Origin of the sequence: Lactobacillus sp. B4026 (assembly GCF_026535825.1) — a bacterium.
Taxonomy (GTDB): Bacteria; Bacillota; Bacilli; order Lactobacillales; family Lactobacillaceae; genus Lactobacillus; species Lactobacillus panisapium.
Genome location: NZ_JAFNPD010000014.1, coordinates 1 through 57,671, shown reverse-complemented (window position 1 = coordinate 57,671; position 57,671 = coordinate 1). Strand labels below are relative to the sequence as shown.

At 37.0% G+C, this 57,671-nt stretch carries 56 protein-coding genes (2 of these 56 only partly in view); 40 read left to right on the top strand and 16 right to left on the bottom strand.

What is annotated here, in order from left to right:
* Positions 1–2: a 2-nt sliver of a hypothetical protein gene (locus J3U69_RS09965; protein ID WP_267413954.1), read on the top strand. 1,189 nt of this gene lie to the left of the window's left edge; a 2-nt sliver of its 1,191-nt coding sequence is all that appears in the window; its start codon lies beyond the left edge, outside the window; the stop codon is cut by the window's left edge — 2 of its three bases fall inside, at positions 1–2.
* On the top strand, positions 1–610 hold the 3' portion of the coding sequence (locus J3U69_RS09960; RefSeq protein ID WP_267393663.1) for an ATP-binding cassette domain-containing protein. Its footprint begins 2 nt before the window's first position; the window shows 610 of its 612 coding nt (coding positions 3–612); its start codon straddles the left edge of the window (only 1 of its three bases is visible, at position 1); it ends in the stop codon at positions 608–610. Before J3U69_RS09965 ends, J3U69_RS09960 begins: the two co-directional genes overlap by 4 nt.
* Before the next feature lie 5 nt (positions 611–615).
* Positions 616–1,776, top strand: a complete 1,161-nt coding sequence (locus J3U69_RS09955; protein ID WP_267413953.1) for a hypothetical protein — start codon at positions 616–618, stop codon at positions 1,774–1,776.
* A 104-nt stretch (positions 1,777–1,880) separates the two neighbouring features.
* On the top strand, positions 1,881–2,543 hold the full coding sequence (locus J3U69_RS09950; RefSeq protein ID WP_267413952.1) for a type 1 glutamine amidotransferase: 663 nt from the start codon (positions 1,881–1,883) through the stop codon (positions 2,541–2,543).
* Positions 2,544–2,942: 399 nt separating this feature from the next.
* Here J3U69_RS09950 and J3U69_RS09945 read toward each other — a convergent pair whose 3' ends face one another.
* From J3U69_RS09945 to J3U69_RS09930, 4 genes are all read right to left on the bottom strand, one after another.
* On the bottom strand, positions 2,943–3,107 hold the full coding sequence (locus J3U69_RS09945; RefSeq protein ID WP_267413951.1) for a helveticin J family class III bacteriocin: 165 nt from the start codon (positions 3,105–3,107) through the stop codon (positions 2,943–2,945).
* 19 nt (positions 3,108–3,126) lie between these two features.
* Positions 3,127–3,825, bottom strand: coding sequence for a helveticin J family class III bacteriocin (locus J3U69_RS09940; RefSeq protein ID WP_267413950.1), 699 nt, complete (start codon positions 3,823–3,825; stop codon positions 3,127–3,129).
* Between the two features lie 191 nt (positions 3,826–4,016).
* The gene (locus tag J3U69_RS09935; RefSeq protein WP_267413949.1) at positions 4,017–5,477 is read right to left on the bottom strand and encodes an SLAP domain-containing protein; all 1,461 of its coding nucleotides are present in this window, start codon (positions 5,475–5,477) and stop codon (positions 4,017–4,019) included.
* Between the two features lie 265 nt (positions 5,478–5,742).
* Positions 5,743–6,285 (bottom strand): SLAP domain-containing protein, encoded by a 543-nt coding sequence (locus J3U69_RS09930; RefSeq protein WP_267413948.1) that lies wholly within the window; start codon positions 6,283–6,285, stop codon positions 5,743–5,745.
* A 213-nt stretch (positions 6,286–6,498) separates the two neighbouring features.
* Here J3U69_RS09930 and J3U69_RS09925 point away from each other — a divergent pair, with 213 nt between their 5' ends.
* Positions 6,499–7,875, top strand: coding sequence for an MFS transporter (locus J3U69_RS09925; protein WP_267413947.1), 1,377 nt, complete (start codon positions 6,499–6,501; stop codon positions 7,873–7,875).
* Positions 7,876–7,954: 79 nt separating this feature from the next.
* On the top strand, positions 7,955–8,242 hold the full coding sequence (locus J3U69_RS09920) for a MazG-like family protein (RefSeq protein WP_220268613.1): 288 nt from the start codon (positions 7,955–7,957) through the stop codon (positions 8,240–8,242).
* A gap of 208 nt (positions 8,243–8,450) precedes the next feature.
* Here J3U69_RS09920 and J3U69_RS09915 read toward each other — a convergent pair whose 3' ends face one another.
* From J3U69_RS09915 to J3U69_RS09905, 3 genes are all read right to left on the bottom strand, one after another.
* Positions 8,451–9,341: a DUF4097 family beta strand repeat-containing protein gene (locus J3U69_RS09915; protein ID WP_267413946.1), complete on the bottom strand. Its 891-nt coding sequence runs from the start codon at positions 9,339–9,341 to the stop codon at positions 8,451–8,453.
* Positions 9,342–9,632: 291 nt separating this feature from the next.
* Positions 9,633–10,109, bottom strand: a complete 477-nt coding sequence (locus tag J3U69_RS09910) for a nucleoside 2-deoxyribosyltransferase (RefSeq protein WP_103753028.1) — start codon at positions 10,107–10,109, stop codon at positions 9,633–9,635.
* Between the two features lie 21 nt (positions 10,110–10,130).
* Complete coding sequence (locus tag J3U69_RS09905) at positions 10,131–10,931, bottom strand: tyrosine-protein phosphatase (protein ID WP_267413945.1); 801 nt, start codon at positions 10,929–10,931, stop codon at positions 10,131–10,133.
* Positions 10,932–11,081: 150 nt separating this feature from the next.
* Between J3U69_RS09905 and J3U69_RS09900 the strand changes: the two genes are divergently transcribed.
* The 11 genes from J3U69_RS09900 (at position 11,082) to J3U69_RS09850 (ending at position 20,309) form a co-directional block, all read left to right on the top strand.
* Positions 11,082–11,549 (top strand): universal stress protein, encoded by a 468-nt coding sequence (locus J3U69_RS09900; RefSeq protein WP_220220259.1) that lies wholly within the window; start codon positions 11,082–11,084, stop codon positions 11,547–11,549.
* Between the two features lie 503 nt (positions 11,550–12,052).
* On the top strand, positions 12,053–12,982 hold the full coding sequence (locus J3U69_RS09895) for a phosphate/phosphite/phosphonate ABC transporter substrate-binding protein (RefSeq protein WP_267413961.1): 930 nt from the start codon (positions 12,053–12,055) through the stop codon (positions 12,980–12,982).
* A gap of 315 nt (positions 12,983–13,297) precedes the next feature.
* Entirely contained in the window at positions 13,298–14,227 is a 930-nt protein-coding gene (locus J3U69_RS09890) for a phosphate/phosphite/phosphonate ABC transporter substrate-binding protein (protein ID WP_103753024.1), read from the top strand.
* A gap of 18 nt (positions 14,228–14,245) precedes the next feature.
* Positions 14,246–15,019 carry a phosphonate ABC transporter ATP-binding protein gene (gene phnC / locus J3U69_RS09885; protein WP_267384840.1) on the top strand — a complete coding sequence of 258 codons (774 nt, stop codon included), beginning with the start codon at positions 14,246–14,248 and terminating at the stop codon, positions 15,017–15,019.
* The gene (gene phnE / locus J3U69_RS09880; RefSeq protein ID WP_103753022.1) at positions 15,012–15,815 is read left to right on the top strand and encodes a phosphonate ABC transporter, permease protein PhnE; all 804 of its coding nucleotides are present in this window, start codon (positions 15,012–15,014) and stop codon (positions 15,813–15,815) included. Before phnC ends, phnE (J3U69_RS09880) begins: the two co-directional genes overlap by 8 nt.
* On the top strand, positions 15,815–16,627 hold the full coding sequence (gene phnE / locus J3U69_RS09875; RefSeq protein WP_103753021.1) for a phosphonate ABC transporter, permease protein PhnE: 813 nt from the start codon (positions 15,815–15,817) through the stop codon (positions 16,625–16,627). The genes phnE (J3U69_RS09880) and phnE (J3U69_RS09875) overlap by 1 nt, the downstream gene beginning before the upstream one ends.
* A 335-nt stretch (positions 16,628–16,962) precedes the next feature.
* Positions 16,963–17,646, top strand: coding sequence for a hypothetical protein (locus J3U69_RS09870; protein ID WP_267413944.1), 684 nt, complete (start codon positions 16,963–16,965; stop codon positions 17,644–17,646).
* Positions 17,643–18,347, top strand: a complete 705-nt coding sequence (locus tag J3U69_RS09865; RefSeq protein ID WP_267413943.1) for a hypothetical protein — start codon at positions 17,643–17,645, stop codon at positions 18,345–18,347. The genes J3U69_RS09870 and J3U69_RS09865 overlap by 4 nt, the downstream gene beginning before the upstream one ends.
* An 11-nt stretch (positions 18,348–18,358) precedes the next feature.
* Positions 18,359–18,994, top strand: a complete 636-nt coding sequence (locus tag J3U69_RS09860) for an ATP-binding cassette domain-containing protein (RefSeq protein ID WP_267413942.1) — start codon at positions 18,359–18,361, stop codon at positions 18,992–18,994.
* Complete coding sequence (locus tag J3U69_RS09855; RefSeq protein ID WP_267413941.1) at positions 18,984–19,514, top strand: hypothetical protein; 531 nt, start codon at positions 18,984–18,986, stop codon at positions 19,512–19,514. Before J3U69_RS09860 ends, J3U69_RS09855 begins: the two co-directional genes overlap by 11 nt.
* Before the next feature lie 9 nt (positions 19,515–19,523).
* Positions 19,524–20,309, top strand: coding sequence for a hypothetical protein (locus J3U69_RS09850; RefSeq protein WP_267413940.1), 786 nt, complete (start codon positions 19,524–19,526; stop codon positions 20,307–20,309).
* Positions 20,310–20,362: 53 nt separating this feature from the next.
* Here J3U69_RS09850 and J3U69_RS09845 read toward each other — a convergent pair whose 3' ends face one another.
* Positions 20,363–20,929 (bottom strand): DNA-3-methyladenine glycosylase I, encoded by a 567-nt coding sequence (locus J3U69_RS09845; RefSeq protein ID WP_267413939.1) that lies wholly within the window; start codon positions 20,927–20,929, stop codon positions 20,363–20,365.
* Positions 20,930–21,147: 218 nt separating this feature from the next.
* On the opposite strand from J3U69_RS09845, the gene J3U69_RS09840 reads away from it, so the two are divergent.
* The 4 genes from J3U69_RS09840 to J3U69_RS09825 all read left to right on the top strand — a co-directional run bounded on the left by J3U69_RS09840 (position 21,148) and on the right by J3U69_RS09825 (position 26,425).
* Positions 21,148–21,633 carry a hypothetical protein gene (locus tag J3U69_RS09840; protein ID WP_220220252.1) on the top strand — a complete coding sequence of 162 codons (486 nt, stop codon included), beginning with the start codon at positions 21,148–21,150 and terminating at the stop codon, positions 21,631–21,633.
* A gap of 53 nt (positions 21,634–21,686) precedes the next feature.
* A complete protein-coding gene (locus J3U69_RS09835) occupies positions 21,687–23,084 on the top strand; it encodes a metallophosphoesterase (RefSeq protein WP_220221213.1) in 1,398 nt (465 codons plus the stop codon).
* A 109-nt stretch (positions 23,085–23,193) separates the two neighbouring features.
* Positions 23,194–25,143, top strand: a complete 1,950-nt coding sequence (gene asnB, locus J3U69_RS09830) for an asparagine synthase (glutamine-hydrolyzing) (RefSeq protein WP_220220251.1) — start codon at positions 23,194–23,196, stop codon at positions 25,141–25,143.
* 19 nt (positions 25,144–25,162) lie between these two features.
* Positions 25,163–26,425: a carboxylate--amine ligase gene (locus tag J3U69_RS09825; protein WP_103753010.1), complete on the top strand. Its 1,263-nt coding sequence runs from the start codon at positions 25,163–25,165 to the stop codon at positions 26,423–26,425.
* A 194-nt stretch (positions 26,426–26,619) separates the two neighbouring features.
* Here the strand turns inward: J3U69_RS09825 and J3U69_RS09820 are convergent, their stop codons facing one another.
* Entirely contained in the window at positions 26,620–27,486 is an 867-nt protein-coding gene (locus J3U69_RS09820; RefSeq protein ID WP_267413937.1) for a LysR family transcriptional regulator, read from the bottom strand.
* Between the two features lie 115 nt (positions 27,487–27,601).
* On the opposite strand from J3U69_RS09820, the gene J3U69_RS09815 reads away from it, so the two are divergent.
* The 10 genes from J3U69_RS09815 (at position 27,602) to J3U69_RS09770 (ending at position 39,840) form a co-directional block, all read left to right on the top strand.
* Positions 27,602–29,071 carry an FAD-dependent oxidoreductase gene (locus tag J3U69_RS09815; protein WP_267413936.1) on the top strand — a complete coding sequence of 490 codons (1,470 nt, stop codon included), beginning with the start codon at positions 27,602–27,604 and terminating at the stop codon, positions 29,069–29,071.
* A 323-nt stretch (positions 29,072–29,394) separates the two neighbouring features.
* Positions 29,395–30,153, top strand: a complete 759-nt coding sequence (locus tag J3U69_RS09810; RefSeq protein ID WP_267413935.1) for an ABC transporter permease — start codon at positions 29,395–29,397, stop codon at positions 30,151–30,153.
* Between the two features lie 16 nt (positions 30,154–30,169).
* A complete protein-coding gene (locus J3U69_RS09805; protein ID WP_267413934.1) occupies positions 30,170–30,934 on the top strand; it encodes an ABC transporter permease in 765 nt (254 codons plus the stop codon).
* Between the two features lie 234 nt (positions 30,935–31,168).
* Positions 31,169–32,389, top strand: a complete 1,221-nt coding sequence (locus tag J3U69_RS09800; protein WP_220220246.1) for an MDR family MFS transporter — start codon at positions 31,169–31,171, stop codon at positions 32,387–32,389.
* Positions 32,390–32,484: 95 nt separating this feature from the next.
* Positions 32,485–34,434 carry a M13 family metallopeptidase gene (locus J3U69_RS09795; RefSeq protein WP_220220245.1) on the top strand — a complete coding sequence of 650 codons (1,950 nt, stop codon included), beginning with the start codon at positions 32,485–32,487 and terminating at the stop codon, positions 34,432–34,434.
* 480 nt (positions 34,435–34,914) lie between these two features.
* Positions 34,915–36,165, top strand: coding sequence for a Fic family protein (locus J3U69_RS09790; protein ID WP_267413933.1), 1,251 nt, complete (start codon positions 34,915–34,917; stop codon positions 36,163–36,165).
* A gap of 169 nt (positions 36,166–36,334) precedes the next feature.
* Positions 36,335–37,186, top strand: coding sequence for a helix-turn-helix domain-containing protein (locus tag J3U69_RS09785; protein WP_267413932.1), 852 nt, complete (start codon positions 36,335–36,337; stop codon positions 37,184–37,186).
* Positions 37,187–37,398: 212 nt separating this feature from the next.
* A complete protein-coding gene (locus J3U69_RS09780; RefSeq protein ID WP_267413931.1) occupies positions 37,399–38,292 on the top strand; it encodes an ABC transporter ATP-binding protein in 894 nt (297 codons plus the stop codon).
* A 4-nt stretch (positions 38,293–38,296) separates the two neighbouring features.
* Positions 38,297–39,052: an ABC transporter permease gene (locus J3U69_RS09775; protein ID WP_267413930.1), complete on the top strand. Its 756-nt coding sequence runs from the start codon at positions 38,297–38,299 to the stop codon at positions 39,050–39,052.
* A gap of 23 nt (positions 39,053–39,075) precedes the next feature.
* Entirely contained in the window at positions 39,076–39,840 is a 765-nt protein-coding gene (locus J3U69_RS09770) for an ABC transporter permease (protein ID WP_267413929.1), read from the top strand.
* 68 nt (positions 39,841–39,908) lie between these two features.
* Here the strand turns inward: J3U69_RS09770 and J3U69_RS09765 are convergent, their stop codons facing one another.
* The 3 genes from J3U69_RS09765 to J3U69_RS09755 all read right to left on the bottom strand — a co-directional run bounded on the left by J3U69_RS09765 (position 39,909) and on the right by J3U69_RS09755 (position 43,671).
* A complete protein-coding gene (locus J3U69_RS09765; protein WP_267413928.1) occupies positions 39,909–41,945 on the bottom strand; it encodes a KUP/HAK/KT family potassium transporter in 2,037 nt (678 codons plus the stop codon).
* A 113-nt stretch (positions 41,946–42,058) separates the two neighbouring features.
* Complete coding sequence (locus tag J3U69_RS09760) at positions 42,059–42,493, bottom strand: hypothetical protein (protein ID WP_103753002.1); 435 nt, start codon at positions 42,491–42,493, stop codon at positions 42,059–42,061.
* Between the two features lie 293 nt (positions 42,494–42,786).
* Entirely contained in the window at positions 42,787–43,671 is an 885-nt protein-coding gene (locus tag J3U69_RS09755; protein WP_220232381.1) for a hypothetical protein, read from the bottom strand.
* Between the two features lie 213 nt (positions 43,672–43,884).
* On the opposite strand from J3U69_RS09755, the gene J3U69_RS09750 reads away from it, so the two are divergent.
* The 8 genes from J3U69_RS09750 (at position 43,885) to J3U69_RS09715 (ending at position 53,039) form a co-directional block, all read left to right on the top strand.
* Positions 43,885–44,109, top strand: a complete 225-nt coding sequence (locus J3U69_RS09750) for a DUF1659 domain-containing protein (protein ID WP_220220240.1) — start codon at positions 43,885–43,887, stop codon at positions 44,107–44,109.
* Between the two features lie 51 nt (positions 44,110–44,160).
* On the top strand, positions 44,161–44,445 hold the full coding sequence (locus J3U69_RS09745) for a DUF2922 domain-containing protein (RefSeq protein ID WP_220234860.1): 285 nt from the start codon (positions 44,161–44,163) through the stop codon (positions 44,443–44,445).
* Positions 44,446–44,913: 468 nt separating this feature from the next.
* A complete protein-coding gene (locus tag J3U69_RS09740) occupies positions 44,914–46,854 on the top strand; it encodes an SLAP domain-containing protein (protein WP_267413926.1) in 1,941 nt (646 codons plus the stop codon).
* Between the two features lie 129 nt (positions 46,855–46,983).
* Positions 46,984–47,820 (top strand): hypothetical protein, encoded by an 837-nt coding sequence (locus J3U69_RS09735; RefSeq protein ID WP_267413924.1) that lies wholly within the window; start codon positions 46,984–46,986, stop codon positions 47,818–47,820.
* Between the two features lie 232 nt (positions 47,821–48,052).
* Positions 48,053–48,544, top strand: coding sequence for a sigma-70 family RNA polymerase sigma factor (locus J3U69_RS09730; RefSeq protein ID WP_267413923.1), 492 nt, complete (start codon positions 48,053–48,055; stop codon positions 48,542–48,544).
* Positions 48,545–48,665: 121 nt separating this feature from the next.
* Positions 48,666–49,892, top strand: coding sequence for an SLAP domain-containing protein (locus tag J3U69_RS09725; protein WP_220220236.1), 1,227 nt, complete (start codon positions 48,666–48,668; stop codon positions 49,890–49,892).
* Between the two features lie 40 nt (positions 49,893–49,932).
* Positions 49,933–51,060 carry an SLAP domain-containing protein gene (locus tag J3U69_RS09720; protein ID WP_267413922.1) on the top strand — a complete coding sequence of 376 codons (1,128 nt, stop codon included), beginning with the start codon at positions 49,933–49,935 and terminating at the stop codon, positions 51,058–51,060.
* Positions 51,061–51,209: 149 nt separating this feature from the next.
* Positions 51,210–53,039, top strand: a complete 1,830-nt coding sequence (locus J3U69_RS09715; protein WP_267413921.1) for a cation:proton antiporter family protein — start codon at positions 51,210–51,212, stop codon at positions 53,037–53,039.
* 80 nt (positions 53,040–53,119) lie between these two features.
* On the opposite strand, the gene J3U69_RS09710 is transcribed toward J3U69_RS09715, so the two are convergent.
* The 4 genes from J3U69_RS09710 to J3U69_RS09695 form a co-directional block, all read right to left on the bottom strand.
* Positions 53,120–54,088: a Gfo/Idh/MocA family protein gene (locus J3U69_RS09710; RefSeq protein WP_267413919.1), complete on the bottom strand. Its 969-nt coding sequence runs from the start codon at positions 54,086–54,088 to the stop codon at positions 53,120–53,122.
* A gap of 28 nt (positions 54,089–54,116) precedes the next feature.
* Complete coding sequence (locus tag J3U69_RS09705) at positions 54,117–54,908, bottom strand: hypothetical protein (protein WP_267413917.1); 792 nt, start codon at positions 54,906–54,908, stop codon at positions 54,117–54,119.
* Between the two features lie 71 nt (positions 54,909–54,979).
* On the bottom strand, positions 54,980–55,762 hold the full coding sequence (locus tag J3U69_RS09700; protein ID WP_267413916.1) for a DUF6612 family protein: 783 nt from the start codon (positions 55,760–55,762) through the stop codon (positions 54,980–54,982).
* Positions 55,763–55,889: 127 nt separating this feature from the next.
* Positions 55,890–56,693, bottom strand: a complete 804-nt coding sequence (locus tag J3U69_RS09695) for a hypothetical protein (protein ID WP_267413915.1) — start codon at positions 56,691–56,693, stop codon at positions 55,890–55,892.
* Positions 56,694–56,850: 157 nt separating this feature from the next.
* Here J3U69_RS09695 and J3U69_RS09690 point away from each other — a divergent pair, with 157 nt between their 5' ends.
* Positions 56,851–57,543 carry a 2,3-diphosphoglycerate-dependent phosphoglycerate mutase gene (locus tag J3U69_RS09690; protein WP_103752988.1) on the top strand — a complete coding sequence of 231 codons (693 nt, stop codon included), beginning with the start codon at positions 56,851–56,853 and terminating at the stop codon, positions 57,541–57,543.
* Positions 57,544–57,671: the final 128 nt, after the last annotated feature.

Genomic DNA, 57,671 nt, shown 5'->3' with positions numbered 1-57,671 from the left:
GATTGAGGTAAAAAATTTAAGTTTGACTTTGCGTGAGCCAATTTTACAAAATGCCAACTTTGTTTTTCAAGACGGGCAGATATATTTACTACAAGCACTAAATGGTACTGGTAAGACTAGTGTGTTACGAACTATGGTCAGTTTACTCGCACCAGATGCGGGTCAGGTTTCATTTGATGGTCATGAATTCACGGAAGTCAAACAGCAGGTCTTTTATTTAGAAACTGCGGATTGGTTTGATAAAAATCTTTCTGGATTAGATTACATGCAATTTGTAAAGCAGGAATGGCAGTCGGACCAGAAGATTGAAACTGAAATTAATCGCTGGCAGATGGGTGACTACGTTAAAATGCCAATTAGGAAATACTCGCTCGGGATGAAACAAAAACTTCTAGTGTCACTTTATAGCCTAAGCGGTGCAAAATATTTGTTGATGGATGAAATCAATAACGGCTTAGATGAAGATAGTCGACAGGTCTTGTATCAACAACTTGTTGCCTTAAAAAAGCATGGTAAGTTAATTATCATGGCTTCGCACTATCAAGATGAAGTTGCCAGTATTGTTGATCAAACCCTAACATTGAAAAAACAACGTCTAGTGCAGGAGTAAGGACTATGGCTTATTTTAAACTGCAGGTAAAAAAGGTGTTAAAAAACAATCTGACCTGGATATCCTTAATGATAGTGCTGTTAGCAGTCGGATTGCTTTTAGCCTATAACGCAGCGGCTCCTGATCAGTTATCACTGCATACTCAGGTCACTCAGGACTTAAGGCAGAACGAAAAAGAACAGGCACGATTCAAAGCAAATTTGGCGCAGCATCCTGGGAGCAAGTCTGATAAGGAGCAATTAACAATAATTTCCAAGCAAATTAACAGTGATAAAGCTATTTTAATAGCTTTAAATCAACAGAATTGGTCAACTGCTTACCGATTGATGATTAATCAGAATAATCAGCGTCTTAAACAAGTAAAAAGTGATAATAGCGAACTTAAAGAGCATCTTAAGCAAAATAATCTTCACCTTGGCGTATTGCTACAAGCAAATGTTCCTGAAGAAAATGAACTTCATCCTAAGAGAGGATTCCTATTCATATTCAAATTGCTAGAGGGACTATTACCGATATTGGCAGCTGTTATGCTTTGCTTTATTTTAAGTAATTTGTTTACTGCCAAATACGTAGATCGTTTGAACCGTGCCACTCTGTTACCAAATGATGAGACAACAACGATTGATTTGATGACGGGATTACTTGTAACGTTTGTCTTAATTTTAATAGTAAGCTCAGTCGCCTTTGGTATTAGCAGTTTGCTATTTGGATCTGGCTCGCTTTCATATCCGGTGCAAGCATTTGCGCTACCTAAAGAAGCACCGCAATACCTACCTTTAGCTGCTTGGTTAGTTCCAACTATTGGATTAATGGTGTTGGCATTTATCTTTATGGTAGTTTTAATTCAGTTTATTGCGCAAGTTAGTTGTAACCAACTGAGCTGTCTTTTTATTTCATTGGTATTACTGCTTGGTGGAGCAGTTTTGCCACTACTGATGCAGTCGGTAGAAAAGCAGGCACAGTTCTCGTTTGTGCGCTACTTACCAACGACTTATATTCTTGCCTTTCAAGTAGTAACCGGTCGTTTCGGACTTGCACTACGTGATTTACACCTTAATTTTGCCTCGGGCTGTCAGGTTTTAGTAATTGCAATTGTTGCTTTAGCGATTCTTAATCTGTTATGGCCTAAAATAGCTCAACAAGTGGGACAATATTTTTCAAAATAATTGCTTAGCTAAAAATTTACTAGGCATATTAAGCAATTCATGCAAAAAGTTGTAAATAGCGGTAAAGTATAAAGTAATCTTTTGAAAATTATGGGGAGGTTACAATGATTGTTAATGTTTTGCAGCACACACCAAATGAAGGCCCGGGATCGATTCAAAAATGGGCTCATTTGCATCACCATGAATTTTATGTTTATCATCCCTACCAGTTTGGAATTTTGCCCACGGCAGAAGAAACAGATTTTCTGGTAATTTTAGGCGGACCAATGAGCCCTAATGATGACTTGCCTTGGATTAAGCAAGAGCGGCAATTAATTAAAAAGTTGTTGGCCAGAAACGTTTCCATTTTGGGTATCTGTTATGGAGCACAGCAAATTGTCAAAACTTTAGGTTATCAAGTTAAAAAGGCCCCAGTTAAAGAAGTGGGCTGGGGGCCAGTTACGGTGCAAACTAATATGATTAAAGGTTTGCCACATGAACTGACGGTTTTACACTGGCATGAAGAAATGTTTGAGATTCCGCAGGAAGCCAAGATTTTGTTTTCTAATGATAATTTACAAAATCAGGGTTTTGTTCTTGGTAAGCAGGCAGTAGGCCTACAATTTCACTTAGAGCCCGAAGAAGATAACTTGAAAGAAATTGTGGTCAATGATGCCCAATACATTTCAGATTCGGTCTTTCAGCAAACAGCAGAGCAGATTATCTCGGCGCCGATCCCGCCAGCAAATGAAGCAGCAATGTTCAGTATCTTGGACTATTTAGCTTAAAGCATTAGCTAAATTATAAGTTGATTAAAGCCCCGTCTCTCAAAACTAGCTAAAGTTATTTTTGGGGTATTTTTGCTATTTATGTTTATTGATATGAGTTATCAAGGCAATGATAAATAATAGAGTTTAATAAATATAGACTTTCTTAAAGGTTTATAACTTATTTTTCGTTATATAAACCTAACTAGAATTTTCTCTTGTACATATCTTTCTGACACAAAAGGTTATGAAGAACAATGACTACTTTTTAAGTGAAGATATAATTTATGCGCTATCTGCTTAAAATAGAATTTTTGAGAACAAACAAAAAGAAAGATTGAAAATTCAATCTTTCTCTATACTATATGGGGCTAAATTGTAAGTAATGATTTAGGTTAATGAAATTATGTTTACTTCAAATTACCATTGAACTTCATAAATACGGTTAGCTACTGTACCCCACTTACCAGTACTTAACGATCCATGATAAGCAACAGTTAGGTAGAGATGATTTTCACTAATAACTTGAACACTTTCAAGTTCAGTTGGATGTCCACCAAAGTCAATAGTGTAATTATCCGTCAAATCTATATCTTCCCACATATCAGGAGTTGTTGTACCCCCAAGGAATCTTATAAATATCACGTGGTTCAGAATCAGTAGCAAAGTCAGAAGGTGAATATTCACTGGAAATATAAATATTAAGGTTGTCGTCTAAATCAATTCCCTGAATTGAGCCAATAACATTTCTGTCAGTCAATGAAGGAATCACAAAGCTTCTGATTACTGGTAAAGTTCCAATGTTAACATTAGTGGTACCAGCTGCATCTAAAGCATTATTTATATCATTTAAGTAGTACAAGGAGAAATAGCCGTTACCACTTTTGTCAATAACAGATACTAAGAAGTATAGATAATTTGGTGATACCGCAGCTTCCGATCTATCAAGGTCCGCACCTGAAAGACCAAAGCCTCCCGCTAAGTTTAAGTGAGATAACCGCGGTAATTCGGTATTAGAATCATAATTAGCTCTTCCTGGAATTTTAACTCTTGCAATCTGAGTATCCCAATAATAGTTGCCTGAACCAAGCTTACCTTTGGTACCAATGAACCAGCAACCCGGTTTGTTGGCGTATTCCCAAGTTTGCGTGTGCCCACCTGCTAAATTACCTGTAAACTTAACAACTTCATCACCATAAGTAATTTGATCTTGTGGACGTGCACGAAAAAACATAGTTATCAGTTGAGTGATGTTGCAAAGCATAAATATAGCCTGAACCAACATTTCCCTTTTGAACGACATTGTGATACATTCCACGTGAATTGACAAGACCCGTAGTTAATTTATATCTTAAAGATATGAATGGATTATAAATTTTACTCATAATTAAATACAGCACATATGTTCGTGTAAAGCAAACGTATGTGCTGTATTTTTTCAAAAAAATAGCCCCTCTTAAAATTTCGGGACTATACAATCTTTTTAACTAAACTTTATTCCGGCATTGTCGATTCGGTAGCGTCATAAATATTGTGTTCATCAGCGGATAACAGTGCTAATTCTTGTTGTTGTTTCAATACTTGAGTAATTTGTTTTACTTCTGCAGTACTTGCCGTATTGGAATCATTAACTTTTTTCGCATATGCTAATGCAGCATCGTAGTTAGGTTGCTTAAATTGCTTATAATTTGCATTCGCTTTAACTGTTTTTTCTTGGTCAATCAGTTTTTGCAATTCTGTCTTGTCAGTCTTTGCAGCTATCTTAGCGTCAGCCTTAGCTTCTTCTGCTGTATTAATTGGGGTTAATTGGGGGCCGGATAGATATTGTCCAGCTGCGGCTTTAATAAAAGTCATATTATCTTTGTTATTTTCGTCAAATACGCGATTGGAAAGACCGTTACTTCGTGCTAAATGATAGTAAAGTTCGGCTTTGTTATCTTTATTTGACCAAATATAGAGGGATTCATCCACGGGAATCTTATCACCCTTGATAAATGGTGTTTTTGCTTCACCAGATGTAGCATTACCACCTAGAAATTGATTCGGCTTAATGTCTCCATTGATATCATAAGTATTGGTAGCTCTATTAATTAAGACATATGTATTTTGGGTAAACGTCAATAGTTTTTGCCGTGGCTGCTTTTTGGCGATTTTTTTAGCAAAAAAGCCAGTTTTAGTTCCACTCAGGCGAAAACAAACAACTGTCGAGGGATCATACTGTATCAAGGAAACGCGGTCTACTTTAACTTTTTGGCCCGGCTTTACCATCACTTTTTCTTTTCCATAACCGACTATAAACTTCATAGGTGCATTAATTGTTACAGTTGCCTCAGCGTTATAGAGCGGCTTATTATCAATTTTTTCGACATTGGCCGCATTAATGTAGCCGCCATCGCCGATATTGTAATAGTACTTAGTACCAATCTTCTCATATGGCAGCCAAGACTGATTATAGTTATCATCGTCTAGTAAAAAGTACTGCTTGCTGTCGCGATCGGTCTTTTCAACTGTTCCAGAATATTTGACTGGCGTTCCTTTCAGCAGGTGAGTGTTGCTTTTACGGCCACGAAACTTAGTCAAGCGTTTGCCATCTTTATCGTAAACATAAGAATTATAGTTTAATTCTAAGTTACCTGGCTGTATTTGGTTATTAATGGCGCCTACATTAGCCGCTTTAATATAAGTACCACCAGTCAAAGGATAATAATTACTGCCTTTAATAGTAGAAATTTTATTTGTCCCGTTAACGGTTGCACCCATTTTTAAAGTTTTCTGGCCTTGGTAATATGTGCGTTTGCCATGTGCATTATATACATAAGAATTATGATTAAGCTTAAAAGTAGTAGCTTTGGCTGCCTGTACAGTAGGGCTAGGGGTTAGTACCGCAGGCACAATTGGACTAAGGGCAAGAAAACTTGCAATTGAACCAAAAATAATTTTTTTATTTAAATTCATATAATCACCTCAGAAATAGAAATAAGATTTTCACATTAATTATAGAACCTTATTATTTGCTTAATATAGATATTCAAAGTAAACATAGCATAGAATAATTATCTGCTTTTTGAGATATATAGGTTATATCTTGCTAGAATATCGAAATGATAACTTAACATTTTAATTAAAAATGATTATCTGTTCGCTTAACTTACATTACATAGCTTTAAATATTGCCGCTTAGAAGCCTCGCAGTGCGGGGCTTTTTTGTAAAAATAGGTCTTCATTTAGAACCTTTTCTTTCGCTAGCGACGACTGCGGCTGAACTAGAACCAGTTGTTTGGCCTAAAGCACTAGCCTTAATGTACTGTTTAGCAGGGCCACCGATGCGGTAATATAATTGACCATTTTTGAACTTGAATGGATTGCCATAAGTGAGCACTTCTGTGCCTTTTTTAATTGGACTAGTTTTTACCTTTTTTGAGCTAGTGGCATAGACAAATGTATTCTTGCAAACTTGGCGGATGACACCATCAATGTTACTTGCCTTAAGATATTGATTCTTGTTTTTTACTTTATAATATGGAGTGCGGTTTTGGGGACTGAGTTTTACTGGTATTTCACTGACCTTAACTTTGCTATAGGGATAATATTTTTGCGTCGTTTTTTGGCCGGTTTTTGTATAAATTCGCGCTGTATGCATAATTGTTTTAGTAACAAAATGGCTGCTAGCAGCATAATCCGTATTAATCTGCCCATTGAAAATAGTGGTTGCGCCAATCACGAAAGCAGCAATTAATAAGTGACTAATTATTTTTTTATTCATTATGCAACTCACCCCTCTCATCCCTTTGCCTTAATTATAGCTCGTTAATTTCTCAAAAAATCACTTATCTTGCAATTAAAATCTAATAAGAAAGCCAGTTTATTAGGCAATTTGAATCAGATGGTGCGTTCTTGATTGATAAATTAATTGGATGCTTTATGCTATGATACTAAAAAATGGTCCATATTATTGCAAAAGCTGAAGGAGAATTCAATGAATCAAAATCACAGACTTATTAGATCAATTTTTGCAATTGGCATTCTTAGCTTCTTAGGAATTGTCATTGAAACAGCACTAAACATTGCATTTCCCCAGCTAATGATGGAATTTCATCTGGGACCAGCAACAATTCAGTGGTTAACGACAGGGTATATGCTTGTTTCAACGGTGATTGTTCCTTTTGGTTCATATTTACGAAAAAGATTCCGTGCTGTCGGTCTTTTTCGTGCTGCAGTATTCAGCTTTCTTCTAGGAACAATTTGTGCTGCAGTAGCTAATAACTTCACGCTGCTTTTGTGCGGCCGACTATTGCAAGGTGTAGCTAATGGGATTAGCTTGCCCCTAATGTTTTCAATTATTTTGGAACAGGCCTCCAAGAAAAAAGTCGGCACTTTCATGGGTATCGGAACATTGGTAATTGCTTTTTCGCCAGCCGTTGGTCCAGTTTACGGTGGGATTGTAGTCAACTATTTGCCGTGGCAAGCGCTGTTTGCCTTTATTATTCCGGTAATTATTGCTACATGGTTGCTGGGTGAAACTAGCATCAGCCAGACTGTTAAGCCGCAAAAGATTCCCTTTGATTATCAGGGGGCGGCAACTTTAGCAATCTTTTTGGTTTCTACCTTATTTTTAATTTTAGGTTTTACCAGTCATAATAAAATTTTACTTCAGCTGATCTTGACACTTTTGGCACTTAGCAGTGGCGGTCTGTTTGTTTATCTTGAAAGAAAAAAGCCTCATGCGCTTTTAGACATGACGCTATTTAAGAGAAAACATTTTGACTTATTTTTAACGGCCTTTTTCTTATTGCAATTGATGTCGTTAAGCATGTCATTTTTAATTCCTAATGTTTTACAGATGGCCTTTAAACAGTCAACTGCAACTGCGGGGTTATTGATTTTGCCAGCTGCAATTGTCGATGCCCTTGTTTCAGCAATTGCTGGTGTTATCTACGACAAAGCCAATCCGCGTTTACCAATCATAATTGGCGTAGGCATTATCGCCGCTACTTTTTTAGTTGCACAAGTGGTTAGGCCAAGCGTGATAAGCTTAGTAGCCATTTATATTATTTTTATGCTGGGGCTAGGGCTAAGCTACAGTAATATAATGACACTTAGCTTGGAACAATTGAGTTCTGCTTCAACTAATGATGGCAATGTTCTTTATATGACGGCACAGTCATATTCTGGTGCGATTGGAACAGCATTGGCAGCATCATTGCTTGGATGGGCGCAAGCTAAGGTACCCAGCCAAGAACTTGGCACTCTAAATGGGTTAAAACTAAATTTAGTCGTCTTATTGGTTATTGGTTTAATAATCTTGTGCTGCATATTAGCGGAAGCATTTTTAAAGCGGGTAGCTAAAGACTAGGATACTAGTTACTGACTTAAATTAAGAAATTGGTGTCCATAAATATTAACTTTATATTGGTATTTAAGAGGAATAAAAAATGATAATAGATACAAAAAAGCTTCAAAAAGAAGTTCTTGAAAATAAGAAAAATCATGGTTTCAATACAACCGATATTGAGTTTGAGCTCTTGAGATTGTATGGTGAAACTAATGAACTCTTTGAAGCTTGGCGTAAGCAAGATAAAGAAAATATTGATGAAGAATTAGCCGATGTGGGCATTTTTTTATTAGGCATCTCAGAAATGCTAGGTAGTGATTTAGGAGAAGACATAACTAACAAAATGAAGGTAAATAGGAAAAGAATATATAAAAACAGAGATAAATAAATCATGGACTATTTGAGATTTTATCTTCTGGCTAAAATTTTAATTTGAGGGCAAAAACTCTATTAGAACGGCAGCGAGGTTAATACCTTTTTCAGTGCCAAGTTTTATTAAGTATTGTGGAACTGTAACATTTATACGAATGGTTTTTATAGGTGCCTATCTAGTTTTTTGCTTGCTTTTTAATCTTGAAAAACAAATTGATCAGAAGTTAGAAAATCTTGATATTACCGTATTTACCACGTATCTTTAATGTTGGTGCACCAGTTTCAATATGATAAAAAGGAGATAGTTTATGGTCGCCAAAGAATGTTATCTTAGCTGTAGGGTCGGTTTTTAAATCATAGCTTATTTTCGATAAACTATTTACTTTAAAGTCACCATATGTTGAAACCAATTTACTATTACCTAATATTTTTGACTTTTTAATTTTGAAATTGCCGCCCTCTGTTTTTCCGTTTGCTTTAAACTGACTATTGGTAATATTTATATTAGAGTAAGTAAAATTTAAACTTCCATTATTCAAAATTGATTTAGAAAGATTGAGATCACCTTCTTTTGATTTAAGAACGGCATTCTCTGTTTTGATGTTATTCAAGTTTATAGCGCCATAGTCTGATTTCATCTTAATATTATTGATATTTAGACTATCTAACTTAACACTTCCCATGTAGCTAAAACCAGCTACTTTTTTAATATTACTTGTATTTGGAACTAAGATAATAACTTGATACATACCGTCATCGTGCTTGTAAGCTCGCTCGCCATCATCGCTAACTGTTAATTTTCCGTTTTTGACATTAGCTTTTATTTTTTGAGGTTCAGTACCAACAATTGTTACTTGGTATTTTTTTCCTTGTGATATTTGAATCTCTGGCTCAGATGTGTGGAAGTCAACTTCATTAAATTCTTTGACATTAAATGTTTTTGTTTGTTCATCTTTATCGTTATTTTTTCCGTGTTTAGAAGAACGTGTGGTTTTTTGAATTCTAGTTTGATTACCAGTAGTATAGTTGTGTGAATTATATTGCCACCATCCTATGGCAATTAATAAGACAACAATTACGGCGGATACTATATAAAGCTTATGTCTTTTATTCATTGATTTTCTCCTGCTATTTTTAAATCTATATTTAATACTTTCGATGCTATATTATATATAATATAGCATTATAAATAATTATCAAGATAAAAATAATTATTATTTAATACCACAACTTTTTAAATCAACTGAAATAATTAGCTATAAAAAGTGCTTCTAATAATTAGATAATATGACTAATTATTAGAAGCATTTTTAAAGCGGGTAGCTAAAGACTAATATTTGAAATTACAAAAAATTGGACAAAAAAAGCTCTGCAACTATTAGCAGAACTTTTTTTAATTATTAAATTTAGTAAACAGCACCATCGTAGAAGTTGAATCGTGCCTTATCGAAGTCAAAGTCTTTTAATTCACTCATCTTAACAGCGTTATCGCAAACGCCCCAGCTCATTAAGTTGATTGGCTTACCGTAATCCTCGTCAGGGATGACTAAAACAACGTACTTGCCTTGTGACATGGCATAGCCTAATTCCATCCCTAAGCCAACATCTTCTTCATCTGGTAAGTAAACGCCAATCATGATGTCGCTAGCTTTGATTCCAGTTAAATCGCCCCGGTAAGTAGCAGTTGCCCATTCGCGATCGTGCAAGTATTCTGGATGTTTGCCGACATCAATTCCCTTGTATTGATTATCCAAAGGAACATAACTGTTTTCAAGGTCGATGGTTGGATTAGCTTCTAATGCTTTCATTGCATCATTGTAAGCCTTGTTTTGCTTATCGTTGAACCAGCCAGCACCAAAGTAAACGGTTTTCGCTTTTCCCATCATTTTCTCCTTTGTCTTTAATTAACTAAGATAAATTTTACGTAATTTACTGATCTCGTCATCAGTCAATTTCATCATATCACTTAAGTAGTTTTCTACGCCACCATAATTTTTATTTAATGTATCAATAACGTGATCGATGTATTGGGGATAAACAGTTTGTAAATCGTGTAAAATGCTCAAGCTAGTTTCATTAGCGCCTTCTGCCTTGGCTTTTTGTAAAAAGTCTTGCACGAAGTCTTTCGTAGCTTCATTAGTAAACATGTAGTCTTGCTTAATTGTTTCCAGTGAGACACCTAAAGCAGATAAGGCAAGTAGTGCAGCGAATCCAGTTCGGTCTTTGCCGGCAGTACAGTGGAAAATTACGCTTCTGCCTTCCTCGTCATTTGCCAATAAAATATCAAAGAAATTGCGGTAGGCTTTTTGCGCCGACTCGCTCTTAATCATGTCATCATATGCAAGAAACATGTGGTTGTAGCCTGCTTTAGGATCTTCTTCTTTTTCGCTTAAAATCTCGTTGATACCCTTGGATGAATCGGTTAAATCTTCACTAAAGACAGGATCGAAGTCATAAGTAGCACCGGTCGGAACACGATCAGGTTCTTTTTCTACTTCTTCTTTACTCCTGAAGTCGACAATATACTTGACACCGTAATCTTGTAAAAACTTCAAGTCTTGCTCGCTAAGTGTTGCTAGATTGGCAGTTCTAAGCAGTTTGTGCTTTTTGATAGTCTTGCCATCCTTAGTTTGGTAGCCGCCTAATTCACGAAAATTGCGGCCGTTCTTAATATCAAGTAGCTGATTTGCTAAATTTATGGTCATTGAATTATCCACCCTTATCTTGTGACATTTAAATACCATTTTAGCAATAAACGCTGGCGCAAACAATTAGAAAAAAAGTAGCTGTTTGCAAAATTATGTTAAAATGGATTGAGAAGAAAATTGTATTTTCTAAAGGGTGAGGACATAAGTATGAAACAAGACAAGATTTTAGTTCCAGTTGATGGTTCAGAGTCAGCTGAAAGATCCTTTGATAAAGCGGTTAAAATTGCCATAACAGAAAATGCTCATGTTGATGTGTTAAATGTAATTGATACGAGGCAATTCTTGGGTGAAATGCAGGACACACTGATTACAGGTGACACTGTTTATCAAATGACCCAAGATGCAGAAAAATATTTAAAGAGTCTCAAAGATTGGGCTCATGATAATTTAAACTTTGACGATATCGACTATCACATTCGCTATGGTAGTCCAAAAGCGATTATCTCCTATGATTTTGTTAAGGATCACCACGATAATCTAATTATTATGGGAGCAACAGGCTTAAATGCCGTTGAACGAATGCTAATGGGATCGGTAACTGAGTATGTAAACCAACATGCTTTAGCTGATGTTTTAATCGTTAGAACTGATATTGATAATAAACCAATAAAATAAAATTAGAGGCATCTGGCTTAACCCAGATGCCTTTTTTGTCTGTTACAAATCATTGCTAATTATGTTCGTGATTAGCATTATAATAAAGGCTTAATGAAAATATTACCGGTATTTTATTACACTATTGCGAATATTTATGCTATTATTTTCATGAAATGAACGTAAATTTTGCTAAAGGAAGGTTGAAGATGATGAACTTTAAAAAAGTAATAGCCAGGAACTTTTTACAGCCATCTTTGTCCGTAAGCAGAATTTTAGTTGTTTGTTTTGCTCATAATTATTTTAATTGGGACAAAATGTAATTTGGGTTACATTTTGTCCTTTTATTTTGGTTAGTTTTTGTCGCAGTTAAGAAAGAAGATGAGATCTTAAAGTTACTACATATAGGTGGCTGTCAATTATTCAGTGTTCAGGTTAATTGCCCAGTAAAAGACCTTGGGACTAATCTGCGACATTTAGTAGCAAAAAAATAGGTCAAATTTTTTAGGAGTCAAAAAATGAAAATATCCAAAATCAAGAAGTTTCTGTTAGCAACTTGCTTGCTATTATTAACCTTTGGCATAACGGCTTGTTCGAGTAATAAAACAAGTTCGAAAACCGATGCCACGCCCAAGTCATTGAATGTTCAATTTGTGCCCAGTGTTGCTGCTAACAAGCTTGAAGCACGGGCTAAGCCAATGGAAAAATTATTGTCAAAACGCCTCGGTATTCCGGTTCACGTTTCAATGTCGACTGACTACAATGGTTTAGTTGAAGCGATGAAATCTAAGAAAGTTGATGTTGGTTTCTTACCATCAGATGCTTATATTATGGCCCATAAGCAGGGTGCAGCTGACTTATTATTACAATCTGTTCGCTATGGCATTAAGCAGCCAGGCGGTGTAGCCACTAAAAAATTGGTAAATTATTATCGCAGTGAAATTGTCGTTAAAAAGGGCTCATCAATTAAGAATTGGAAAGATTTGAAAGGTAAATCAATTTCCGTTCAAGACATTACTTCAGATTCCGGTTACGTGTTCCCAGTTGCTGAATTGAAGAAGAAGGGGCTTGATGTCACCAAGAGTTGTAAGATTGTCTCCGTTAAAGGAGCTGATCAAGGCGTCTTGAACGTGCTAAACGGTGATACGGATGCTGCTTTTGTCTTTGAAGATGCCCGTAACAACGTCAAAAGCGATGAACCTAAGATTATGAGTCAAGTTGTGCCAATTTACTTCTCACAAAAAATCCCGAATGATACTATTTCAGTAATTCCTAGTCTGCCAAAGGCTTTCCAAAAGAAACTTGCTAAGGCATTTATTTCAATTGCTAAATCTAAAGAAGGTAAAAAGATTATTGAGGGTGTCTACAATCAGGAAGGCTATACCTACGCTAAGGACAGCGACTATGATATTATCCGGCAATACAATAAGATTGTTGCATCAACCAAAAAATAATCTGGTCGGTAATTGTTAAGAAATAGTCATTCTTTTTTGTAAAAAAGAAAGTTTTCCAACAAATTACTTTTCTAAACAAAACATTTCTGATATTATTTGTAAGAATAATTACGGACTGGCGAAGGGAGAGTGAGAAAACATGCAAAAGTATGAATTGCGCGCAGCGTGCATTGGTATTTTTGTTAGTTACTCTTTTCGTTCCCTTGCAAAAGAGGGTATTGTTCGTTTCTTAATTAATAATGTATTAAAAGACTTAAAGATAATTTCACGTTAGTGTTATTAGATTAAGTCTTTTTTTATGTCTGGGAGGGCATGATGAAAAAATTTAGAAAATTGTTAGCTGGCGCTGCTGTTTTATTAGTAGCAGTTATGGCGACTGCTTGTTCAGGTAAAAGCAAAAGCGAAAATAGCAGCGGCACGCCAAAAGAATTAAATGTTCAATTTGTGCCTAGTCAAGCTGCAACTGAGCTGGAATCTCGTGCTAAGCCACTTGAAAAGATGTTATCCGATCGTTTAGGTATTCCAGTTCATGTTTCAATGTCAACTGATTACAATACGGTTGTAGAAGCAATGAAGTCAAAGAAAGTTGATGTTGGTTTTCTGCCACCAAATGGCTATGTTTTAGCTCATAAACAAGGTGCTGCCGATGTCTTGCTTCAAGCACAAAGATATGGTGTTAAGCAGCCAGGTGGCCGTCCAACTAAGAATTTAGTTAACACTTATCGTGCAGAAATTCTAGTTAAAAAAGGCTCTAACATCAAGTCATGGAAAGACTTAAAGGGTAAATCAATCTCCATCCAAAGCCCAACTTCTTCAGCTGGTTATGTTTACCCAATCGCTGAATTGAAGGAAAAGGGTCTTGATGTTAAGAAGAGCTGCAAGTTAGTAACTGTTACTGGTCAAGATCAATCTGTGTTAAACGTTCTTAATGGTGATACTGATGCTGCCTTTGTTTTCGAAGATGCACGGACAATTGTTAAGAAGGACAACCCGAAGATCATGAGCCAAGTTGTGCCAATTTACTTCACTAAGCCAATTCCAAATGACACAATTTCTGTTGTGCCAAGCATGTCTAAGTCTTTCCGTAAGAAGCTAGCCAATGCATTTATTGATATTGGTAAGTCGAAAAAAGGTAGAAAGATTATCGAAAGTATTTATACTCACGAAGGCTACGTTACCAGCAAGGACAGCGACTTTAATGTTGTTCGTAAATACGAAAAGATTATCGAATCAACTAAAAAATAAAGGTAAAGGAAGTTTATAATGGCAGATTCTGCAGTTAAGCCAATAATTGAATTAAAAAACGTTAAAAAAGTCTATGGCAAAGATGTTGTTGGTTTAAAAGACGTCAATTTAACTATCAATAAAGGTGAATTTGTCGTTATTGTTGGGCTATCAGGTGCTGGTAAATCAACACTTTTGCGCTCAATTAACCGGTTAATTGATATTACTGCAGGTGATATTTTAATTAACGGTGAATCAATTACCAAAGCCAAAGGTAAAGAATTGCGGATGCTCCGCCGCAATATTGGAATGATCTTTCAGAGCTTTAATCTGGTTAAGCGTTCAAGTGTTTTGCGGAACGTCCTGACTGGTCGTGTGGGGTATTATCCAACTTGGAAGAGTACCTTAAATCTATTCACGCAAGAAGATAAAGAGCGTGCCTATGATGCACTTAAACAGGTTGACTTGGCTGACAAGGTATATTCGCGGGCTGATGAATTATCCGGTGGGCAGCAACAAAGAGTTGCAATTGCCCGGGTGTTGACTCAGGACCCAGATATCATCTTAGCCGATGAGCCTACGGCTTCACTTGATCCGCAAACTTCACGCCGCGTAATGCAAGATCTTAAGATGCTAAACGAAAAACACGGCATGACAGTTGTAATTAACTTGCACAGCGTTCAATTAGCACGTGAATTTGGTAAGCGGGTAATTGGCGTACGTGCGGGTGAGATCATTTATGATGGCAAGATGAGTGAGACGTCTGAAGCAACGTTTGATCAAATTTACAGCGGTGGTGATCAAGATGAGTAAGGCAGATCAAGATAATTTAATGGCTTTGCCGAAGAAAAAATTCAAAATTTTAAACTTATTTTGGCTGCTGCTCTTTATTGTTGGTCTGATTGTCTCAACTAAGGTTACTAAAACCAGTTTAGGTGCGCTGTTTAGCAATTTTAGTCAGTTCGCAGATATTTTTCTGCAAATGCTGCATCCGAATTGGTCGTACTTAGGCGCAGTTATTCCACTGTTATTAGAAACCATTAAAATGGCTATCTTGGGAACAGTTATTGGTTCTGCCATTGCTTTTATCTATTCTTTGCTTATTGCGCGGAATATCGTGAAAAACAAGGCAGTTACCGGGATTTTGCGGATAATCATGAATATTATCAGAACCGTACCAGATCTGTTATTAGGTGCAATATTTGTTGCCATTGTCGGAATCGGACCGGTTGCCGGTATTTTAGCCTTAGCAATTTGTACTTTTGGGATTGTGGTCAAGCTTTTTTACGAAGCAATTGAAACAATTGATCCTGGTCCAATTGAAGCGCTGACGGCTGTGGGTGCCAACAAGCTGCAAATTATTTTCTTTGCGGTTTTACCCCAAGTAATGACGTACTTTATTTCATATTGCTTATATGCCTTTGAAATTAACGTTCGTGCTTCGACTGTTTTAGGTTATATTGGTGCCGGCGGTATCGGACTATACTTGCAAGAAACTCTGCAGGTTTTCGACTACCCAAAGACAGGAACAATTATTATCGTAATTATTTTGGTAGTTGTCTTAATTGATTACGTTTCGTCTAAATCGCGGGAGGCGTTGATGAAATAATGGATACTTCAATGAAAAAATTACCTCCTAAACCAGTTGATATGAAAAAACGTTTGCTGCACTGGGGCGTGGCAATCATTACCGTTGTGTTAATCATCTGGTCATGTACGGGAATTGACTTTGGCGGAATTAAAGAAACAGCTGGGCAGATAGCCGGTGCTATTTTTGCCGGTATTTTTCACCCCGATTGGTCTTATGTTTATAACGGGACAGGCGAGGACCTTGTTTCACAGTTGTGGGAAACAGTCTGTATTGCCTTTTTAGGAACATTCATTTCAGCCATCATTTCTTTACCGTTTGCCTTTTGGGCAGCACATACCAAACATAAAAAGTGGTACGTGTCGCGAACTGGCAAGATTGTCTTGGCAATTATTCGGTCATTTCCAGAAATTGTTTTGGCTTTAATGTTTATTAAGGCTGTCGGCCCAGGATCTGCGGCCGGAGTGCTGGCTTTAGGTTTCCACTCAGTGGGGATGCTGGCCAAGCTCTTTTCTGAAGCAATTGAAAATCTGGACGATGGACCTAATGAGGCCGTAACTGCAGCGGGAGGCTCAAAGACTAATATTGTAATGTTTGCCACATTGCCTAACTTGCTGCCTGCCTTAATTTCTAACACCTTATATCGTTTTGACGTCTCAATTCGTTCGGCTTCAATCCTTGGTTTAGTTGGTGCTGGTGGTATTGGTTACCCATTGATTATTGCTTTGCAGTATCGTCAATGGAATCGTGTAGGAATTATCCTATTGGGAATCATTATCATGGTAATCGTTATTGACTGGATTTCAGGTTGGATCCGGAAGAAATTGGTCTAAAAAATAAATAAGTAAATAAATTAATGTAAACCCTGAAGTTGTGCTAACTTCGGGGTTTTTATTTTGGCCAAATTAGCAAAGCAAGGTAAATAGATCATCCTAATAACTAGGCTGGTCTGTTTTTATCTGCAAGCTATCTTCTTTTGGATAGTTAGAAATAGTATATAAGCTATATTTAATATATAAAATAATTAGTCATTAAAAGCTAAAAATTTAATTTTTACATATGTAATAAAGCAAATGTGGAGTATTATAAGAGGAAATAGTAAGAATTATTAATTTTGTTTAATTATACTCACAATGACTCATAACCTTATTAAAAAGGAGACAAATAATTGCAGCGTAATGTCATTAGGCAACAAACAATTCTCAACCGTGCTTTTTTAAAAAACTATTCTCTTTTTGCCTTAGTAGTTGTTGGCCTTGTACTAGCCGCATTTTCATTTTTAAAATCTACTGTTCCGTCTGAGACCGGATTAATTCAGTCCGTTTTTCAAAGATATAATATTTTTTTAGGAATAATTCCGACTTTTACAATTGTGCTTTTAAGTACGTTAAAGTATCGCATAGCTGATGCATTATGCTGCCAAACACGAAAAGTTTTTATCCTGCAAACTATTTATCGTATTTTAATTCCCATCGTAATTATGGTACTCATTTGGCTAATCGCCATTATTCCGATGATGATCGCCAGTGGTTATTTAGCTGTTTTTGTTAAGTCTTGGCCCGGAATCTTAATGCGCATGATTTACTTGTGTTTGGTTTTACTATCTTTTGGCTACTTAACAGCCACAACTTATTTGCTTTCAAACAAAAAATTAATAACTTTTGTTGTGATTTTTGGTATTAATAGTCTGACTTTCCTGTTAAATGTTAATGGTAAGCCATCATTATTCTATGATTTTGTCAAACCAGACTTAGGGATTATGATCTTTTTATCTTCAATCGTTTTAGTGGGACTAATCTTGCTACTAGGTGCCGTATTAAATTTGGTCATAGCTAAAAAGGATATTTTATGAAACATTTATTTTGGGACCAACTTTTGTATTTATGGCAGATAATTCGGTATCGCTTTCTGTTTTGGGGAGTACTAACTGGTCTTTTGATTATTGTTCAATCTGCATTATTTAGGGCTAACCCACATTTTTCACTTTATTTAGCTTGGTTTCGTGGAACCGACTATTTAATTAAATATTTACCTGTTTCTTGGCTCATTTATTTCATTACGCCACTTTTAATTGTGTTAAATAGCTTTCAGGAGCTATGGCATGTAAGAGGAGTCCAATTACGTGGGCAACAGTACTCATTATTTAATTTTCTAACCGTTAATCTTGAATTAATTGGGGTAATAGCTGTCGTTTTCACGGCATCGGCAGAACTATTAATGATCCTATGTACTAAGATATTTAATTTACAGGAACTAAGCATTGGTGCTTTTCACGGGCTGCAAGCTCTACTTCTATTATTTATCGTCAATTTTTGGGGAACATTTTTATTATTAGTGCTTCAGGCAGTTATCAGCCGCTATAACGCACCACTTGGCATTGTTATTCCACTAGTTTTGTTAATTATTACTGCTTATACATCATGGCCGCTGAATCCACTGAACAGTCTCATGATTTTGCGAGTAGGTAACGCGAACATAATATCAATGCTATGTACCATTATTGTAGTTACTATTTTGTATTTATTTTCTAACCACCGGATCAATTTAGATTAAGGAGAAAACAAATGAGTTTTATCGAGCTAAAACAAGTAAGCAAAACTGTTAAAAAACGGCCGCTTTTACATGATGTCAATGCTAATATTGAGCAAAAGAGTATTACCACCCTAGAAGGAATCAATGGTTCTGGTAAAACTTTAGTACTGAAAACCATTTTAGGTTTAATCAAGGTCTCAGGAACAGTTACTGTCGATAATCAACCAGTAAGAACAGAGGACCCTTACCCCGTTAAAGCAGGCATTTTAATTGAAAATCCTAGTTTAATTGAGGACTTCACTGCAACTAAAAATTTAGAATTACTTGCAAAGCTAGACCCCAATATTTCAAATAAACAAATCGAAGATTTGTTGGACTACTTTGACCTGGGAAGATTTCCCAAACAAAAAGTTAAGAAATTTTCGCTCGGTATGAAACAGAAACTGGGAATAGCCCAAGCATTTTTGGGTAGTTATCCGCTGATAGTTTTAGACGAGCCTACCAATGCGCTTGATACTGAAAGTATTGCGAAATTGAGCAAGCTAATTAAGCAGTATCGCGAAAATGGCTCCACCTTTGTTATCGCTTCACACGACCGCGATTTTATCAGTCAAGTTGCAACCCATCAGCTCTACGTTAAAGAAGGAACCATTAACGATGAAAAATAAAAAGTTATTATGGTGTTTGGCAATACTTGTTGCAGTATTAGTTGGCTGCGCTGGCTTTTATCGTTATCAGCGGGTTAACGCCCACCCAAGACAGCACGGTGTCACGCAAGAAGTCGTCTTTCATAAAAACGAATGGGTGCATGCATATCACACTAGTTTTATTATTCACAAAGCCGAGGTCCAGAAAACTGGGCGGGAAGTCAAGGCAACAATTCAACTTTCAATTAAACAAAATGGCCAGCCTAATTATGGGATGAAGAAAAATAATCAAGATTTTCTAACAAATATGTTCTTGAATAATCCTTATGGAATTAGTAACCAAAGTAATGATATTTATGATCAGAATCAGCGCCGAGTTGATCCAAGTATGGCTCTTACTAAGAAACTTTATAAGCAGCCTTACACAATATATTTCACAATTCCTCGCAGTTCTTATGAGTTGCGGGAACAAAAACTGCGTTTCAGCTTTTTAGTTCCTGTAAAAAATCACTTTGTAAAATATTCATTACTTTTAGAATAAGGAGAAACTATGAAATTCTTATGGTCACGTCTTGAAAAGCGCTGGTTCTTTTTCGCTATAGTGCTGGCAGTAATTATTAGTGGATTACAATTTTTCCCGCTTAAAACAATTCCACCTGAAGATTCGCCATACACACGCTGGTTAGGAATTGATTCCTTTAGTTTTGCACCAATTGCCTTTTTTATTTTGTTGCCGCTATTGGCCAGCATACCTGCAAGTACTTTATTAAAAGACGATTATCAAAGCGGTTTGCTATCCAAGTTTAAGCTCAATGAACCGCTCAATCGGGTATTACGCCAATATGTCAGTATTGCATTTATCACGGGTTTTATTGTTACTGCTATTCCGTTACTAATTAATTTATGCTCATGGTTCATGGTTTTACCTAACATAAGGCCTGACAACTTGCTTAATAAAAATATTTTGGTAATTAATATCAATACGATGTTTGTCGCACTTTATTATTCTCATCCGTTATTGCACGCTTTGTTATCAATTATCTTTGCCAGCTTTTGGGGCGGTCTGTTTGCTATTTTTGGTGTAGTCACTTCTTTATGGATAAAAAATAGGTTTTTGGCAATGTGTTCAAGCTTAATTTTACAAATTGTCCTGTTATTACTAAATGCCTTTATTAAATTACCTAATCTTGTTAGCTATGCACCCGCAGATTTTTTACATGAAACTGCTCCAACTGCAAATGTTAGCTTATTAGTCACTGGTATTGTAACTTTGTTACTCATACTGTACTGCTTAGTAATGTTTCAAATTGATAAAAAACGGCTGGTAAGTTTATAAAAGAAACTTTTTTGAATTTGGCTGAAATTTCCAAAAATACCAATTTGAGCTACTTATCCGTGATACTTAAACGGGCAATTTTCCAGATGGTCATTGATTAGACCAACGGCTTGTAAGAATGAGTATAAAATTACGGGTCCGACAAAAGAAAAACCATCTTTTTTCATTTGCTTAGCCATTTTTTGCGCAATTTTATTTGTGCTAGGAACATCTTCTTGTGTTAGCGGATGGTGCACAATCGGTGTTTTACAAAAAGTCTGCAGATAATGGGCAAAATTACCGTACGTGGCATCGATAATCAAGATCGCCCGGGCATTCTTAATTGCTGCCGTAATCTTTTGTCTATTACGGACAATGGAACTATCCTGCATTAAATCATTAATGTCATTTTCATCCATTTGAGCGACTTCCGCTGGGATAAAATTGTGAAAATCACGGCGAAAGTTTTCCCGTTTATGAAGGATGACTGACCAATTAAGTCCAGATTGAAATAATTCTAATGTCAGCATTTCGTATAAGTAGGACTCATCTAAATTGAGTTTACCCCATTCATGGTCATGATATTGCTCCATTAAGGAATCGTTGGTGCTGCTCCAAGGACAACGTTCTTTTTCTTGCATGTTGGTTTCTCCTTTAATTAAAAAATTTTCTTGTTATAACTAATTACGCAAAAATTGGCCTTTTTCTTTTTTTAGTTAAAAAATGGTGCAATATTTGCTTAGCTGACAATTTTCTTTGATTGTTGCTGAATTCGGCTGTAAAAGAATAAAAATTTGTTCCTGAAAAGTGCAATACTAGTTTTTTTGGTATAATATAGACTAAACTTTAGGAGGATACCATGGAAAAGTTAGATACAGTGACTCTGGCCGATAACTTGGCCGAAAATCAAGAAAGTATTTTAAATAAAGAAACAGATTTTGACGCAGAGGCTGTTTATCAAGCAATTGATAACCTGCATGTATTGCATAATCCGATTAAAGATTACTTTGAAATGACGGAAGATCAGTACTATGAAGCTGAGAGTGATCATAAACTAACTTTGATTGACTTGTCAGATAAGTTGACTGACTTACACGATCGGATTTTAACTAATCATGTGGATGGTTATGCTAATAAGGATCAAATTAATCTGACATATAATCATGAGGATCCTTACGAAGACGATTTTTATAATGAGTCAGTTGATTTACATGTAGTAATTTATAGTTTAAAGGTAATTGGTGCGGTTCAAGCAATTGCACCTAAAGTGTTACAAGAAGTATTGTCTAAAGATGCAGTTTTGTCAATCGGTTTAGCAGCCCACGCTTTGGCAAGCAACGCATAATTTTTGGAGCTGCGGCAGGTGCCCAGCTTTTTTCTTTGGGTTGAGGCAAGATGATGAGTGTTTTTAAGTATGCAATAGGTTTATTTGATCGTGCTAGTGGGGCTAAGCTGCACCACTTATTTAGTGAAAAAAATGTTCCGCTTGATCCGATGCAGGATTACTTGACGGTAGGGGAATATCACGTTGATGGCGAGCAGCATACGCCTAATAATCAACCGTATAACTTGACTGTCTATAAGGATGAAGACGAAGTTTTGCACCAAGCGCTCAGTTTAGAAAAGACTGCTAACTTGGCACCGGAATATGTTCGTGAATTCAGCCCTGAACTTGAGCGTTACCGCGCTTTTGTTAGCCGTAAAACCGGTCGCCGGTTTATCGTTGAAGAATACCTGGATGAATTTCTTAAACGTGTCAAAGGCCATATTCGGGCTGGAAAAAATTCGGTTAACGTTAGTGTGATTACCGATACGCATTATAAAGACCGCAATAGTACGGACTTTTATGGTTGGAATGGCTTAACGCACGTTAATGAATTTTCTTACTTGGACGATTCAGGCCTGTTAGATTTAAAAGTCCATCTTGGCGACTGGATTGATGGCTCCGACACCGGTTTTTTAGGTGAAAGTGAATTAATTAAGCTGCGCAACTCATTTAAGTCGGATAAGGTCCCTTACTTGATGATTAAGGGTAATCATGATGAAAACGATAAGTACGATGAGCGTCATGATTTAAAGGCGTCTTTTCCCGAAAATGAATTTGAAAAAATCATGTGGCCAGCAATGTACGGTCAAAAGGGCGTGCATTATATTTCACGTCAGCACGGTGTCTGTTACTTTGATGTAGATAATGTTCGCTTTATTTCCGTCAATACTTCGGATTTGCCGTATATTTTAAATGCACAAGGTCAAAAGCGCTACGATGCAAAGATTACGTTAGCAATCAGGGAAGATCAGATTGAAGAAATCATTGAGATTCTGCAGCAATCTTCCAACAAAAACATTGTCTTCATGAGTCATGGTAATCCAATTAACCGCAAAGGCTCGAATGCTTTGAAGTATAATGGGCGCTCACTTCACGAACTGCTTGTTGCCTTTAATCAGGGCGAAAAAGGGCAAATGCATTCAAGCCGTGGTATTCCGCCAGAATTTCGCTTGGCAAACGATTTTGACTTTACTAATGTTAAAAATGCCCGTATTATTGCTTACTTTTGCGGTCATCGGCATGTTGAAGACCAGTTTAGGATTAACGGTATTCAATATATTTTGTTTAATTGCTCGGCGTTAATGGGCCCTAACCATGTTTTAACGACTAAGTACAATAAGAACTGGAAGCGGCAAATTGATCATCAAACCGAATTCGCAGGTTATATTGTCAATATTGACTCTGATCGGCATTTTATTCAGGTCTTTGGTTACGGCGCTGCCAGCAAGAGAAGAATTTTTTATATTTAATTAAAAAAGACGGGCAATTTGGTTTTTGCCCGGCTTTTAGCCTATAATAAGAAAGTTAAACTAAAAACATAAATTAAACGAATAAACAAATATTAAGGAAAGATAAGCTATGTGCGGAATTGTCGCATTTTATAATCCAGAAATAAATGATAAACAAGCTGCTATCGGCAAGATGATGGCGGCAATTAAGCATCGTGGTCCTGATTCAGATGGTTTCTATACCAATGATAAAGTCGCTTTAGGCTTTCGGCGTCTGTCAATTATTGACTTACGTGGCGGTAGTCAACCGATTTATAATGAAGACAAAACGCGGGCAATTATTTTTAATGGTGAAATCTATAACTTTAAGCCGTTAAGAAAAGAATTGATTGCGGCCGGTCATACTTTTACCACTAAATCCGATACAGAAGTACTTCTTCATGGCTTTGAAGAGTGGGGCATGGATGGCTTGCTCAAACGGGTTCGTGGCATGTTTGCTTTTGCCATCTGGGATGATAATACCCAGACATTGTATGGTGCGCGCGATTTCTTTGGAATCAAGCCGCTATACTATAGCAATGAAAACGGCCATTTAATGATTGGTTCAGAAATCAAGAGCTTTCTCGCTTTTCCAGGCTTTAAGAGACGCCTTAACATTGAAGCTGTTAAGCCATACTTAATGAACCAATATAATGATTTAACAGAAACTTTCTTTAAGGGAATTTACCGTTTCCCTGCTGGTCATTGGTTTGAATATAAAGATGGTGAAATGAAGACGCACCAGTATTGGGATGCGGAATATAAGGCTAACACGCTTAGCTTTGAAGAAACCGTCAATAAGATCAATGAGGACTTGCAAGAAACAGTTAAGCTCTATCATAATGCTGACGTTCCTGTTGGTGCTTTCTTATCTGAAGGGGTTGATTCAAGTTACATTACAAGTATCTTGAATCCAGACGATGTTTTTTCAATTTCTTTTGATGATGCCACCTACGATGAGGCCTCTAAGGCTAAGGCACTGGCTGACATGAAGGGGTGGAAATTTTTCTCGGATAAGGTAAAAGCCGATGAAGCCATGCATGATTTTGCGGAAATGCAGTATCACATGGATGAGCCTGACGCCAATCCGTCAATTATTCCGCTGTGGTATCTGTGTAAAATGGCCCGTAAGCATGTTACGGTTGCACTTTCTGGGGAAGGTGCGGATGAATTGTTTGCCGGCTATGTCAACTACGGCATGCACACGCATAACAGCGTTATTAAGGCTTTTACTTCGCAGTGTAAGAAGTTGCCGAAGAAGAGCCGGGTCAAATTAGCGCACAAGATTAAGAAGATGCCTAACTTCCCTGGCAAGGTTCACCTCTACACTAATTTGGCGGAACCGAGTGAATTCTATGTGGGTCAATCCGTGATTTATGATATGGATTACCCGACGATTTTTACTTCAGAAGATGCCAATAGCATTTTGAAGCCATCATATCGCAATAAGCTAACGGTAAATGGCATTTACCAAAGTGACTTTAAGAAAGTTAAAGACCTTGATAATGTGCGGCAAATGCAATACATCGACTTGCATCACTTTATGCTTAATGACATTGAGCAAAAGGCCGACAAGATTTCAATGGCACATTCTTTGGAATTACGTGTCCCGTATCTTGATAAGAAGATTGCGGAACGGGCTAATTCGATTCCAACGGATTATTTAGTTAATAAGCATGATACTAAATATGCTTTACGTAAAGCTTCAGAAAAAGTTTTGCCAGATGAATGGGCTAAAAGGCCAAAACTTGGTTTCCCAACACCAATTAAAGAATGGCTGCAAGAACCACGTTTTTATAAGCAAGTGCGGGAATTATTCAGCGAAGAATTTGTTAAGGACATTTTCGAGCAAGATAAGATTTTGCAGTTGCTAGATGATAACTATCAAGGTGATGGTTCACACCGCCGTCAGATTTGGACCATTTATACATTCCTTGTTTGGTATAAATTATTCTTTGTTGATTACGAAGAAACGGTCAAGAAATACCAACACGTTCAGCCGGAAGTAGCCAGCTTAATTGAACAAGGAAAATTAGTTTAATTGGGAGTAGATTTTTCAAATGAAACAAGATTTTACACCTATCTTACTTGGCAGTGATATCAATGTTTATGGCATGGCCAGGTCTTTTAACGAAGCATACGGCATTAGTGTTAAGGCACTGGCTGATACACAATTAGCGCCTACGCGTTATTCCAAGATCGTTAACGTTGAACTGCACCACGGCTTTAGTGAAGACCCGACCTTCATTGAAGTAATGCGGGAGCAAATGAAAATTTACCAAGATCACGATGAACCGGTAATTTTGATTGCTTGTGGGGACGGCTATGCCGAACTGCTATCAAAGCACCAAGATGAACTAAAACAAGTTTTCGTTGTTCCATATATTAAGTACGATCTTTTGCAAAAACTGATTTCAAAAGAAGGTTTTTACAAGATTGCGGAAGAGTATGGCTTGCCATATCCAAAAACAAAGATCATTACGATGGCTGACTTTAAGGCTGGTAATTACTTGGAATTCCCATTTGATTATCCAATCGAATTAAAACCGGAAGATCCGGTTTCTTGGCTAGATGTTCATTTTGAGGGCCGGAAAAAGGCCTTTACCATTCACAATGAAACTGAGATGAGTGATATTGTTGGTAAAATCTACGGCAACGGCTATCAAGCCGATTTAATTGCGCAAGACTTTATTCCAGGTGATGACTCCAATATGCGCGTTTTAAACGCTTATGTTGATAAAGACCATCACGTGAAAATGATGTGTATGGGTCACCCGCTTTTAGAAGACCCAACGCCGCAATCTATCGGGAACTACATGGCGATTTTGCCAGAATACAATGAAAAGCTTTACGAGCAAGTCGAAGCCTTTTTGGAAAAATTGAATTACACTGGAATGGCCAATTTTGATATTAAGTACGATACGCGGGATGGTAAATACAAGTTCTTTGAAATCAACTTGCGTCAAGGCCGATCAAGTTTCTACGTTACCCTAAATGGCTACAATTTGGCTAAGTGGTATGTTGATGACTATGTCTATGACAACTTGAAAAACAAGGAAACGGTCTATGGCAATAAGTTAAAGTCAAAGCACGTCCTTTGGCTAGGAATTCCGGTTAAAGTCTTTAAGGAATATGCGCGCGACAACGAAGCCAAGAATTTAGCGGAAGAATTGATTCATGAGGGTCGATGCGGAACGACTGTCTTTTATGACAAAGACCGCAACTTTAAGCGTTGGCTGTTGATGAAATACATGTTTCATAATTACTATGGTCGTTATAAGAAATACTACCAAGTTAATAAAGGCCAGTTTTTTGATAAATAAGTTGGAACTTGACTAATATTTATTTAAATTCATGGGCATGAGAAAAATTCTAAATTAAAACAAATTACTCTGCGAGGTCAATCAATGATTTTGCAGAGTATTTTTTTACCATGTTTTTTAAGCAAAAACGGGAAATATCCATGATGTTTGATTGGAAAAAGCTAAAAAAGAGACACTCACGCTAATGTGTCAACTTAGCCGTTAGCAGATTTGCTTTTGCTGGTTATGAGGCTCGCAATAAAGTTATGCGTGACATTATTAGGGTGATTACGGTAGAAAAAGCCAACTGCTGCGTCAAAATTCCAGGCTACTTTTTTCACCAGGAATGGTGCACAGGAGCTAGCTAATGCTTGATGGACTAAAATCAAGCTATTGTTCAAAAGTGCTGCGTTAACTTGTGCCTTATTATAAACGGAATAATTGGAGATATTCACATGGTGGCAATTTTGCTGGATAAATTGCTGAATCTGAGCTGATTGGCTTAAAACATTATTCTTAACCAGCCAAATTCGCTGGTTATTTAAATCAGTGATCTTCAATTGCTTCTTTTGGGCGAGGATGTTGGTTGGGGGAACGGCTACCATCAAAGGAGTAGTCGTAATTTTTTTAAATAAAAACCCTTGCTTAGGAAGAGGTTCTTCTGAGTAAATACCCTCAATCAGATCAATATTAGGTGGAATTTGTTCGTAGTCCTTAATTTCCTGGAACTTAAGCTTGACCTGCTTATTTTGCGCAAACTTTGTCCAATAATGATCAAACAAATTAGTGGTACTTAAATAACCGGTTCCGACAGTCAGCGTGTTTTGGTAGTTTTGCAGTATTTGTTTGGTGGCTAAACATAGCTGCTTAATTTTGTGAGCTTGGACTAAAAATAGCTTGCCAGCTTCCGTCAGAGTAACACCATGTGAATCTCGCACAAATAACTTGCAGCTTAGTTTGGTTTCTAACAGATTAATTTGCTGGGTGACTGCCGGTTTGGAGATGTACATTGCCCTAGCAGCAGCGGAAAAACTCCCCAGTTTAGCAACAACGATAAAAGTATCAATTTCATGGTCATACATTTTTACACCTCATCCTTAAGTTAAGCCTAGACTTAACTCTGCGTAAGCACAATCAAGAAAGCGCTTTTAACTAAAAATAATATAATTACGGTAGATAGTAAAGGAGTAAAAAATTATGGCTAAATTTGAAATTGTAGTTGTTGGCGCCGGTGCATCAGGAATTAGTGCTGCTTTAGCGGCAGCTCAAGCTGGTGCTAAAGTTGCCTTGCTTGAAAAAGGCGATAAATTTGGTGGTGCCGGAATGTTTGGTGCGCAGGGATTATTTGCGGTTGAAAGTAAAGCACAAAAAGCAACGGGACAAAAATATACTTTAGAAGATGCCTATCACGAAGTGATCAATTACACACATCATTCTTCAAATGCCAGAATGACTAAAGCAATTTTGGCGAAGTCGGCTTCAACGATAGATTGGATGAGGGAAAATGGGCTAGAAACTGAGCTTGTCACTAACACACAGGAGGTGCATCAGAATCATCCACAGACTTACCATCAATTTGTTGATAAATTTAATGGCTTCCAGAAGGTTGTGGACAACTTTATTAAAGCGGGCGGCACATTATTAACAGAAACAACTGGTAACAAAATTATTCAAGAAAACGGTGAAGTCGTTGGGATAGAAGTCACTATTAAAGGTGAGAAAAAGGTATTAGCGACGAAAGCAATAATTTTAGCTGATGGCGGATTTGTCGGTAATCAAGCCGAACTTGCTAAGTCTTGTTCAATCAATCCGGCTGACCTTTATTCAATGGGGGAGAGAAAGGCAACTGGAGATGGCCTGAAAATGCTTAAAGAAGCAGGTGGTGTGAATAATTATAAGCGGATTTTTGAAAATCATGCGGCGACTGTTTTTGCTAAACATAATCCGAAATGGCATAACCAAACTATTTTTACCTTAACTTGTTTACCTTTCTTGTGGCTTGACCGTGAGGGCAAGCGATTCACGAATGAAGACTTGGTTTATGATTTTGCCCTTTGGGGTGATACGGTTTATGCCAATGGCGGATATTATTACTTTTTATTAGATCAGCAATTAGTCCAGTTTTTAAAAACTAAGTCATTAAATTGGACAAGTTCATTTGAAAGAACCTTTCGCTTACTAGATGGCAAGCCAATGACACACCAAGTTGGACCCTTTGCTACAATTGAAGCAGATTTGCAAGAAGCAATTAGTGAAAATGCTGCCTTTAAAGGCAATACATTGACTGAATTAGCTGAAAAAATGAATGTCAATGCTGCAAATTTAACGCAAGCAGTAAAGCGTTACAACCAATTAGTGGAAAAGGGCACCGATTCTGATTTTTATAAAAAGCCGGAGTTTATGTCTATTGGGGTGAAACAAGCGCCATTTTATGCTGTTCGTGCTAATTCGACAACGCTAGGCACAGTTGGAGGAGGCCTAGTTAATGAGAATTTTGAAGCATTGACTGAAGCGCATGCAGTAATTCCGGGTATCTACGCTGTTGGTAATGATGCGGCAGGGATGTTTGACTCTTCTTATCCGACAATTGAGGGTTTAAGCAATGCTTTTGCTTGGAATTCAGGGCGAATTGCTGGTGAAAAAGCAAGTAAGTATGTAAAAAGATAAGATTTTCAGGATTTAGTAACAATGGTTTAACTTAAAAGGCTATCTGGCTTCAATTGTGTTAATGAAGTCAGATGGCTTTTTTGTATTTAACGTCTTTTTACCACTAAAAGAGCACTTGTACTAATACCATATTTTGTGATATTGTAATAGCGTAATGAATATGTAATACACTAGTGAGAAATTATCTTTTAAAATTTTCTGAAAGTGAATGAAATAATGAAACTTAAAAATAATACAATGCTCAATCTTGAAAATGTTAGTTCTTATATCGGAAAGGTCAAAAGTGTTGTTAATATTTTGGGCAAAGAAAGGGGTTAGGCATTATGGGCAAAAGTTTAGAAGAAGAAGTTTATAAATTTAATCATGAAAAGATTTCGTTATATGGGTTACTAGTCCTGTTTTTTGCCATGCTATATAACATTGTCTCTGGCAAAACCATTGAACGAAGCAATTTAAGCTATGGTTTTGGGGCAATTGAATGGATTCCGCTAATTATAATTGCAGTTGGTTCAGCCTTTTTCGCAATGGAATATAAGAACAGAACGATTCTGACAATGTTGTATAAAAGTACAAGCAAACTAAAGATTTACTTAGCTAAATTCTTAGTCATTTTTATCTATAGTGTTGTTCTCACAGTAGTGGCAATTCTTCTTACCTTTTTGTTTAGCTTTCTTTTTACTGGTCATAAATATGACTGGAGTGCAACTATTAACGGGCATTCATTAATCTTTGACCTTTTGATTAATATGCTGGGGGCAATTATTTACTCCTTTTTTATTACTGGCTTATCCTTTATGCTGTGCATGTTAACCAGAAATAATGCGGTAGTAGTCTGCATCGGGATCGTTTTAGCCTTTTTTGGCGCAGGTTTTTCTGGTGCGTTGATGCGGTCGTTTCCCGAGGCTGTAAGTATTATCAAATGGAATCCGATGAGCATGATTTTCATTTCTCAACAACTGACAAGGACATCGCTGATATCAACTTCGCACTTGCTAGATAGTGAACTAATTATTGCCAATATCGCTTATGGACTAATCTTTGTAGTATTTGGCTATTATTTGTTTAAAAACCGGCGCGTTTAGGAAAGAGGCTTTTAGAATGGCTTATAGTATTAAACAAGAATTTTATAAATTGGTACACCGAAAAATTACCTGGATTTCGGCTATCTTGCTATTGTTTCTGATGATTTTGACCGGCTTTGCCATGGCTGAAGATACAAAAAAATTGGTCTTAGCATTGACCTATGACTCCTCTGACTTTATCATGTTTATCTTGGTCATTGTTGGTGCAACTAGCTTTTCGATGGAATTTCAAAATAATGCTATCTTGACGCTTTTGTATAAATCAGCGAATAAGATTGAGGTTTATTTATCAAAATATCTTGCAATATTTATTTACGATATTTTTCTTCATGTTCTAGCTATTTTTTATACTATTATCTTGCGTTACACAATCTTTAGGTCCAATGTGAATTGGAACTCAATTTATCTTTATCATCAGCCAATCTGGATTAACATGCTTAAGGTTTCTGCAATTGACTTAGTTACGACAATGTTAATTATTACGATTGTTTTCTTATTATCCTGCATAATTAATAACAATGCGGTTGTGATTACGGTCAGCTTGCTAGTTACTTTTTTGGGGCAAGGAATTTCTAGTAGTTTAACGAGAAGGCATATGCTCGTTGGAATTATGAAATGGAATCCGTTTAACATGGTTAACTTGACAAGGCAATATGGCAACTTTATTACCTATGTAGAGATAACACATTTGCGTAACCCGCAAATTTTGCTTGGATCAATAATTTACATCATGATCTTTTTTATCATTGGCTATCTAATTTTCCGGAAAAAGCGCTTCTAGCATTTAATTGTTTGAAGCTGCTTGTTTTAGAAGCATATCTTGAAAAAGTTAATTTTTATTAAAAGCAGACCCCAAAAGATGATCTTGGCTCTGAACTGAGTATCATCTTTTTTTGTGCGCTTAAAAAAGTCATTAAGCTTTTCACGTTAGTATTAAAGTAAACTCGGGGTGTTCTTTTGGCGCGCAACTTGTTAAACTGGTTAATGGAATTCAACTATAGAAAGGACTGAATAAATGAAACTTAAACATGGATCAAATAATGAAACAGAAGTTAAGTTACGCTGGCTGCTAGTAGGAGAGCTAGCAACATGGATTGGGTCGAGCTTTGTTTGGCCCCTCACTTCGGTCTATCTAAATAAGCAATTGCACATCAGTCTATCAGTAATTGGACTGGTATTATTTTGCAATTGTGCAAGTAACGTACTAGGCTCTTTTACAGCTGGACGTTTATATGATCGCTGTAATCCATATCCACTAATTGTTGCTGGTCTGGGGACTGATGCACTAGTCTTATTTTTTATGGCCTTTTTCCACGGCTGGCCAGCATATTGGATTTGGCTAATTATCACGGGTTTTGTCAGCGGCTGGAACGGCACAATGATTAACTCAATTGCAACAAGTTTGCGTAATTATCCTGGTCGCTATGTCTTTAACTTAATTTACTTTGCCCAAAATGTGGGTACAGTAACAGGAACCTTACTTGTTGGCTATCTTTATGACTTTTCAATTGAGTTCTTATTCTTACTAGCCGCATCATTATTTGCAATTGCCTGCATTAACGCGGCGATTCACTACCGCCCAGTTATTAATTTTCATAAAGAGCGTGTAGCTAAGAGCAAAAATACTGGTGAGAAGCCTAAAGCGGAGCCAATGCCTAAGCATAATATGATGCTAATGATTGGTTTTCTTATTTCGTTAGCGGTAACGTGGCTGATGTATATGAACTGGGAATCCAACCTTTCTGTTTATATGGTGTCATTAGGGATCCCGTTCCATTTATACAGTTTGTTATGGACGCTAAACGGCGCAATCATTGTCACAGTGCAGGTTATTCTAGCTAGATTCCCTCATCTGTTTAAAAACTTATTCCAACAAATTATTTTTGGCACAACAATGTTTGCAATCTCCTTTGCAACGCTTATTTTTGCTCGTGATTTTGCCCATTTTGCATTGTCGATGGTGATTCTAACATTAGGCGAAGCAACTGCTTTTCCAGCTGTTCCAGCATACATTAATGATTTGTCACCAATGAGCAGTAAGGGCAAGTATCAAGGAGAAATCAATGTTGCTCGTGGGATTGGCCAGGCCTTTGGTCCGCTATTTGGCGGAATGGTTATTGATCGAGCTGGGTATATCCCATTCTTTATCATTGCTGCTACGGGGATCTTCTTAATGGTTCTGTTATTAATCCCACTTCATGCAAAACTACGTAAATATATCAAACTTTTTAAGTAATTTTGTAAAGGCTTTTTAATATCTGCTGCTTGCTTAAAATGATAATATTAATTTAGTCTAATTTTAATTTTGATAAAAAAGGAAGGACTCTTTTGATGAATAAATTTTTTGCAGTTCGCGGCGGTGGCGGCAACATCATTGAACCTAAGGTTGGCACAAGACCACAAGACAACCTTTACTTAGCCGTTAACTCAGAATGGATTGAAAAAACAAAAATTCCTGAAGATCGCTCACGAATGGCAGCTTTTGACGGTATTGAGGTGAACGTTGAAAAGCTCTTGATGAAAGATTTTGCTGATTTTGCTTCTGGTAAAAAAGAGGTACCAGATGTACCTAACTTGGATGAAGCAGTCAAACTTTATCAACTTGCATGTGATTTTGATAAGCGTAACAGTGATGGTGCTGAACCAATTGAGTCTGACTTAGCCTTGCTTGATAGTATCAAGGATTTCTCTGATTTCAACCTCAATGCACCGGATCTTTCAACTTTTGCATCATTGCCATTTGTTTTTGATGTTGAACCAGATTTAAAAAATGCGAAAATTAACGGCTTAAACTTTTCTGGCCCGGGTACTTTCCTACCTGACACTACAACTTATCAAACCGATGATGCTGCAAGTTTGCTTGCTATTTTGCAAAAGCAGTCTGTTAAGTTGCTGGAAATGGCGGGAATGTCTACCAAGAAGGCAGAGAAATACGCAGAAAATGCGATTAAATATGACGCTAAGCTTGCAAAGGTAGTTAAGTCCTCAGAAGAATGGGCAGATTACCCAGCTTGCTACAACCCAATGAGTATTGCCGACTTTAAGGCTAAATTTGGTAAATTCCAGATTTCTTATTATCTAAAAGAAATTATTGGCGAAGAGCCTGAACAAATCATTGTTCAAGAGCCTCGTTACTTGGATCACTTTGCTGAATTGGTAAATGAAGATAATTTCGCCGAAATTAAAGGCTGGATGATTGTCAACTTTATTAACGACGTTGCGTCAACATTATCGCAAGAATTCCGTGAAGCTGCATTTCCATTCAGTCAAGCATTATCAGGTCAACCAAAGCTGACTAATGGTGAAAAGCAAGCATACCACATTGCTAATGATACTTTCAGTGAAGTGGTTGGCGTTTACTATGGTAAGACTTACTTTGGTGAGGATGCCAAAAAAGACGTAGAAGACATGATTGACCGGATGCTAACGGTTTACAAGGATCGTCTACGTAATAATGATTGGTTATCTGAAGCAACCAGAAAACAAGCCGTTACTAAAGTTGAAGCTTTGGAATTAAAGATTGGTTATCCAGATAAGGTTGAAGAAATTTACAACCGTTTAAAGGTTATTCCTGCAAGTAAGGGTGGCAGTCTTTATTCAAACGAACGTGCATTTGCCTTGGAAGAGCAAAAGTACAATATTGAACAGTTACATAAAGAAGTTGATCGCTCAATCTGGGCAATGCCAGGCAATTTGGTTAATGCTTGTTATGATCCTACTAGAAACGACCTAACTTTCCCTGCAGCTATCTTACAAGCACCATTTTATGACCTGAAGCAAGACCGTGCTACTAACTTTGGTGGTATTGGTACTGTGATTGCTCACGAAGTTTCCCATGCTTTTGACAACAATGGTGCAAAATTTGATGAGATCGGCAACATGAAGAATTGGTGGACTGATGAGGATTACGCTGAATTCAAGAAGCGTACTCAAGCTGAGATCGATTTGTTCGATGGCATTCAATATGGACCTGTTACCATTAATGGTAAGCAAGTCGTTTCGGAAAATATCGCCGATCAAGGTGGCTTAACCGCCGCAGTTGAAGCAGCTAAGAATGAAAATGATGATCTTAAGAAGTTGTTTGAAAACTTTGCCCGGATTTGGGCCAACAAGCAAATGATTGAGGCAATTAAGAGTCAAACTGCCGTTGATGTGCATGCGCCGGGTCCATTACGTGCTAATGTACAATCACAATGTCAGGATGAATTTTACAAAGTCTTTGACGTTAAGCCTGAAGACGGTATGTGGCTTGATCCTGATAAACGTGTTCATATTTGGTAATTAATATAAAAGAAACACTTCTCTGATAAGGGGAAGTGCTTTTTGTATTGGAAAAATTTGCATTTAAGGTTGCCAACATAAAAGGCTAAATGCAAAAAAAGGTAAAATTTACATTTAAGGTTGCCAACATAAAAGGCTAAATGCAAAAAAGAGCAAAATTTGCATTTAAGGTTGCCAACTTAAAGAGCTAAATGCAAAAAAGAGCCAAATTTGCATTTATGGTTGCTGATTTAAAGAGATAAACTCAAAAAATGGTTAAATTTTAGTTTAAGGCCATTAAACTTTGTAGGTAAAATGTAAAAAGTGGTAAAATTTCTACTTAAATATAGAAGTTTTATTTTTATTAAGCACAAAAAGTGTCTGATTTTTTATTTTATGTTTTCAAATAATATAAATAAATTTAAAAGGTTAAGTTTTAACTATAATATGTAATTCTTAGTTTTGTGAAAAACCATTTTTAAGGCATTGGGGGAAATATTGATGAGTGGATATAAATCATTACGGGTTTATTCTTATGAACATCCTGGAGAATCTATAGAGCCAGAACTAGACAAGCGTCTTAATGGTTATGGAACTAGAAAATTTTCTCTAATAATTAATCCAATTAATGAAAAAGAAGGTGTTAGATTATCAGATCGATTTAACCTTTTTCTGGTTCCAATTAATGAGATTACTCAATTATTAATCAGTATTAATAGTAAGTCAGAACAGATAAAGAATTTAATTCAGAAGTTGCCAGGCGTTGCAAGTAATCAGTTTTTTTATCAAATGTTAGTAAGTGAAATTAAAGGAACAAATGAAATTGAAAACGTTTCTTCAACAACGGAAGAAATAAATTTTGCCATTGATAATATAAATAATGAAAAGAAAAATATTAGGTTGAAATCATTTGCCTACATGTATTCTTCAATTAAAGTTGGTAAGGTAAATAAAATTGAAAAGTTAGATGACATAAGAAAACTATACGATGATCTTTTAGCTGGCGAAATTCCCGAAGATAAACTGCCTGATGGCAAGCTATTTAGAGATGGATTTGTTCGAATTGGAAATAGCACTAAAACTGTTCATTGTCCTAAAGAGCATGAAAATGAAATAGTAGACCAGTTAAAGGAGTGGATAGAATTTATTAATGATGACAAAATTGAATCAATTATAAAGGCATGTGTTGCTCACTACTACTTTGAATATGTTCATCCATTTTATGATGGGAATGGTAGGCTTGGAAGATATATTTTTTGTAGTTATGTTGGGAAAAAACTGGATCCGTATACAGCAATTAGCTTTTCTCATCAAGTTAATTTGAATAAAAATAAGTATTACAAGGGATTTGAAGAGGTAGAAAATAAAAAGAATTATGGTGAAGTAACCTTGTTTGTTTTAAATCTCTTGAATTATTTGGAAAATGGGCAAAATGATGTTTTGGATAAATTGTTGACCAGTATAGATCACTTGGAATTTGTGAAGCTAGAGCTAGAAAAACAAAAATATTCTCATATTGAGCTTAATTTGCTTTATATCTATTCTCAAGCATTTATTTTTAATGATTTTGAAGGAAGCGTAGAAGATCGTGAAATGTATGAGATATTTAAGAAAAATGAGGGGATATCAAAAAGAAATGTGAAAACAAGTATTGATGACTTAGAAAATCACGGACTAATTGAGACAGTCAAAAAAAAGCCATTTAAAAGAAAAATAACTGAAAAATTTTTAAAAGAAATAGGTATAAAATAATTTCTTTGCAAAAATATTCAAGATGATTATTGATCTTATTTTGCCGTTTCTTGGAAAGTACTTCTCAAATTATTATTTTTAAATAACTATGCATATTATCTCTGAGTGATTTTTTTAATATGACTTTTAGCTAAACTCTTTAATTTTTGATTAGTGTTAGGAGGATAAAATGGAAATCGGTAATCTATTAAAGAAATACCGCTTAAGCCGTGGTAAAACTAAAAAGGCTTGGGCAGGAGATATCCTTAGCCCGTCATTTTATGCTCGAGTTGAAAATGGAAGTAACCGTATTTCCGCAGAAGATTTAATTGATCTATTACATGCCAATGATATATCTGTAGTTGAATTTTTTGGACAACTAAATCCTCAGGATAGATTAGTTAATGAGAGAAGATACCAATTTTTGTTTGCAATCAATGAAGCTTACTATCAAGATTCAAAAGCAGACTTACTGAAAATTCGCGATACTATTTGTAAAAGCAATCTACCTGATAAAAGCGAAGAACTAATGATACTAGATGTTTATTTGGCAATTGTCGATGATGAATATGACAGCATTAACCAAGAGACATTACATGAACTAAAGGATCGAATATTCATGGCCAATGAATTTGATCTTGATACAATGAATTTATATTGTAATTGTATGGCTTTCTACGATTTTGATACTAACCTGATGATTTCGAGCAAGCTTGTAAAACAGTATCAAGGAAACCAAAATAGCCTAATTGAGAAAAATTTATTAGGAATAATTATCAACATGCTAAATTTTTGTATTAAAGAGCAACGTTATGAAGAAGCTAAACAATTTATTAATTCTGCCAATCAAATCGCTCCTAAACCAGAAATATATTTTTATAAAAATATGATTATTTTCTTTACTAATATAATTCTCTATCACACAAACTCTGATGAAAAGTATTTAGAAACTTGTCATGATATTATTAATGATATCAATAGAATTGGGATGAACGATTTTAGTAAAGAAATGGCAGAGTTTTTACAAAAAAATATTAAATAAATCTTATTGGGACATCCTTGTAACGTTTATAGCCAGATACTAGAAAAGAAGTTATATTTGGCTTAAAAAAATACAATCTTGAACAAACTGACATGATTGCTTCATAAGTAGCAAATATGCCAGTTTTTTCTTTGCATTTTTTTACATGATACAATTTCTTTAATTAGTGTATTAGATATCTAGTACACTTCAGTTATAAAGGAGAGCTAGAAATGAACACGACAGTAAAAAATTTACTACAGCTTGATAGTGTCAGCACATATGTTGGACATACAGAAATCGTGAAAAAAGCTACTTTTGGCATTAAGCCCGGTGAAATTATTGGTTTAATTGGTCCAAATGGAGCTGGTAAAACGACTATTATGAAAACCATTCTGGGACTAATGAAGTTTACTGGCAGAATTAATGTTAACGGTAAACCTGTCACTGAAAATAATCATGCTTCCTTGGCAAAGGTTGGGGCTTTGATTGAGCATCCAGCAATTTATCCTTTTTTAACAGGCCAAGAAAATTTGAAATTGTATGCTCATAGTAAAGACGATATGACCCGAATAGTTACTAGGTTGCAAATGAATTCATACATTAACAGTAAAGCTAAAGGCTATTCTTTAGGAATGAAACAAAAATTAGGTATTGCAATAGCCTTGTTAAATCATCCAGACTTGGTAATTCTTGATGAGCCAATGAATGGTCTGGATATTGAGTCAACTATTGGCGTTAGAAAATTAATTCAAGAATATGCCAGTCGTGGTACCGCGTTTTTAATTTCTAGCCATATTTTAAGTGAATTACAAAAAGTAATGACTAGAGTTGTTTTGATTAGTAACGGAAAAATCATTTTAAATCAAAGCATAAGTGATTTTGAGACAATTAGTCACCAAAAATATCAGGTAACTACTGAAAATAATGATATGGCTAAAAAGATTTTTAGTGTTAATCAAGTTAATTACACTGAAAAAGATCAGCATTTAATTATTGCGCAAGAAAATATCTTCAAGATACAAGATGAGCTTTTCAAAAATAACATTCATTTGCTAGAAATGACACCAGTTGAAGTAAATCTTGAACAGATTGTGATTGATATTTTAGACAAGGAAAGAGGCTAAAATTATGGTTACCGCAATCAAAGAAGAATTTTACAAATTTAACCATGAGCGTGTTTCTTTATATGGTTTGTTGTTTTTGTTAGCGGTCATGGCTTATGGTGCACTTACGGGGAAAATGAATAAGACAGATTTAATCTATGGTTATGATGCTGTTGAATGGATTCCGATTATTATCATTGCGGTTGCAAGTGCCTTTTTCGCAATGGAATATACCAATAACACGATCATCATGTTGCTTTACAAAAACTCAAATAGACTAAGAATCTATTTAGCTAAATTTTTTATTATCTTTTTATATGCTATTTTTTTAGCTATTGCAGCAGTTTTACTGACTTTTTTGTTAAGCCTAGTATTTGTTCCAGGTAAGTATCATTGGACAGCGATTATTCACGGCCATTCTATTATTGGCGATTTATTGATTAATATGGGTGCAACTCTGTTGTATTGTTTCTTCATAAATGGGCTGTCATTTATGTTAATTATGTTAGTCAAGGTTAATGCAATTGTTATCTGTATTGGCTTATTCTTAGGTTATATTGGCGCAAGTATCTCTGTTGCCTTAATGGAAATTTTTCCTTCAGCAATCAACATTATTAAATGGAATCCTTTAAGTATGATTTTTATTTCCCAACAGCTAACACGGAGCTCGCTAACTGCTACGTCACACTTAAGCAATATCCAGCTGATAATAGCTACAGTTATGTATGGCATAGTGTTTGGCACCATAGGCTATTTCGTGTTTAAACACCGCCGAGTTTGATTCTAAAGAAAGGAAAAAATAAAATGCTTTATAGTTTAAAACAAGAAATTTATAAACTAAAACATAAAAAGATTTCTTGGATTTCAACTTTAATATTATTGCTACTTATGGTTATAACGGGTTACTCAATAGGTTATGAAGAAGCCAAAGTTTGTTTAATGACTTGTTATAATGCGTCTTATTGGATTACCTTTATTTTGATTATCGTTGGCGCAACTACTTTTTCGATGGAATTTCAGAATAATACCATCCTCACTTTGCTTTACAAATCATCAAATAAGCTTAAAGTCTATATAGCGAAATTTATTGTTCTCTCTCTTTACAATATATATTTACATGCTATGGCAATAATTTTTACTTTTATCTTAAGTATGTCTATCTTTAAATCAAATATTACTTGGACCACCGTATATCAGTATGGTCAGCCAATCTGGCAAAATATGCTTAATACGATGATTGTTGACTTACTAACCACTACATTAGTACTAAGTATCGTTTTTATGCTATCTTGCATGGTTAACAATAACGCAATAGTTATTACTGCCAGTGTTTTGGTGTTTTTTATAGGTGGAAATGTATCTACAGATTTACTAAGAATCCATAAATTTATTGGTGTTATGAAATGGAATCCTTTTAGTATGCTTAATTTAACCGATCAATACTATAATTACGCTGGTTATATTAGTATTACGCACTTAACAAACTTAGAAATGATGCTGGGGACTGCCTGTTATATTGCTTTATTTCTAACTATTAGCTACCTAATTTTTCGCAAAAAGAGCTTTTAGTTTTTGTAATTAAGCTTTTGAAGATACATAAAAAGGACTGGAGAAGTTAATCTCTAGTCCTTTTCAATTTAATTATTATCAATTTCTTGATCTTTTAAATGAGAGTAGTCGCGTGGGGCAACTCGTCTAATATGTAGGTTTTTCTTTGGTCGACCCAGGATTAACGGTACTTGTTCGACTACCGTATCGGTGAATTCAAGGCCAAACCATGAGGCAGGGTTGGATGAAAGATTTTGCAGCCAAATGCGTGCCTTCAAAATCCATTTTTCAAAGCCCTTGAGTTTAGTGAGCGGACTAACAACTTCATTAACGATGACAAATGAGAAATCGCCTACTTTGCGTCCAGGAGTGGTTGTGTATTCTTGTGGCTGCGCCTCGATTGTACCGTCTTTAATCAGATCCTGCACAATCTGTCTTAAGTAGACGTTAACACTGGTTTGCTTTTTAAAACCTAAGAAAAGTTGAACGTTGATAACGTTTTTAGTGTCATAGGTGTTAACTGCATATTTGGCCGTAAATGGCTCGTTCGTAATGTTGACGGAAACGAACCAGTAAGCAGCTGCACGTTTTGGTCGTTTATCCAAAATTGAATAAAGAATTTCGCGCTTAATGAACTTATTGTACTTAACTTTCGCCATGTAGACTAAGTTAGTTGCATAAGTCGGGTAATCATCATCGTGACTCAGGTCTGTCAGCATGTCAGTATATTCATCTAACCGGACATAAGTGCTTGCTCCTTCATGCTTATCGCGAACCCGGTTACCAAAGTACCAGATAAACATAATAACACCGATAAAGCCTGCAATTAAGACGGTAACATAACCGCCGTGCATGAACTTGGTTAAGCTGGAGACAAGGAACATGCCTTCAATAAAGCCGAAAACTACTAAAAAGCACAGGCGCAATAATAGTGGTTTGTTTTTTGAACCCAGATACTCGAATAAGAGCAAAGTAGTCATCAGCATTGTGACCGTGATGGAAAGACCATAGGCCGCTTCCATATGTTCTGAGGTTCTGAAGAAGATAACAATAGCAATTGTTGCCACACAGATCATCTTGTTAACAGATGGAATATAAATCTGACCGTGCTCGGTTGTTGGATAATTAATTTTCATCCGTGGCAAAAACTTCAGACCGCTGGCTTCGGAAACAAGCGTGAATGAACCAGTGATTAAGGCTTGTGATGCAATGATTGCTGCAATTGTTGCCAAAATAATCGCGAATAACCGCAGACTAGTTGGAACAGCTTCAAAGAACGGATTGAGTTCAGTACCGTGAGCTTGGTAGTGCGGATTTTGTAAAATCCATACGCCTTGGCCAAGATAGTTTAATGACAGGCAAAGAAAAACATATGGCCATGAGCCACGAATATTGCCCTTGCCGACATGACCAACATCGGAATATAGGGCTTCGGCACCAGTTGTTGCCAGGAAAATAGAACCGAGGATAAAAATACCAGCCTTGTTAGCCGGGCTAAATAAAATCTTGATTGCCCAAACTGGGTTAAGAGCTTCAAGGATTGACCAGTCATTGGCCATATTCAAGACGCCGATTATCCCTAAGAAGGTGAACCAGACAAACATAATTGGTCCAAAAGCTTTTCCAATGCTGCTAGTTCCGAGCATCTGAATCGAAAATAGTACCAGCAAAATTGCGATTGTAATAATGATGACGGAATTTTGGTTGGGCACCGGGATGCTAGAACCAAAACGCATATTTTTCAACCCCTCGATTGAGGTCGTAACCGTCACGGCTGGGGTTAGCGTTCCGTCAGCCAGCAGTGCGGCTCCTCCGATTAATGCCGGCATTACCAGCCATTTAGCCCGTTTACGAACTAAAGCATACAGGGCGAAGATCCCGCCTTCACCACGGTTGGTTGCTCTTAACGCAATCAGCACGTACTTGACAGTCGTCAGCAATGTGACTGTCCAAAAAATTAAAGAAATTGAACCCAAAATCAATTCACGGTTAACGTTAGCTATTCCGCCATTACCGTTCACGATTGACTTCATTACGTAGAGTGGACTAGTTCCGATATCTCCGTAAACGATTCCGATCGTGATTAGCAGACCAGCTGCCGAAATCCGTTTCTTTTTCTGATTCATAGTAATCTCGTACTCCCATAGATTTATTAATATTTTAAAGTAAAAAAGAATGTCAATTGGCATTCTCTTTTAAGTATCTATTTTGTTCTTTTTTTAATAATAGTACAAGTAAATTATGATAAAGAAGTAGAAATATTATCACGCCGATCTTCATACCAGTTATCCCAGTCTTTGTATGAGGTCATCTTTTCAGGCTCAACTTTGTCCTGCTTAACAATCTCATCAACAATACTCTGGAAATTATTTGCATGGTATTGCAGAGCGTGTTTAACTAATTCTCTACGACCAAAATTAATGTTATCAATCACGTAGTGGTTAATGTCAACCATGTTTGAATTGACGTCATACATGTTCATGATTTCCAAGTCGCGTTGATTAAATTTAGCAATATAGAAGTCAGTGAAAACCTTCAAATAGTCTGGTTGTTCGTCAAATTCTTCATCGGGCATAGTTGTCCATTCAGCATCTGGCATGACAACCTTAAGGTCTTCATTTTCTTGTTCTTGTTCATTATCTTGCTCTTTGATATTATTTTCTTTTTCAGTCAAAGCAGACACTCCTTTAATAAAAATAGGAAACGTGAAAGTCAATAGTCATTTTACAGAGTTTAGGCTGTAAAAGCAACTATTGTAACGATTTGTACATAAATAGTAAATCTTTTTGCTCGTTTAGCTAGGAAAATTATAGCATCTTTTGTAGCACCAATTAAAGTGGGGGTGTTGTGTTCAAATAAAAATCGTCCAGCCAGTTATGGCAACGGACGATTTTTAAATTAAGCTATGTAAGTGCTAGTTAAAGCACCAACTTATTAATTTTTTGAGGAAAGCTACATGATTGGTGATTACGGTTTAAGGTAATCTGCGACATCAGATTTGGTAATCTTAGATGGTTTACTGCGACCAGATTTGCGGTAAAGGTCGATCAAATCTTGGGGACTAAACGACATCCCGTCATAACCAAGTTTAGTTACTCTTTTACGCAATTGGCTAATTTGATTGTTAGTAACCGTCTTGCCGTGAACTTTATGGTCGCCCACAGCACCTTCACCAGTCTTGCCGGCGTTACCAGTATCTTGATTTTGCTTTGCTGAGTTTGAGTTTGAACTTGAGCGATAACTTCTCGTTAAAGCACCAGCACCATTATCATTTTCATCGGCAAGCTTCTTATTCTTATCAACGCCCTTTTTAGCCTGCTTCTTGTATTTGGCATAGTATTGACCGTTGATGTAAGGCAAATCTAACACCTTTTGGTATTGGTCAATTGCCTGTAGATATTGCTTACCATCTTCAGCTTGCTTGGCATTATCAAAAATCGGCTTGATCTCGTTTTCGTAGTTGTCTTGCACGTCTTTAATAGTAGTTTTTAATTTGCGCCCCTGTTTAGTTAAGGTAGCGTAGCCATTATTTGCAGTAACTACATTATTGACGTTAGTCAGTGCATCATCGTACTTGCCATCTTTAGTTGCGCTAATTGCCGAAAGCATATTATCTGCTTGGCTCTTATAGGCTTTGGCCTGGGCAGTTTTCTTAATGCCAAGTGCTTTATCAAAGGCGCTGCTTGCCTTGGAATAATTCTTATCGGCAACTGCATCTTTACCTTGCTGCATTGCACTGTTGTATGAAGCATCAACTTGATTGCTATTGGATTTTTGGGTTGCGTAAAAGACGCCACCACCGATAGCAATAATTACTACTGCAACAATCGTCCAAATCGTAGATTTTTTCATAATCGGAATTTGTCCTCCTTATTAATATTCATACTAATTATAGATGGTTTAGGGTGTTTTGACTACTGATGCACGTTTTTAAGGCATTATAAACAACTTTTTTAGTAAATTTGTTACACTTTGGCGTTTCAATTCGTTAGTAATAGTGTAAGACATCTAGCGCGCGGATAGCTTACAGCAAGTTTTAGAGTTAACTAAGAAAGGCTACTGATAATGAGTTTCGAATTACTAGACCAATCAATCCAATATAGTTTTTACAATCCTAAATATGGTAAAGAAAAAACCAAGTCGCGAATTTTCCGCAATCTGAAAAAAGGTGCCTCTGCTGCGGGGCTTGCTAAGGTGGGGGATGCACTGGCAATCTTGCAAGGGGATGACCTAATAGCGGCAACACTGATTCAGAAACAAGCAATTCCATTAATTGAAGAAGGTAACTAAAGTCAGTCGAAGAGATATCTATATATAGGAAAGAAGAGGAAAATAGTTAAGATGGTAACCAGAACAAAGACCTTACAATTAGTATTTTTAAACGGCAAAGCTAAAAAGGTTAACTTAACCGTGCAAAATGCGGCAGATGACCTTGATTCAGAGACAGTTAAGACAGCAATGACGACAATTGCGCAAGCAGATGCTTTTGCAAAAGAGGGGGTGGATCTCTATCAGGTTCCTCAGTCTGCTTCATATGTTGAACGAGTTGTTACTAACTTGTTCGATAATTCTGCAGCTGAATCTAAGCAGTCTGCAGCTGGCGGAAGTATTAGAGCGAATCATTAGTAAAATTAAGCAGCTATTTAATTAGCATAAGCAAGTTTAATGAAAAGTCATCGCGAGGTGACTTTTTCTTTTTGTTATTATTTTGTAAAATTTTTGTTGTATAAAACAAGTTATTTGACTTTATTGAAGTTCAAAAGCCCCCAATTAATTGATGTATTAGCGTTTAGCAATCATGCAAAAAATTACATTTTTAACGCGAAGCTGTAAGCGTTTATTACAAAAGTGTGTAAAATAACTCCGCGCCTTGCAATTTGAGACAAAGGTAGGTACAATATGAAATGTGGTAAGTAATAGCTATGCTTCAGGTTCGATTGCCTGTACGCATGCGCGTTCTTCAGCCTGAAAGCTACCTCATAAGAGTTATAAACTTATGAATTCGGCTTGAAGGATGTTGTAACAATGTAGGCTCAATCCGACTGAACCTATAGCCTATTACTATTTTGTATATACACAAGGAGGAAAGACCACATGAAGAAAAATTTAAGAATTGTTAGTGCTGCTGCAGCTGCATTATTAGCCGTTGCTCCAGTTGCTGCAACTAGTGTTTCAACAGTATTTGCTGATGTCAATACTAGTGTTGCGGGTGGACCTGCTCAAAGTAGTACAGATAAAATCAATTGGGATTTGTCTATAACTAATGTAGCTGCTCTAAATGATGGGGACTCAGCTACTAAGGCTACTGCTACTTTAGCAACTCCAGTATTGCCTACTGATGCAAAAGTAACAGTTTCACAAGCTAAATTATACATGACTGCTGATGCATCTGGTGCTGCTAAGGGTGGCGCAGACATTACGATAAATCAAGCAACTGGTAAGCCATCTAGCATTCCTACTAGTAATGATCAAACGGTTTCAAAAGGTTGTAAATATGTTGCTTTAGCTTATGTTACGATTACTGGATTGAAGCCATCTACTGATTACTATATTAACGGTAGTTCAACTGCCACACCATCTGACAATACCGGTACTATTGCTAACTATGCAGTTAAGAGTGCGGAATTCACTATTTCAAATGCTGATTTAGCAGGTTCACCATATGTTACAGAAACTAATGATACTACTAAGACAGTTCTCACTTCAGGTTCATACGCTTTGACTCCTGCTGATTACAGTGTTTCTAAGCTCGCTAAAGCACTTGCTACACCTGCTAATGCTGTTGAAGATAGTACTACACATAAGAAGCCAGGTAAATATTCAGCAGGTGTGACAAAACCTAATGACACTACTACGGGTAATAATGCTACTGCTGACTTCGTTAACTCGGAAGCTGATGTCCGTGCTGCCCTTAAGGCTGCAGGAATTACTACTAAGGGATCAGACGAAACTTTTGACAAGCCAGCTGCACCATTTGTAGTTACTTTAAATGTACGTGCTACTAATGGTAAGACAACTGCTTTCCCTGTAACTGTTGATCCAAACGCTACAACTGCAGATGCAACTTATCCAGTAATTAATTACTTTAACAAGAATACAAAAGTTCCATTCCCTAAGATTTCTAACCCATCAGCAGCTACTGATGACAAGACTTCTTCACTGACTATTGATAACATTGATGATCTTACCTATACTGGGAATACAGATCCTATTACTTTCAATTATGTACCAGTTAATGGTGTAGTTGATACTGCCGCTATCAAGAGAGCATTTACTGCAACAGTAAATACTAACAATAGTGATAAATTAGCTGTTGATGTTGATGTTTCAAAAGTTAACACTAAGGTTGCTGGTAGATATCCAGTAGTTGTTTCTGCAACTAACGCTGACAAGAAGACTACTAAGATTACCTTTATGTTGACTGTTGGTGCTAAGGGTGCTTCTTACAAGACTGTTCAATCAGATGGTGACGTTCCAGTTTACAAGATTGAAGGTAACACTGTAACTGATACTAAGACTACTGTTAAGAACGGTGACCAAATTGCTATCTTTGGTGACGCAATCAAGGTTGGCGACAAGTCCTACACTCGTATTAACAGTGCTGACTCAAATCTTTACGTAGAAACTAAGTATGTTGACGGTTCATTCAAGCCTGCTGACAAGACTTCTAAGACTGTTATGCACAATGCTTACATCTACGACAAGGACCACAAGCGTGTTGGTACTAAGACTTTAGCAGCTTACACTAAGGTTGACGTTCTTGGCGCAACTACTAAGCTTGCTGATGGTAGCTTGGTATACCAAATTGGTGACAACCAATACGTAATGGCTGATAACATTGATGGTACTGTTCGTACATTATCTCACAATGCTTACGTATACAAGACCAGCAAGAAACGTGCTGACAGCCGTGTATTGCGCAAGGGTGCTAAGGTAACTACTTACGGCTCACCTTACACATTCAAGAATGGTAAGGCTTACTACCGTATCGGTGGCCCAAGCAAGCAATACGTTAAGGTTGCTAACTTTAACTAATTCTCATTAGTTAATTACAGGAAACGGAAACGACTATGTCGCTTCCGTTTTTTGTTTGCTTTTCTATGAAAGCGATAACTTTTAAGGTATAATCATATATATTAAAGCCAATAGAAAAGGAAACTAGCAATGAAAGAATGTGAGCATTATAACCTCCCGCAGGGACAAGAATACCATGTCTGGTCAAAAGCAATCTTGCGGCAGAAAGTGGGCCATGATCAGGTCTTAAATGATTATCTTGTCGAAGATGAGCATTATTCAATCAATCAAAAAACTTTGGCACTTTATGAGTTTCAGAAAAAACCTTTACTTGGAAAATATAAAAGCGTCATCTTTGATATTCAGGCTGGTATTATTCTCAGTTATAATAGCACCCGATCACTTTTCACTGCTTTTAGTAAGGAATGCTTATTAGCTGGGTTAGAATTTCAGCGGGAGTTTGCCCGTAAGATTAACCTGAAAAATCATAATACGATTGCAACGGGTCGGTTGGCTTACTTTTCTACTCGAAGCTACAATTCAGGCAATATTGATTGGGTTGCCTTACATCAGATGGTAGCTTTTCAACCACTTAACCTGTCGGCTGTTGCTTTTAAGACCGTTTCCTATGGTGATTCTGATTACATTTTTGCTTTTGACAATTGCAGTCGTTACATTCGTGAGCAAATTGTCAATGGCTTGTTTTATAATCATGCTCTCTATCAGCTCGCATCTGTTCATTTGGAACGTATTTTGGGTTGGCACGTGACGGCAACTAAAGGAAAGTCGTTAATTGATCAGCAAGAATACTTTCATCCTCACGAGCCATTGACTAACCTTTCCTTGAAACATATTTTGGCGAATTTACTAGATAAGAAACAACAACGTTATGGTCATTATTTGGCTAATTTTTATGAATTTCCTGAACTGGTTGAATCTCACCGTATTATTCGGCAAATAAGCCAGAGACCAGATACGCTTTATTAAGAAGAACCCGAATCTAAGTTGATTTGGGCTTTTTTTCATCTTTTTTTCAGCCATTACTCAGCTCTAGAATGCGCTTACATATAAATAAAAATAATTATATTAGTTTAATAAGTTCGCTATTATACTAACCCTGATGATCCCTTTTATTAGCTTTTTTATTTTGCGCCTAAATTGCTAATCTAAACATGCACAAGCGCTTGTGACACTCACAATAAAGGAAAAGGTCACAACAATGAAAATCAGTCAGCAAGCATTTATTGCAGCATGGGAAAATCAAAAATTAGTTAGAGGCGCCATTAAGTGTGCTCACGTCAGACAGGACTATACTAACTATGAAGACTTTCTGCAAGAAGGACTATTAATTTATGCGCAAATGCTAACCGAACAGGTTAATTTACCGCGTAAAGAGGTTGATCGCCTTAGCTTTCGGAAGGTTCTCTGGCATACGGTTGACTTATTGCGTCAAGATAAGCGACATAATGAACAACAGACAGGTCTCGTAACTAGACAAGAAATTAGTCAAATCAGTCATTGGGATAACCTAATTACGTTACAAAAAGAGGTTACCAAAATGTCAGCTTTAGAACAGCAGATTTTTGTGCAGCATTTACTATTGCAAAAACCAATTAGTCAGTTAGCTAGCGAGTTGAAGGTCAGCCGTGTTCAATTGCAGCGCGTTAAGAAGAGCCTTTTACAAAATCTGCGGGTAATTTTGGAACGTTAAATTACTACTTGTAACAAATGTCTGTCTATATTACTTTTTGACTACAAATAAACAGCATCTATTGTTTATCAGGCAATTGCTCGTTACAATAAAGATGTCGATTAAGGAGGAAATTATTTTTATGAAAAGAAGACTTATCACTGGTTTTTCAGCTGCAGTCCTTGCTGCATCGGCTGTTATTCCGGTTACCAACAACTTAATTGCCGCTTCGCCAGCGCGGGCTGAGAAAGTTTCAGCAGCGACAGTGAGTGAGACAACTTTTTTAAATACTGCTGTTAGCCAGGCGCAAAAAGTCGCTAAGAAGTATGGCTTGTACCCATCTGTGATGATTGCTCAGGCAATCGTTGAATCAAATTGGGGTCAATCAGGCTTAGCGGTTAATGCCAATAATCTCTTTGGCATGAAAGCTGATGATAAGTGGCCGGGCGCTGTTTATTCCGCTAAGACGCGTGAAGAAGATAAGAATGGCAAGAGCTACTACGTGGTTGCTAAATTTAGAAAGTACAACAATTACCAGGAGTCATTTGATGATAATGGTAATAAATTGCGTAACGGTGTTTCTTGGCAACCCGACCGTTATCAAGGTGCGTGGCTTGAGAATGCCGCTTCCTATACTGACGCAACTAAGGCCCTGACAGGTACCTACGCAACAGCTAATAATTACAATACAATTTTAAACACTAGAATAACCTCCAGCAATTTGACACAGTATGACCCGAAGATTTCCAACGCTTCGAAGTCTTATGTGGTTAAAAAATCAGGCGCAACTTATGCTTGGCCAACTGACCACTCAGTTTCTGCGAAGACTGACTCTGTTAACAAGGGCGATGCCGTCACTGTTACTAAGACAATTACCTTTTATAACGGCAGAAAACGGATGTACATTTCTGGTAAGGGCTGGGTTAACGACACTTTACTAGATGCAGGCAGTGCATTGCCACCAGCTTCACAGGCTCCTAAGGGCGATGAGAAAGTCAACAAGACTTTGATGCATAACTCATTTGTCTATAATGATAAAGGCAAGCGCGTCAAGGGTATGAAGGCTCTTAAGTCAGGTGACGAAGGAAAGGTAATTGCCACTTACGGCACCAAAACAATCAATGGTAAGAAATATTACCGTATTGGCGAAGATCAATATATTGCATGTGGCAATATTGATGGTACCTTTAGAACTTTGAAGAAGAATGCCTTTGTTTATAATGACTACGGCAACCGTGACAATAAGAAGGTCATGAAGAAGAATAAATCAGTAGCAACTTATGGTGCTGCGATTAACATTTATGGTAAGAAATATTACCGCATTGGCATTCACCAATACATTAAAAAAGCTAACTTTAAAGTTGAATAATAGTTTTTAACAAATAGAAATGAGGAATGAACGTTTAGCAATGAAGATCAAGAAACTAATAACTACTATTGCTATCGGAGTAGGTTTAGTTGCTCCTGTTGTTAATATTAATCAGCCGCGTGCAGTTGAGGCGGCTTCAATCAATTCAATTGCCAAGCAAAATAGCTATGTCGGCGAAACTTACTTGTATAAAATGCTGCAAACAGCCAATATTAGGTACAATAAATTTTATGCTAACGGCAACATTATTCGGTACAGAAAGGGTAAGCCAGAAGGAATCGTAATTCATGAGACCGCAACACCGAATGCTTCTGCTTACAATGAAGCCATTTACTTTAACCGTGAATGGATGAATATGTACTCATATGTCCACGCCTTTGTCGACAGCAAGCAAGTTATCCAAATGATGACGCCAAATTATGGTGTCTGGGGTGCTGGGGCTGTTGCCAACAACCGTTTTATTCAAATTGAACTATGTGAAGAAAACACGCGGGCAAATTTTGCTAAGAGTGTCAGCAATGATGCTATTTATGCTGCTAAATTGCTTCATCGTTATGGCATTACGCCGGTTAATGCTTCCAATACTGGGCAGGGAACGATCTGGTCACACCACGCCGTTTCACGCTTTTTAGGCGGAACCAATCATACTGATCCTGATGGTTATTTCGCTAAGTGGGGCTATTCCATGAATGACTTCTTTGCTTTATTGAAGTATTACTATAATTTGCAAGCAGGAGATACTGCAGCAGAGGCCCCGACTGATACTTCAGCTAGCGATTCAACCGCTGGTGACAATGTTTCGCAAGCACCAACAGGGAAGAAGACTTTGATGCACGATGCTTATGTTTACGATGAACAAGGCAATCGCACTAATGCGGAATTAAAGACTGCTGGAACGGACGTAACTGTTGCGCAAGAAAAGGTAATTAACGGCAGAAAGTACTTGCAGATTGGTGAAAATCAATATGTCGTTGCAAGTAACATTCTGGGTACTGAACGAGTACTGTCTCATAATGCTTATATTTATGACACTACCGGTCTTCGCGCTGATAATTCCAAGCTGCTGCGCGGTGCAAAAGTGCGGACTTATGGTGGCCGGGTTAACATCAACGGCTCCATGTATTACCCAATTAGCGCTATCCGCTTTGTTAAAGTAGCCAATTTCTAATTAAAATAGATTAAGTTCATGATCTTGGATCATGAACTTTTTTTATGCAAAAAAATAATGATCAGTCTAAGATAATGGTAGAAGCAGTGCTTTTAATTACAGGTGTTATCGAGTATAATCTTCACAGTATTTAAGGAGGGCAACTTTGCATGGCTCAGTTATCTTTATTTCTCGTTATCTTATTTGCGTTAATTGTGCCGCTGTTAATGGTCAAGTTAAGGGTTAACGCGGTGCCGACTGCAATTGCGGAAATTATCGTGGGGATCCTTTTAGGAGCTAGTGGCTTCAATGTGGTCGGAGTAACACATGATTTATCCTTTTTATCGAACCTAGGCGTGATTCTGTTAATCTTTTTGTCCGGAATGGAAATCGATTTTAACTTATTAAAACCACATAAGGGCAAAAAGAAAAATAAGCAAGCATTTAATCCGATGCGGATTGCGGTTGGCTCATTTTTAAGTATTAGCGTGGTGGCCGTCTTCTTAGGTTGGTTATTAAAGTGGTTTGGTTTATTTAATGATGTTGCACTGGCGGCAATTATTTTTATGACCATTGCTTTAGGCGTTGTGATTGCTACACTAAAGGAAAAGGATATTTTGCGCCGACCAATTGGGCAGACGATTTTGCTAACGGCAGTTTTAGGCGAAGTAATTCCTTTGATGCTATTAACCATTTATGCTGCTGTCAATGGCGGCAACACCAAACAGCTGTGGTTGATCATTCTACTGTTCATGGCTGCGATTGTTTTGCTCTGGCGTTCGAAACGGCTATACCTTTGGTTCAATGACGTTACTAAAAACACGACGCAGCTAGATATTCGACTGGCATTCTTTCTGATTTTTGCGCTTGTGACGGTGGCTGAAAAAGTGGGCGTGGAAAATATTTTGGGTGCTTTTTTGGCAGGGATAGTGATGAAATTGCTAGAGCCAAGTCATGAGACTAAAGATAAGCTAACATCAATCGGCTATGGTTTCTTTATTCCCATTTTCTTTATTATGACGGGAGTTAAGCTCAACTTACGGTCTCTTCTGGCGCATCCCCGGTCATTAACATTACTGCCCGTCTTAGTCGTCTTCTTGTTGATTGCCAAATTGCCGGTCGTTTTAATTTATGCTAAAAAGTTTGGCTATCGTAATGGGCTAGCTGGGGGTGTCCTAAGTGCAACGACAATTACGATTGTTTTGCCTACCTTGGCAGTAGCACGTAAGTTGCGGGTCATTACCTCGCTGCAATCTGATGTCTTTATTCTGGCAGCGGTTATTGTCTGCATCTTTTGTCCCGTAATCTTCAATGCGATTTTTAAATTGCAGCCTGAAGACCGGATTAAAGAAAAAGTTGTGCTTGTCGGGGCAACTGCTCTGACCGTACCAGTTTTACTTGATTTACATGATAAATGGTACTCGGTCAAGATGATGACTAGTGATGAGGAAGACTATAATCTGTATAAAAGCCGTGTTCCCAGTTTGGATTTATTACCCGAACTAACTGAAGCTAAACTAGAACAAAATGGTGCATTTAACGGCAATATTTTTGTTGCAGCATTAATGTCAGATAAGGAAAACTTGCGCTTAGCTAAATTAGCACGGCAAAAAGGCGACTTTAAGCGAATCATTGTTTGTCAGAAGCGAATGGCAAATGAGGAAGCGGCGCAATTGGCGGAAAAAGGAATCGAAATTTTTAATCTCGGCAATGTTAGTGCTGCTTTATTACGTGCATTGATTGAGTCACCTGCTGTTTACCGGGTTTTAACTGATACCAAGAATGCGCTATATTCAGTAGTAGTGCGCAATACTCATTATACGGGACGGCAATTAGCCGACTGGGATGTGGCACATGATATCACGGTCGATCGCATTCACCGCGGGCAAGAATGGCTTGTTCCGCATGGTTATTCAGTCATTGAAGAAGGCGATGAACTGATTTTTTCGGCCAAGTCGCAGGCAGCTGACCGGGTGCGCAAGGTAATCGGTCGCAAATAAATTAAAAAGCAAAAATAACCATCTTGAAAGCTTGCACGCTTCAAGGTGGTTATTTTACTTGGACATGTTAGTGTCAGTGTTTAGTTTTTAACTGATGCTTTAGCCTGGGCTAAAACATCCATTACTGCCATGCTGTGGTCATACAGTTTATTAGCTTCTGCCACATCATGATGGTCGATAATATCTACGAAAGCCGCAAATTCGCTGGCCATCCGGTGCTCGTATTGATTAAAGTTAAACTTATCGGTATCACCACCCCGATTGTCAACGGTGAAGTTAGCGAGTACACCAGTTGAACCATCAAAATAGATCGTTCCGTTTTCACCTTCAATAAAAGACCGCGGGTTAGTGTAGCAATCCTTAGAGGCAATTAGGGTAGCCTGCTTGTCGCTGTATGTCATCGCTAGAATACCAGATGTATCAATTCCTTTTTGCATTACCGGGTAATATTGAACCGCTTGGGGTTTGCCAAAAAGACCAACGGCTAAATGAATGTTGTAGATATTCAGATCCATTAATGTTCCGCCATCCTTAGCAGGATCAAAGACAGGGGCGATTTTGCCTTTTAAGAAGTCATCATAGCGGCTGGAATATTGGGTATAATTTAACGCAATAATATGAATTGGGGCAATTTTTTTAAGTGCCTTTTTGATCGCCTGGAAGTTGCCTAAATGAATATTGGTAATTGCTTCGACAATGATTACGTGGTGTTCATCAGCAATCTTTTTGAGTTCCTTAGCCTCAGCCACTGTTGACACGTAAGGCTTCTCACAAATGACATTTTTGCCATTCTCAATTGCTTGCTTAACCACTTCGTAGTGAAGCGAGTTAGGCACAGCTACGTACACGGTATCGACGTTGGGGTCGCGGAATAAAAGATTATTATCCGCAAAAACTTCTTTGATACCGTATTGTTTAGCTAGATCGCGTGCGATTGCCTGACTTCGTTTAGTAGTTGAAATTGCTGCTAATTCTAGGTTCTCAATCTTATCCGCTGTCGTTAAAAAGTCATGAACAATTTTGCCACTGCCGATAATCCCAAGTTTCATAATATTAGCTCCCACATGATAAAAATAATTACTTATTTGCGTCAACGTCAGCAGGTTTAGCTGCTTTCTTAACGTCATCTGGTACGGCCAAATTAGCGTATTCACCCAAATGGCTAACCTTAAACGTCATTTTGACTGTTGCCACTTTAATTATGACATATTTGGCGCTTGACTTCGAGTCAATCAGATGATCATCTTGTAGGCGATAGGTAGCGTAAATTGTGCCTAACTTAGTATGCTTGTTCAAGTATCTTAGTTCTTTTTTACTAAACTTCACGCCGCTAGCTGTGCGAGCTATTTTAAGTCCAGTTTTGTAAGCCTGCTTGCCGTTAAGCGCCGTTTTTAAAGTATAAGTATCATTTTTCTGACTGAATTTACCTTTTTGGAGTAATTGGTCAACGTTGATGGTCTTAGCAATGCTACTTGTCAATTGGTCATTTTGACTGCTATTGAGAGGCTGGTATTCCCATTGATCGCCAAGATATGTATAGAGGCGGTTTTCTTTTCCATCTGCCCAAACTTCAATTTTTTTCGACTTGCCAGCTTTAGCAGTCGGAGCATAACCACTCATGTGGGCTACATTTTGGTTGAAGCCACCTGTAAGGCTAAATGCTGTAACGTTAATCTTCTTACCCTTTTTTAGGTGGGGCTTGATAGATACCGTAAAATCAAGCTGACCGTTGGTCTGGTTATTTTGCTTAATGATGTCGATAGCCTGTTGTTTATCTAAGGCTGCCGCAACAGGTTTGGCTTGGGTAAGACCACCGGCCAATAAACTAAAGCTTAGTAAAACACTGGTAATAATTTTTTTAACTTTCATTTTGTTTCTCCTTATAAAAAACTGCTAAAGATTGCTTTTAAGGTCAAAACTTAGTTGCATATGCTAATAAGCTACTTGTCGGTTTTAACTGGGACAGCATTTTTAACATCATCTGGCAAAGCCAAATTACCGTATTCGTTAAAGTGACTAAAAGTTTCGCTGATCTTGATTGTCGGGCCCTTCTTAAGCTTAGCGGTGGTCTTGCTTTGTGCACTGACTACTTTTTGATCGGTTAAAGTAAAGTTTAGCTTGATCTTGCCAATCTTCACGTTCTTAGCGAAAGATTTGATATCTGTGTTTTTAATTTCGTTTTTCAAGATGACTTGCATAACTGGCTTGACATATTTTTGGCCATTAATCGAGCCGGTTAATTGGTAGACGCCCTTCTTATGTGTTAATTTACCGTTCTTCTCTAAATTTTTAAAAATTGACTTTGTTAGTTTGACAAGTGGCTTTTGCCCCGTAAGGTCATTAAGCAGCGTTTGATAATCATCTGGCACTGTTTCATATTCCCATTTATTCTTATTAAAGTTGTAAAGGCGGTTATTCTTACCGTCGACCCAGATACTTACCTTGTCTTTATGCTTACCATCTTTAATCGTTCCAGTTTCGTTTACTAGCTTGCTAGTATTGTTGAAATAGGCGTCAATCGTTACTGTTGCTTTGTCCTTTTTAAGTAAAGTGGTCGTGGTTGAATGCAATTTACCGCTGTCTTGCTTATTATTATTGTCTTTAATTATTGCGACTGCCTGCTTTTTGGTCATAGCGGCTGCGACCGGTTGAGCTTGACTTAGACCACCGGCAAATAGGGTAAAAGTCAGTAATATCGAAGAGATCATCTTTTTGGTTTTCATCGGAGTACTCCTTTTTTAATCTTACTTAATCTTATTTTAAGGACTATTTTACTCTATATTTAATTTTATTGTTTTAAGTTTTACTAAAAAAGCATTATTTCATAGTGAAATAATGCTTGGTACTTAATTATTTTTTCTTATTTGCTTTGGGTAAAGGCTTAGCATCTAGAGCGTTTGATGGCAATTTGAGAAAATCACGGCTGCCAATATTAGCATAGTTTTGACCGGCACTTAATCTCATCAGCTTACCAATCTTTAAGTTGACATTGTACTTGAAGGTAGCAAGTTTATTACCTTTAACTACGAGCTTAACGGTCATGTCTTGGAATTTACCTGCCTTAGCCAATTTATTGTAAATTTTCTGTTGTTGCTGGCTTTGGGTATTGGTTTGAAAAATAGGAGCAACGGCTGCTTTCATCACTTCTTTATCAGTAATCTTAGCTGTTAACGTGTAGGTTCTGCCGCTTCGCTTCATTTGATATGCGTTAATGAGCTTAGAAGGTGGATCCATTAACATTTCGTTATTAAGAATGGCATCAAGCAAGTCGGCATACGTGTGCCCAGTTGTTTTCGCAACTTCTGCTTTATACCAAGTACTTTGACCGTTGATATATAGATTTCCCGTGTTGCTGATCCACTCATCCATGCTGTGGGAATTCTTTTTGCTTTGATTATTTTCAGTCTGATAATTTAAATGAAAAACTGTTGGGTCGCCACCGAAAGTAAAGTTTGAAGCTACAACTTGACTGGAAGTGTCAGTTCTAAGGTTAACAACTTGCTTAGCTTGACCACTTTTAAAAGTTTTCTGAGCTTTTTTAATCACCTGGGTTTTGGTTAAAATAGGTTCAGCTTGCTTTTTTTGTTTAGAGCAACCACCGGAAATTAGTGCCGCTACAACGCCCATACTTAGCAATAATTTTTTAAATTTCATTTTGGTTAGATATTCACTTTCCTTATAGTCATAATATTATCTATTGTATCGTAAAATAAAGATTAAAAAAATGATTTTTAATCTTAAACCCTATGAAAACAAAATCTAAATGTGTAAAATAGTAAGTGAAGCTTTTAATTTGCAAAGGAGATATTTCATGTCGAAATTAGTTTTAATCCGTCACGGACAAAGTGAATGGAACCTTGAAAACAAGTTCACTGGTTGGATTGATGTTGACTTGTCAGAAAAAGGTGTTGAAGAAGCAAAGAATGCAGGTAAGTTAATTAAGGAACACGGTCTTAAATTTGACCAAGCTTATACCTCAGTTTTAACTCGTGCGATTAAGACTTTGCACTTCGCTTTGGAAGAAAGCGACCAACTCTGGGTTCCAGAAACTAAGTCTTGGAGATTAAATGAACGTCATTACGGTGGTTTGCAAGGTTTGAACAAGAAGGCAACTGCTGACAAATATGGTGACGAACAAGTTCACATTTGGCGTCGTTCATACGATGTTTTGCCACCAAAAATTGAAGATGATTCAGAATTTAGTCAAGTACATGACCGTCGTTATGCAGATCTTGACCCGAACATCATCCCACGGACAGAAAACCTTAAGGTTTGTCTTGAAAGAGTTATGCCATTCTGGGAAGATCACATTGCTCCAGACTTATTAGCTGGCAAGAATGTCATTATTGCTGCTCACGGTAACTCACTTCGTGCTTTAACCAAGTACATTGAAAACATTTCTGATGCTGACATCATGAACTTGGAAATGAAGACTGGTGAACCAGTGGTTTACACCTTCGATGAAAAATTAAACGTAACTAACAAAGAAAAGTTAGACGATTAATTTAAAGTTTAATAAATAAAATAAAAAAGTCATTTTAGAAGAAATGATATGAACCCCGAAGTTAGGACAACTTCGAGGTTTTTATTATGGCTAAATTATCCAAACAAGATAAAATTGAAATCTTCAAT

Excerpts from the sequence above, each read along its gene's own strand:
- J3U69_RS09955 (WP_267413953.1), top strand. The coding sequence starts at position 616 with ATGGCTTATTTTAAACTGCAGGTAAAAAAGGTGTTAAAAAACAATCTG.
- J3U69_RS09950 (WP_267413952.1), top strand. The coding sequence starts at position 1,881 with ATGATTGTTAATGTTTTGCAGCACACACCAAATGAAGGCCCGGGATCG.
- J3U69_RS09940 (WP_267413950.1), bottom strand. The coding sequence starts at position 3,825 with ATGTCGTTCAAAAGGGAAATGTTGGTTCAGGCTATATTTATGCTTTGC.
- J3U69_RS09935 (WP_267413949.1), bottom strand. The coding sequence starts at position 5,477 with ATGAATTTAAATAAAAAAATTATTTTTGGTTCAATTGCAAGTTTTCTT.
- J3U69_RS09930 (WP_267413948.1), bottom strand. The coding sequence starts at position 6,285 with ATGAATAAAAAAATAATTAGTCACTTATTAATTGCTGCTTTCGTGATT.
- J3U69_RS09925 (WP_267413947.1), top strand. The coding sequence starts at position 6,499 with ATGAATCAAAATCACAGACTTATTAGATCAATTTTTGCAATTGGCATT.
- J3U69_RS09920 (WP_220268613.1), top strand. The coding sequence starts at position 7,955 with ATGATAATAGATACAAAAAAGCTTCAAAAAGAAGTTCTTGAAAATAAG.
- J3U69_RS09915 (WP_267413946.1), bottom strand. The coding sequence starts at position 9,341 with ATGAATAAAAGACATAAGCTTTATATAGTATCCGCCGTAATTGTTGTC.
- J3U69_RS09910 (WP_103753028.1), bottom strand. The coding sequence starts at position 10,109 with ATGGGAAAAGCGAAAACCGTTTACTTTGGTGCTGGCTGGTTCAACGAT.
- J3U69_RS09905 (WP_267413945.1), bottom strand. The coding sequence starts at position 10,931 with ATGACCATAAATTTAGCAAATCAGCTACTTGATATTAAGAACGGCCGC.
- J3U69_RS09900 (WP_220220259.1), top strand. The coding sequence starts at position 11,082 with ATGAAACAAGACAAGATTTTAGTTCCAGTTGATGGTTCAGAGTCAGCT.
- J3U69_RS09890 (WP_103753024.1), top strand. The coding sequence starts at position 13,298 with ATGAAAAAATTTAGAAAATTGTTAGCTGGCGCTGCTGTTTTATTAGTA.
- phnC (WP_267384840.1), top strand. The coding sequence starts at position 14,246 with ATGGCAGATTCTGCAGTTAAGCCAATAATTGAATTAAAAAACGTTAAA.
- phnE (WP_103753022.1), top strand. The coding sequence starts at position 15,012 with ATGAGTAAGGCAGATCAAGATAATTTAATGGCTTTGCCGAAGAAAAAA.
- phnE (WP_103753021.1), top strand. The coding sequence starts at position 15,815 with ATGGATACTTCAATGAAAAAATTACCTCCTAAACCAGTTGATATGAAA.
- J3U69_RS09865 (WP_267413943.1), top strand. The coding sequence starts at position 17,643 with ATGAAACATTTATTTTGGGACCAACTTTTGTATTTATGGCAGATAATT.
- J3U69_RS09860 (WP_267413942.1), top strand. The coding sequence starts at position 18,359 with ATGAGTTTTATCGAGCTAAAACAAGTAAGCAAAACTGTTAAAAAACGG.
- J3U69_RS09855 (WP_267413941.1), top strand. The coding sequence starts at position 18,984 with ATGAAAAATAAAAAGTTATTATGGTGTTTGGCAATACTTGTTGCAGTA.
- J3U69_RS09850 (WP_267413940.1), top strand. The coding sequence starts at position 19,524 with ATGAAATTCTTATGGTCACGTCTTGAAAAGCGCTGGTTCTTTTTCGCT.
- J3U69_RS09845 (WP_267413939.1), bottom strand. The coding sequence starts at position 20,929 with ATGCAAGAAAAAGAACGTTGTCCTTGGAGCAGCACCAACGATTCCTTA.
- J3U69_RS09840 (WP_220220252.1), top strand. The coding sequence starts at position 21,148 with ATGGAAAAGTTAGATACAGTGACTCTGGCCGATAACTTGGCCGAAAAT.
- J3U69_RS09835 (WP_220221213.1), top strand. The coding sequence starts at position 21,687 with ATGAGTGTTTTTAAGTATGCAATAGGTTTATTTGATCGTGCTAGTGGG.
- asnB (WP_220220251.1), top strand. The coding sequence starts at position 23,194 with ATGTGCGGAATTGTCGCATTTTATAATCCAGAAATAAATGATAAACAA.
- J3U69_RS09825 (WP_103753010.1), top strand. The coding sequence starts at position 25,163 with ATGAAACAAGATTTTACACCTATCTTACTTGGCAGTGATATCAATGTT.
- J3U69_RS09820 (WP_267413937.1), bottom strand. The coding sequence starts at position 27,486 with ATGTATGACCATGAAATTGATACTTTTATCGTTGTTGCTAAACTGGGG.
- J3U69_RS09815 (WP_267413936.1), top strand. The coding sequence starts at position 27,602 with ATGGCTAAATTTGAAATTGTAGTTGTTGGCGCCGGTGCATCAGGAATT.
- J3U69_RS09810 (WP_267413935.1), top strand. The coding sequence starts at position 29,395 with ATGGGCAAAAGTTTAGAAGAAGAAGTTTATAAATTTAATCATGAAAAG.
- J3U69_RS09805 (WP_267413934.1), top strand. The coding sequence starts at position 30,170 with ATGGCTTATAGTATTAAACAAGAATTTTATAAATTGGTACACCGAAAA.
- J3U69_RS09800 (WP_220220246.1), top strand. The coding sequence starts at position 31,169 with ATGAAACTTAAACATGGATCAAATAATGAAACAGAAGTTAAGTTACGC.
- J3U69_RS09795 (WP_220220245.1), top strand. The coding sequence starts at position 32,485 with ATGAATAAATTTTTTGCAGTTCGCGGCGGTGGCGGCAACATCATTGAA.
- J3U69_RS09790 (WP_267413933.1), top strand. The coding sequence starts at position 34,915 with ATGAGTGGATATAAATCATTACGGGTTTATTCTTATGAACATCCTGGA.
- J3U69_RS09785 (WP_267413932.1), top strand. The coding sequence starts at position 36,335 with ATGGAAATCGGTAATCTATTAAAGAAATACCGCTTAAGCCGTGGTAAA.
- J3U69_RS09780 (WP_267413931.1), top strand. The coding sequence starts at position 37,399 with ATGAACACGACAGTAAAAAATTTACTACAGCTTGATAGTGTCAGCACA.
- J3U69_RS09775 (WP_267413930.1), top strand. The coding sequence starts at position 38,297 with ATGGTTACCGCAATCAAAGAAGAATTTTACAAATTTAACCATGAGCGT.
- J3U69_RS09770 (WP_267413929.1), top strand. The coding sequence starts at position 39,076 with ATGCTTTATAGTTTAAAACAAGAAATTTATAAACTAAAACATAAAAAG.
- J3U69_RS09765 (WP_267413928.1), bottom strand. The coding sequence starts at position 41,945 with ATGAATCAGAAAAAGAAACGGATTTCGGCAGCTGGTCTGCTAATCACG.
- J3U69_RS09755 (WP_220232381.1), bottom strand. The coding sequence starts at position 43,671 with ATGAAAAAATCTACGATTTGGACGATTGTTGCAGTAGTAATTATTGCT.
- J3U69_RS09750 (WP_220220240.1), top strand. The coding sequence starts at position 43,885 with ATGAGTTTCGAATTACTAGACCAATCAATCCAATATAGTTTTTACAAT.
- J3U69_RS09745 (WP_220234860.1), top strand. The coding sequence starts at position 44,161 with ATGGTAACCAGAACAAAGACCTTACAATTAGTATTTTTAAACGGCAAA.
- J3U69_RS09740 (WP_267413926.1), top strand. The coding sequence starts at position 44,914 with ATGAAGAAAAATTTAAGAATTGTTAGTGCTGCTGCAGCTGCATTATTA.
- J3U69_RS09735 (WP_267413924.1), top strand. The coding sequence starts at position 46,984 with ATGAAAGAATGTGAGCATTATAACCTCCCGCAGGGACAAGAATACCAT.
- J3U69_RS09730 (WP_267413923.1), top strand. The coding sequence starts at position 48,053 with ATGAAAATCAGTCAGCAAGCATTTATTGCAGCATGGGAAAATCAAAAA.
- J3U69_RS09725 (WP_220220236.1), top strand. The coding sequence starts at position 48,666 with ATGAAAAGAAGACTTATCACTGGTTTTTCAGCTGCAGTCCTTGCTGCA.
- J3U69_RS09720 (WP_267413922.1), top strand. The coding sequence starts at position 49,933 with ATGAAGATCAAGAAACTAATAACTACTATTGCTATCGGAGTAGGTTTA.
- J3U69_RS09715 (WP_267413921.1), top strand. The coding sequence starts at position 51,210 with ATGGCTCAGTTATCTTTATTTCTCGTTATCTTATTTGCGTTAATTGTG.
- J3U69_RS09710 (WP_267413919.1), bottom strand. The coding sequence starts at position 54,088 with ATGAAACTTGGGATTATCGGCAGTGGCAAAATTGTTCATGACTTTTTA.
- J3U69_RS09705 (WP_267413917.1), bottom strand. The coding sequence starts at position 54,908 with ATGAAAGTTAAAAAAATTATTACCAGTGTTTTACTAAGCTTTAGTTTA.
- J3U69_RS09700 (WP_267413916.1), bottom strand. The coding sequence starts at position 55,762 with ATGAAAACCAAAAAGATGATCTCTTCGATATTACTGACTTTTACCCTA.
- J3U69_RS09695 (WP_267413915.1), bottom strand. The coding sequence starts at position 56,693 with ATGAAATTTAAAAAATTATTGCTAAGTATGGGCGTTGTAGCGGCACTA.
- J3U69_RS09690 (WP_103752988.1), top strand. The coding sequence starts at position 56,851 with ATGTCGAAATTAGTTTTAATCCGTCACGGACAAAGTGAATGGAACCTT.